Genomic DNA, 52,591 nt, shown 5'->3' with positions numbered 1-52,591 from the left:
AGTGTCCGCATCAGTTGGTTGGGGGTTTCTTCCTCGCTGGCTGTACTCCCCTTCCGCCCCCCGCGTGCCACGCACGACTCTACTCAGAACAACGAACCCTGCGGCGAATCCTTCTTCGGCGGCAGCGGCTTCAGGAACCGGCTGCAATCCAGCTTCGGCCAATGGCTGTTCTGCGCATTGAAGCCCAGACGTTTGCGCGCCAGCTTGAAGCGGTTGTTCAACAGATCGGCATACACGCCCTGGCCCCGCATGCGCGTGCCGAACTGGCTGTCGTAGTCCTTGCCGCCGCGCAGCTGCTGGATGGTACTCATCACATGTGCGGCGCGATCTGGATGATGGGTGTCCAGCCACTCGCGGAACAGCGGTGCCACTTCCAGCGGCAGGCGCAGCAGCACATAACCGGCGGTGCTGGCACCGGCATCGTGTGCAGCCTCCAGCACCGCTTCCAGCTCGCTGTCGTTGATCCACGGAATCACCGGCGCCACCATCACGCCAACGGGAATGCCGGCCTCATGTAGTCGCTTCATCGCGCGCAGCCGCGCATGCGGTGCAGACGCGCGTGGCTCCAGCTTTGCGGAAAGATGCGGGTCCAGCGAGGTCACCGAGAAGTGCACGCTGACCAGGTTCTCCGCCGCCAGCGGTGCAAGCAGGTCGATATCGCGCTCGACCAGTGCGTTCTTGGTGATCAGCGAGAAAGGATGCTTGGTCTCCAGCATCACTTCGATCAGCTGGCGGGTGAGTTTGAACTTGCGCTCGATCGGCTGGTACGCGTCGGTGTTGATGCCCAGCGCGATCGGCTGCGGCACGTAGCCCGGCTTCGACAGCTCCTTGCGCAGCAGCTGCGGCGCATTGGTCTTGGCGAACAGCTTGGTTTCGAAATCCAGGCCCGGCGACAGGTTCAGATAGGCATGCGAGGGGCGTGCAAAGCAGTATGAGCATCCATGCTCGCAGCCGCGATACGGATTGACCGACTGGCTGAAGCCGACGTCCGGCGAGGTGTTGCGGGTGATGATGCTGCGCGCGGTTTCGGCACGCACTTCGGTACGCAGGCGCGGGGCAAGGAACTCCTCGCTCTCGTCGACCGCCCAGCCGTCGTCCACCGCCTCGCTGACAGTGCTTTCAAAGCGCCCGGCAAGGTGGGACGTGGAACCTCGGCCCTTGATCGCAATACCCATTGCGGCAGGGTACGTCGTGGTTGTCTCAATGGCTGCGACGGCCGCCTGAAGGGTTCAGCGCCACCCGTAGAGTCGAGCCGTGCTCGACTCCCACCCAGGGTGGCCCAAGACCGAAGTCGAGCAGGGCTCGACGCTACAGGGGAGGGATCAGAGCAGCGCCAGGTACCCGCGCACCGTGGCGTCCAGCCCGTCGTACAGCGCCTCACCGATCAGCGCGTGGCCGATCGACACCTCCAGCACGTCCGGCACGTTGGCCAGGAAATCGCGCAGGTTGTCCTGCGACAGATCGTGGCCGGCGTTCACGCCCAGGCCAACGGCCTGTGCACGGCGTGCGGCAGTGGCGAACAGCGCCAGCATCGCGTCAGCATCACCAGCCGCATGCGCCTCCGCATAGGGCCCGGTATACAGCTCGATGCGGTCCGCACCCACTTCGGCCGCCTGCTCCAGCAACGGGTTGCCGGCATCGACGAACAGGCTGACCCGGCAACCCATCGCTTTCAGTTCGGTGATCAATGGGCGCAACCGCTCGGCATCGCGCTCGAAGTCGAAACCGTGGTCGGACGTGATCTGCCCATCGCCATCCGGTACCAGGGTGGTCTGCGCCGGGTGGGTCTGTGCACACAGCGGGAGCAGCCCCGGATAACCCTCGCGCGGCGGTGCGAACGGATTGCCTTCGATGTTGAACTCCACCCCACGCGCACGGGTCAGCGTGGACAGGGCCAGCACGTCCTCGGCGGTGATATGACGGCGGTCCGGTCGCGGATGCACGGTGATGCCATGCGCGCCGGCATCCAGGCAGGCCTGGGCGGCGCGTACCACGTCCGGTTCGGCACCGCCGCGCGAATTGCGCAGGACGGCGATCTTGTTGACGTTGACGCTGAGCTGGGTCATGGAACGAAACTACTTGGAAAGAGGGGATGGATCGTGATCGTTGGGGTCGTCACCGCGGCGGGCCTGGGCCTGTTCGCGCAGGCGGCGCAGTTCTTCGGCATCGACCAGTGTGGACGGATCGCGCTGTGGATCACCGAAACGGGCCACGTAGCGGCCACGCACCCAGGCCAGCAGGAAGGCGAGGGCGGCCAGCAGGCACAGGGTCATCAGCCCGGGGCTGGGGGTCTTCAGCGCGAAGGCGAAAGAGCCCAGCGCCAGCAGCAGGTACAACCAGTACATAGTCGGGCTCCCCGGATGATCGGCGCAGTGTAGCGCTGCGTCAGAGCAGCGGCGAGGCCAGCCGGGCGAAGGCCTCGGGCAGGCGGTGCAGCCACAGCGAACGACCGGCCTGGTCGTGCACACGCGTGGAACGGTCGAATTCGCCCTGCAGCAGTTCGGCCAGCGCAGCCACCCGGTCACGGTCGCTGATCATCATCGACAGCTCGAAGTTCAGCCGGAAGCTGCGGTGATCGAAGTTGGCACTGCCGACGATGCAGACGTCGTCATCGGCGATGAAGGCCTTGGTATGCAGCATGCGTGGGCCGTACTCGTAGATCTTCACCCCGGCATGCAGCAGCTCGTCGAAGTAGGAGCGGGCGGCCTGGGTGACGAACCAAGAATCGCTCATCTTCGGCACCAGCAGGCGCACGTCCAGCCCGCCCAGCGCGGCCGAGGTCAGTGCCATCCGCGCCGCTTCGCCCGGCACGAAGTAGGGCGTGACCAGCCAGACGCGCTCGTGCGCTTCCTGGATCGCCGCCACATGCAGGCGATGGATCGTTTCCCAGCCCGAGTCCGGGCCGGAGACCAGCACCTGGGCGTTGATCGCACCATCGCCGCGCAGCGGCATGTCGGCTGGCCACAGACGCGCGATGTCCATGCGCGAGGGATCCTGTCCACTGGCGTAGAGCCAGTCCTCGGCGAACACCAGCTGCAGGCTGCGCACCACGTGGCCGCGGATGCGCATGTGCAGGTCGCGGTAGGCATCCGCCCTGCGGCTTTCATCCTCGTCGTCGGTGATGTTGATGCCGCCGGTGAAGGCGAGGCGGCCGTCGACGATCACCAGCTTGCGGTGGGTACGCAGGTTCAACCACGGGCGCTTGAATGGCTTCAGCAGCTGCCGTGGGTGGAACCAGATCGCTTCGCCACCGGCGTCGAGCAGCGGCTGCAGGAAGCGGCGGGGCAGGGCCGACGAACCCACCGCGTCGAGCAGCAGGCGCACCTGCACACCCGCGCGGGCGCGCTCGACCAGGGCGTCGCGCAGCGCGGTGCCGGCATGGTCCGGGTTGAAGATGTAGTACTCCAGGTGCACGTGATCGCGGGCCTGCGCGATGGCGTCCAGCAGGGCCGCGTAGGTTGCCGCGCCATCCACCAGCCAGGTGACTTCGGTGGCGCTGCTCGGCGCGAGCCCGGTCGTGGCCTGTGCGACCTTGGCCAGCTCGGTGCAGTCGGCGTCGGGTGGGCAGACATCGCTGTAGTGCTCCATCCCCGAGCGGGCACGGCCACGGCGCAGGCGCTGCCGCTTCACCTTCTGCGGGCCCAGCAGGTAGTAGATGAAGAGACCCAGGTAGGGCAGCAGCGCCAGCGACAGGATCCAGCTCAGCGTGGCCACCGGCTCGCGCTTCTGCAGCATGATCCAGCCCGCCAGCGCGAACAGGTACAGCAGATAGGCGACCGCCAGGATCGTGCCAAGGTGGGCGATGCCGTCGAGCCAGTGGCGCAGGGAGTCGAAGAGGGCGAGCATCCGCCGATCATAACGGTCCAGGCCGTCAGGCATAAAAAAGACGCCCCTGTTTCCAGGGGCGTCTGCAGTCGCGTCATGACTGTTGTATTGCGGTGTAGCAGTTACTGCTGCACAAAACCGATCTTCTTCATCTGAGCGTTCTTCGCGGCAGCCAGAACCTTGGCCATCACGTCGTACTCGGAATCCGGGCTCGCATCGATGCGCAGTTCCGGCTGGTTGGTCGGGTCCTTCTGGACCTCGTTCTCCATCCGCTGCTGCAGCTCGCTCGCATTGATCGGGCTGTTGTTCCACGAGACCTGGTTGCTGGCGTCGATCTTGAGTTCGATCGGCGGCGGCGGTTCGACCAGCTGCGGCGGTGGGTTGAGCACGCGCTGCGGCAGGTCCACGGCGATCGGGTACGTCATGATCGGCGCGGTCACGATGAAGATGATCAGCAGAACCAGCATCACGTCCACGAGGGGCGTGACGTTGATGTCTGCCATGGGGCCTTTGCCACCACCACTACTGAATGCCATGGCTTACTGCCCCTTCTCTTTGGTCGCGACGAAGCCGACGTCCAGCATGCCCTGTTCCTGCGCGATCTTGGTCATCTCGTTGATGACACGCATCTTGGTGGTGCGGTCACCACGCAGGTTCAACGGCGGCTGCGGGGTCTGCTGGGCGGCGGTCGCCAAGCGCGACTCGAGAGTCTGCTTGTTGATTTCTTCGTCGTTCCAGTAGATCGAGCCATCTTCCTTGACTGCCAGGGTGATGGGGCCCTTGCGGTCGTTGGTGTCGTCCGGCTTCTGGACCAGGTTGGCCTCCGGCAGATCCACCTTGACCTTGTGGGACATCAGGGGCGCCGTGATGATGAAGATGATCAGCAGCACCAGCATCACGTCCACGAGGGGCGTAACGTTGATGTCGGCCATGGGGCCGCCGCTGTTACCACTACTGAAAGCCATAACGGGCTCCGTCTAGATCGTGTTGACTACGTTCTCGCTGGGTACAGCGCGTCGCAATTAGCGGACGCGCGAACCGGTGGCGAAGAAGTCGTGCAGGTCGTGCGCGAAGGTATCGAACTTGCTGATGGTCGCGCTGTTGATCTTGCTGAAGAAGTTGAAGGCGAACACGGCCGGGATCGCGACGAACAGACCGATCGCGGTCATGATCAGCGCTTCACCCACCGGGCCGGCAACGGCGTCGATCGAAGCGGAGCCGGTGGCACCGATCTTGATCAGCGCGCCGTAGATGCCCCACACGGTACCCAGCAGACCGACGAACGGAGCGGTCGCGCCGACGGTGGCCAGCAGGGTCATGCCCGACTGCAGCTTGTTGCTTTCGCGGGTCACGGCCTGACGCAGAGCGCGGTCGACGAACTCCGAACGGCTCAGGTTCTCACCCACGCCGCCGGTGGCGCCGCCTTCAGCGCGCTGGTGGTGGGCAGCCGCCTGGGCAGCGTCCAGGGCGATCTTGGAGAACGGCTCGGAAGCCGGCTGTTCTTCCATCGCACGGATGGCGTCCTGCGCGTTCGGGGTATCCCAGAACAGGCTGACGACGCGATCAGCGGCGCTCTTCAGGCGGGTGGCGCGGAAGATGTTGATGACGGTCCAGTACCAGGACATGGCCGACATGACGACCAGGGTCAGCAGCACGACCCAGGAAACCGCGAAATCACCCGGCTTGGTGGTCATTTCGTGGATCAGGTGCTCGAAGCCCATCTGCGACAGGGCGTTGGACGGATTGCCCCCGGCAGCAGCGGCGATGAAAATTTCCTGCAGCATGACGCTTACCTTTGTTGTGTGTGGTGATAAAGGGTGTAGCTAAGCTAAACAATCGAACTGGGAGCGGGGGTGGCCAGGCGGCCACCCGGACGCATCAGTTCAGCGCAAAGTTGACCGGGACGCGAACGCGACCTGCCGCCTTCTTACCGCCAGATTCAGCGGCGTTGAAGCGCCACTTGCGAGCTGCTTCCATCGCAGCACGGTCCAGGTCGCGGTTACGGCTGGACTTTTCCACCGTGACATTGGTGACGTTGCCGCTGGCATCGACATCAATGATCAGGATCACTTCGCCCTGGATACCCGCGCGGAAGGCTGCCGGCGGGTAGCGCGGCGGGTTCATGGCCTTCGACGAGATGTCCACGCTGGCCTCGATCGAGGTCGGCGGAGCCGGCGGCGACGGAGGCGACGGCGGGGTGACGATATCGCTCGGGCGCGGTTCCGGCACGTCCACGACCGGCGCCTGCGGCGGCGGCGGGACCGGCGACGGCTTCGGCGGCGACAGGTTCTTCACCGGCGGCGGCGGAGTATCCGTCGGCGGCGGCGGCGGCGGCGGCGGTGGCGGCGGCGGCGGGGCGTCGACGATCGTCACCATGACGTTGCGCTCCTTCTCAGCCACGGCCTTGGGAGCCACGGCGGGGATCAGGAGCATCATGAACGCGGCCAGATGCAGGGCAATTACAAACGCGATGCCGACGATGCGAGGCCAGCTCAGCCCCTTGTCATCGGGTTGTTCGTACCGGTGAACGACTAGTTGTTCCGTCATGCGCCAAGAGCTCAATAGTGGGGCCGGGATGCCGGGGGCGGAATCCCTGATCAGCGGTGCATGACACCGCAGGAACCTCCAAGCTTATACCAATCCTGAGCGCCTGCGCATCAACTGTGCAGGCATTCAGGCGTTATTCCTACTTACTTCAGGTTGATGATTTTTTTGGCATCAGCCTGGTTCTTCACACCCTTCGCCAGCGCCTGCTGGGCGGCCTGCTTGGCCTCCGGGATGCGACCTTCGGCATGCAGGACGCGTGCCAGGTTCAGGTAGGTCTCACCGTCCTTGGACAGCGGGGCAGCCTTCTGCCACGCATCGATCGCCTGCGGCACCTGGTCGGAGTAGTAGTAGGACTGGGCCAGCGCCAGGTAGACCTGGTAATCCGGCTTCAGGATGCCCTTCTGCAACCCTTCGTTGATGACCGCGATGACGTCCTTTTCCTTGTGTTCGGTGTTGGCATAGATCGAGTACAGCTGCTTGTACTCGCGCTCTTCGGTGAGCTGGCCGCTGCTGCGCAGCTTGTCCATCACCGCGGCAGCCTTCTCCATCTGATCGGCCTGCATGTACATGCTGGCCAGGTTCAGCTGGGCCTTCTTGTCGTTCGGGTTCTTGGCGGCCAGTGCTTCGGCTTCCTTCACCGCTTCACCGGACTGGCCGGCTTCGGAGAGGGCCGCCATCAGCAGCTGGTTCCAGTTGTCCTTCGGTTCGGTGGCACCGGCGATGGCCTGCTTCAGCACCGGGATCGCTTCCTGGTAGCGCTCCAGCTGGTACAGCGCCTGGCCCTTGGCGATCAGCTCTTCCGGCTTGGTCGACTTGCTCTCGGCGAAGTACTTGTCCAGGGTCGCCAGGCCTTCGGCGGTCTGGTCTTCCTGCAGCTGCAGCTGGCCCAGCATCAGCATCGACTGGAAGTGGCCGTTGTTGTCCAGGCCGTTGAACTGCAGGACCTGCTTCAGGTAGGCCACGGCAGCCGGGGTGTCGTCGGTCTGGTAGGCGGCCTGCGAGGCCAGCTGCGCGGCCAGCGACTTGTCGTACTCGTTCGCGGCGCTGTCAGCCAGGATCGCGTCGGCCTGCGTGCGCGTCTCCGGGAACTTTTCCTTGTTGTAGCTGTCGATCATCTTCTGCAGCTTGCTGCCCAGCTTGGCCGATGCCTTGACGGTCGGCTCCTCGCGGGTCGCGTTCGGGTACAGCGCTTCGGCCTTGGCCTGCTTGCCGCCGCGGTTGCCACGCTCGGAGGAACGCGAGGACTGCGCGAAGGCATCGGTGACCACGGCGCCGGTCAGGGCGGTCGCGACGAGGACGGAAAGCACAGCTTTGTGGTTACGGAAAATCATCGTTCACCTCGATCGAACCGCCGGATAGCGGCAAAGTCGGACTGTCAGAAAAATCTGAGCCGCCAAACGTATCAGAAACAGATGGCGTGAGAAATCGTTTTATGTGCTGCAATACAGCATAGAACTGCGCACTCATCCGCACTTTGGCCGCAGCCCGGCCGCCTGCGCCTGCTGATAGACCGGCGTCAGTCCCGGTGCATCGCGTCGCAGTTCCTGGATACGGTTGGCTGGATCGGGGTGGGTGGACAGCCATTGCGGGCTGCGGCCGCCACTGGCGGCCATCATGTTCTGCCACAGGTCGACCGCCTGCGCCGGGTTGAAACCGGCCTGGGCCATCAGTCGCTGGCCGATCACGTCGGCCTCGCTTTCCTGGGTGCGTGAACCGGGCAGCAGGAAGGCGGTCTGCGCGCCCATGCCCCCGAGCTGGTTGACGGTGCTGGCAGCGCCTTCTCCGTAGGCCGCGCCGGCCAGCGCACCGAGCACGGCCAGCCCGGTCTGCGCACCCATCTGCCGGGTGATGCGCTCTTCGTGGTGGCGGGCGATGACGTGGCCGATTTCATGGCCGATTACGGCAGCCAGCTGATCCTGGTTTTTGGCGACGGTGAAGATGCCGGTGTTCACGCCGACCTTGCCGCCGGGCAGGGCGAAGGCGTTGGGCTCCTTGTCGACGAACACGGCCGTCTCCCACCGTACGCCACGGTATTGAGGCGGCAGCTGCGCGACCAGGGCGTTGACCACGCACTGCACGTAACCGTTCTGGCGGCCGTCGGTGCTGATCTTTTCCTTCTGCTTGGTTTCGGCGAACGCCTGTGCGCCGAGCTGGTCCAGCTGCGCCTGCGACACCCCGCCCACCATCTGCCGACGGCCGGTAGGGGAGGTCGTGGTCGCGCAGGCGCTGACCAGGGTGGTGATGACAAGGGCCAGCAGCAGTTGTTTCATGGATCCACCCCCGTGTTCATATGCGCAGTGTGTAGCGTAGCGGCTTAATCTTTCGTCAAGCGGACACGGCGTTACGTTGCCCCGAAGAACACAAGCGCGGCAAGCGCCACGCCGTTGTTCAGCGCGTGCGCGGTGATCGCGGCCCAGAGCGTGCCGGTGCGCTGGTACAGCCAGCAGAACGCGGCACCCATGCCGCCATAGACCAGCCACAGCTGCGCGATCTCGGCCGGGCCGTTGGCACTGGTGCCAGGGATTTCATGGATCAGGGCGAAAGCAAGGCTGCTCAGTACCACGCCCAGCCACGGGCGTCCGGCCTTCCACAGGCGGCCAAACAGCACGCGGCGGAACAGCAGCTCCTCGTAGGCCGGTGCCAGTACCACCGCGAACAGCACCAGGAACAACGGGAAGCGCGCGATCGCACTCTGCATCAGCGCCAGATTGGTGGGAACCGGCTCGATGCCGAACTGCTTGGCCAGGAAGGCGATGCCATTGCTGCCGAGCACGATCAGGGTCGCCACCAGCAGGGTCCAGCCCCAGGTGGAGGGACGGCGCAGCGCCTGGCGCGACGCGTGGCGCTCGGCGGCATTGGCCGGCCGTCGCCAGAAGTACAGCAGCAGCGCGGCGCCGCCGGTGGCAAACAGCGCCATGAGAATCTGCGCAAGCGCGCCCGGCTGGCCCAGTGATGCCGCTACCGAACTGGCGTCGGGGGCGCCAGCGCCGGCCTGCGCGTTCGCGTAACCAACCACCACGCCACGGTACAGGCCCCATAGCAGGCCGCTGATCAGGCTCAGGCCGAACAGGGTGACAGCGGCGATACCCAGGTCGATGAAAAACCCCGCCAACGGCGAAACGGCACGCGGCGCGGCAGAAGCCGGCGGAACCGGGGGCGGAGCGGAAACCGGGGCGGATGCGGACATCAGGTACCTGCGTTCAAGAGTCGAAGGCCGGCGCGCCTCCCCGCGCACCGGCCGTGTCCCGATTGTGTCAGATATCCAGGTTTGCGACCTTCAGCGCGTTGTCTTCGATGAAGTCGCGACGCGGTTCGACGACATCGCCCATCAGCGTGCTGAAAATCTGGTCGGCAGCGACAGCATCTTCGATGCGCACCTGCAGCAGTCGACGGGTTTCCGGATTCACCGTGGTGTCCCACAACTGCTCCGGATTCATTTCACCCAGACCCTTGAATCGCTGGATCTGTCGGCCGCGCTTGGCCTCCTCGAGCAGCCAGTTCTGTGCCTTGGCAAAGCTGTCGACTTCGATCGACTTGGCACCGCGGGAAATGGTCGCGCCTTCGCGGACCAGACCGTGCAGCAGCTTCGATGCCTGGTGGATCGCGCGCAGTTCGCCGCTTTCGAAGGCCGACATCGGCAGCACCTGGATGTGCTGTTCGCCCATGTGGCGACGGGTCACCAGCACAGCGGCCGGGCGCTCATCGTTGGCGTCCTGCAGTTCCAGCGTGAAACGCGGGCTGCCCAGGCTGCCCTGGTTGAGACGCTTGGCCAGTGCATCCAGGCCCTCGCCTTCGCCGGCAGCGCGCAGGCTTTCCAGGTCCATCGGGACGAAGTCGACCAGCGCTTCAAGCAGGTTGCGGTCGTAGCGGTGTGCGTTGCGCTCGATCGAATCCAGCGCCGCCGCGTAGGCCAGCAGCAGCTTCTCCAGCGCCAGGCCTTCGATGCCGGGCTCGCCGGTGGCCGGCACCAGTGCAGCGTTTTCCACTGCGCTGCTGGCCAGGTAGCTGTCCAGCGCCGGGTCGTCCTTCAGGTACAGCTCCTGCTTGCCCTGCTTGATCTTGTACAGCGGCGGCAGGCCGATGTAGACGTAACCGCGCTCGATCAGCTCCGGCATCTGGCGGTAGAAGAACGTCAGCAGCAGGGTGCGGATGTGGGCGCCGTCGACGTCGGCGTCGGTCATGATGATGATCTTGTGGTAACGCAGCTTGTCCGGGTTGTACTCGTCACGGCCGATGCCGGTGCCCAGCGCGGTGATCAGCGTACCCACCTGGTCGGAGGACAGCATGCGATCGAAACGCGCGCGTTCCACGTTGAGGATCTTGCCGCGCAGCGGCAGCACCGCCTGGTTCTTGCGGTTGCGGCCCTGCTTGGCCGAACCACCTGCCGAGTCACCCTCGACGATGAACAGTTCGGACAGCGCCGGATCCTTTTCCTGGCAGTCGGCCAGCTTGCCCGGCAGGCCCGCGATGTCCAGCGCGCCCTTGCGGCGGGTCAGGTCGCGGGCCTTGCGCGCGGCTTCACGTGCACGTGCGGCATCGACGATCTTGCCGGCGATCGCCTTGGCTTCGTTCGGGTTTTCCTGCAGGAACTCTTCCAGCCGCGCACCGAAGGCGTTTTCCACCGCCGGGCGCACGTCGGAGCTGACCAGCTTTTCCTTGGTCTGGCTGGAGAAGCTCGGGTCCGGCACCTTCACCGACAGCACTGCGATCATGCCTTCGCGCATGTCATCGCCGGTCAGGTTGATCTTGGCCTGCTTGGCGATGCCGTTCTGCTCGATGTAGTTGTTGAGCACACGGGTCAGCGCACCGCGGAAACCGGCCAGGTGGGTACCGCCGTCCTTCTGCGGAATGTTGTTGGTGAAGCAGTACATCGTCTCCTGGTAGGAGTCGGTCCACTGCAGCGCCACGTCCACGACGATGCCGTTGTGCTCGCCGGTGACTGAAATGACGTTCGGGTGCAGCGGGGTCTTCAGCTGGGCCAGATGCTCCACGAAGCTGCGGATGCCGCCTTCGTAGTGGAAGTCATCGCGACGGCCGTCGCCACGCTCGTCGGCAAGGACGATCTTGACGCCGGAGTTCAGGAACGACAGCTCGCGCAGGCGGCGGGCCAGGATGTCGTAGTGGAATTCCACGTTGTCGTGGAAGGCGACGGTCGACGGCCAGAAGCGCACGGTGGTACCGCGCTTGGTGGTGGCTTCCAGCTTGGCCAGCGCAGTCACGGCTGCGCCGTTGCTGAATTCCTGCTGGTAGTGGGAGCCATTCTGGAACACGTCCACCAGCAGCTTCTGCGACAGCGCGTTGACCACGCTGACGCCGACGCCGTGCAGGCCGCCCGAAACCTTGTAGCTGTTGTCGTCGAACTTGCCGCCTGCGTGCAGGACGGTCATGACGACTTCGGCCGCAGACACTTCGCGACCGAGCTTGGCGCTCATCTGCTCGTGCTTGCCGGTCGGAATACCACGGCCGTTGTCGGACACCGAGACCGAGCCGTCGGCGTGGATCGTCACTGCAACGTGGTCGGCGTGGCCGGCCAACGCTTCGTCGATCGAGTTGTCGACGACCTCGAACACCATGTGGTGCAGACCGGTGCCGTCATGCACGTCGCCGATGTACATGCCGGGACGCTTGCGGACAGCCTCCAGGCCTTCCAGGGCGGTAATGCTGTTGGCGTCGTAATTGCCGTTGTTTGCCGGGGTGTTCTGTTCGTCGCTCATTGCGCTTGCCGTAGGCTCCGCAGGTCGGGCACCGCTTGGGGCGATGCGCCGAGAATGAAAGGATTCCAACCCGAATTATACCAGCCGGGGTCGAGCGGCCCTGGTGTGCCCACTATGGCACAGCCACGATCTGTGCATGTTCCACGTGGAACCGGGCGATGTGGGTCAGTTCCTGCAGCGCCGCCGGGGTTTCGGTGGCGGTGATGAAGATCTGTGCCGGCCCATTGAGCAGGCGCTCCAGTACCCGCGCCTGATGGGTGCGATCCAGCTCCGAGGCCAGATCGTCCAATGCGATCACCGGCCATTCGCCTCGCTGTTCCGCATAGTCCTCCGCCTGTGCCAACAGGCACGCCAACGCCGTCAGCTTGGCCTGGCCGCGGGACAGCGCATCACGACCTGGAATGCTGTGGAAATCCACACTCCAGTCCGCGCGGTGCGGGCCCACCGAGGTATACCCGGCCTGCCGGTCACGTTCCCGGGCCAGAAGCAGGGCATCGGCCAAGGGAAGCTCGTGCCGCCGCCAACCGGGGCTCAGCCCCAATCCCTGGATACCGAGCTGTGGAGCGAGGCTGGCGGCCAAGGCGACCGTGCGCTGCTGCAGACGCTCCAGGTAGTGCTGGCGGCGGCTGGTCAGTGGTTCTCCTGCCTCGGCCAGCTCGTGATCCCAGGTATCGAGCATCCGCGACGGCCCGCCCTGCTTGAGCAGGGCATTGCGCTGCTTCAGCGCCCGGGAGTAGCGACGCCACAGGGACAGAAAATCCGGTTCCACGTGGAACAAGCCCCAGTCGAGGAAGCGGCGGCGGGGTTCACCACCACCACTGACCAGTGCATGGCTCCCGGGCTCGAACGTCACCACGGCCAGCGCTGCGCAGAGATTACCCAGCTGTGCGACATCCTCGCCGTCCAGTCGCCCCTTCCAGTCCTGACCACTGTGGCGCAGGCCGGCTTTTCGGCGGTGGGGCGGGTGATGGGCACGCTGTTCGTCCCATTCCACGAAGATTTCGAGCGCTTCCTGGCCCTGGCGTACCAGACCGTCACGCACCCGGCCACGGAAGCTGCGGCCATAGGCCATCAAGTGCAGGGCTTCGAGCACGCTGGTCTTGCCGGCACCGTTGTCGCCGGTCAGCAGGTTCAATCCCGGCTGGGGCGACAGGTCCACCGCACTGAAACGACGCAGTTGATGCAAGGCGAGGCGGCGGATCTGCATGGGGCGCGAAAGACCATCCGCACAAGGCGGTAGAGGGGCAGGGAATCCATCAGCTTACTGCATCGGTCAAGCCAGCCGTGCCGCGCCAGACATCGCCACTGTGCTGAAGACTCCGTCTGGCAACCCTACGCGTGTTCCACGTGGTGGCGCTCCCTCACCTGGGCTCGCCTGGGTCTGGATACGCCCGGGAATCCTTGAATTCTGAGCGCCGGCGCAGGGTACCGGCCCTCAGATTTCAGCGATTTCAGCCTCATTCCGCGAGCATCGCCAGGTGCCCCGACGGTGGTTTGCGCGAACACCGCGCAGATTTCTTGAAATCTACGATGCGATGCCCTGGAGGGTTCCACAGATTTCAAGGATTTCGAGCCCGCCGTTTCACACTGTCCACAGCAGGTCTGTATGACTTATACACAAGGTATGGGCAAACTGTGGATAAAAAAGCCCTTTTGCCCGACCTGCGAAACTATCCACAGGTTCCCCCCCAGCCTGAGGGGCCTCTATACAGGGGGTTTCAGGTGCATAAATCTCTTCAAAATCAACTAGATAATGCATTTCTCCACGAAATCTGGGCCTACCATCACCACCATGCTTTAGATTTATACCCAGATTTAGAAGCTAGGCCGGCCCCGATCCGACCCCAACGAGACCTGTGGACAGTGGCGTCTGCAGATGAAGCAACCGCAGCGTTGCGACCCACGATCTGCTTCACCCCTCCGGCAAGTTCGGGGAACGTGCATCAGGCTGAAGACCCAGAACGGCATACTCGATCGAGAGCGGCTGGACAGCGCCCAAGCTCACAACCTGGATTCCAATCGCTCAGCGCCGATTGCATCGGAAGGGCAGCCAGGATCAATCGGCAACCAGCGATCTCAAGGAAGCCATTCACCCACACCTGGAGATCCGCCCATCGCGATGCTCCACGTGGAACCTGCAAAAAAAAAACGCCCGGGAAGATCCCGGGCGTCGTTCGGTTCCACGTGGAACAGGCTGCCGTTAGAGACGCAGCGGCATCACCACATGGCGCGACTTCTCGCTGCTGGATTCACGCACCAGCGCCGAGGAGTTGGAGTCGCGCAGCTGGATGATGACTTCCTCGTCGCGCAGGGCAGACAGGGCATCCAGCAGGTAGTTCACGTTGAAGCCGATGGCCAGATCGCTGACCGTGGTGTCGGCTTCGATCTCTTCCTGGGCTTCTTCCTGTTCCGGGTTGTGCGCGCTGATCTTCAGGTTGCCCGGCGAGACTTCCACGCGGATGCCGCGGTACTTCTCGTTGGACAGGATCGCGGCACGCTGCAGCGAGGCACGCAGTGCTTCGCGATCAACCTTCACTTCGCGGTCGGCACCGATCGGAATCACCGCTTCGTAATCCGGGAAACGGCCGTCGATCAGCTTCGAGGTGAAGGTGACATCGTCGCGCTTGACGCGGACGTGGCTGCGGCCGACTTCCAGCTCGATCTCGCGATCGCCGCTCTCCAGCAGGCGCTGCAGTTCGGTCACGCCCTTGCGCGGCACGATGATCTGGCGCTTGGAACCACTGGGCTTGGCCAGATCGGTTTCACACAGCGCCAGGCGGTGGCCGTCGGTGGCGACGGTACGCAGCGCATCGCCGCGCAGATCGAACAGCAGACCGTTGAGGTAGTAGCGCACGTCCTGCTGGGCCATCGCGAACGCGGTGCGTTCGATCAGTTCCTTCAGGGTCGCTTCGCCGATGGCCACGCGCTCGGTGGCTTCCACTTCGTCAACCGACGGGAAGTCGTTGGAGGGCAGGGTGGCCAGGGTGAAGCGGCTGCGGCCGGCCTGCACGGTGATCTTGTCACCGGTCTGCGAGACCGTGATCCGGCTGCCGTCGGGCAGGGCGCGGATGATCTCGAACAGCTTGCGGGCGGGGATGGTGGTTTCGCCGTCCTGGGCATCTTCAACCGCGATCCGCGACACCATCTCCACTTCCAGGTCGGTACCGGTCAGCGACAGCTGGCCGTTCTGCACCTGGACCAGGAAATTGGCCAGAACCGGAAGGGTCTGGCGGCGTTCGACCACGTTGACGACCTGTGCCAACGGCTTGAGAAAGGCTTCGCGCTGCAGTGTGAAACGCATGTGGTTCCGTGCCCCTATGCTTTAAAAAATGTGGAATAAATCAAAAGCTTGGTGGTGCTGGTAGAGACAGAATCGCTGGAAAACAACGCTAAGTCTTTGTAAGTAAAAGAATTTCATGCCTCGAAACCCTCTGTATTACCGACCCCCAGGGGGTGGGGAAAGCTGTGGATAAATTCGACGCGATTTCAGACGCCATTTTTATCCACAACGTGTCCCGCGCTTGCTACCGGATTCTGCACCGTTTTGTGCGATGACGCCTCATCGGCATCCGTGCATCATTCGCTCAGCTTCCGGATCAGCTTGTCCCAGTCCTCGCGGAGCTTGCCGTCGGTTTCCATCAGGGTCCGGATCTGGCGGCAGGCATGCAGCACCGTGGTGTGGTCGCGACCGGCAAAGGCGTCGCCGATCTCGGGCAGGCTGTGCTCGGTCAGTTCCTTGGTCAGGGCCATGGCGACCTGGCGGGGGCGGGCCAGCGAGCGGGTCCGACGCTTCGACAGCAGATCCTTGATCTGCAGGCCGTAGTAGTCGGCAACGGTTTTCTGGATGTTGGGAATGCTGATCGCCTGCTGCTGGGCGCGCAGCAGGTCGCGCAGGGTTTCCTGGGCGAATTCGGTGGTGATCGCGCGGCCGGTGAAATTGGCGCGGGCGGTCAGGGTATTGAGCGCACCTTCGAGGTCGCGCACGTTGGAGCGCATCTTCTTGGCGATCAGGAACGCAACATCATCGGGAATCTCTGCACCGCGTTCGCGTGCCTTGGCCAGCACGATCGCGGCGCGGGTCTCGAAGTCCGGCGGTTCGATCGCGACCGACAGGCCCCAGGCAAGCCGCGACTTCAGGCGTGCTTCCAGGCCTTCGACCTCGCGCGGATAGCGGTCGCAGGTCAGGATGATCTGCTGCTTGCCATCGAACAACGCGTTGAAGGTGTGGAAGAACTCTTCCTGGGTGCGGTCCTTGCCGGCGAAGAACTGGATGTCATCGATCAGCAGCGCGTCCACCTGCTGGAACTGGCGCTTGAACTGATCCATGGTCTTTTCCTGCAGAGCCCGGATCATCGCGCTGAAGAACTGTTCCGAACGCAGGTACAGCACCTTCGCACCCGGATTGGCCTGGCGCATGGCATTGCCGGCGGCGAACATCAGGTGGGTCTTGCCCAGGCCCGTGCCTCCGTACAGCAGCAGCGGGTTGTGCGCGCGGTCGCCCGGCTTCTGCGCTGCCTGGAAGGCGGCGGCCAGGCCCAGCTGGTTGCTGCGGCCTTCGACGAAGTTGGCGAACGTGTAGTGATTGTCCAGGTTGCCGGCAAACGGCACCTGCGGTTCGCTGGACACATGCGCCGACGGCGTGGAAACCGGCGCGTTCTGCGCCTCCACGGGACGCGGGCGCGAGCCGATTTCAAGAAAAACGTCGCTGAAACCGGCGAAATGGGCCAGCAGTTCGCGGATCCGGGCCAGGTACAGCTCGCGGACCTGGTCGACGATGAAGGCATTCGGTGCATACAGCACCAGGCTGTCCACGCGCAGATCGGCCTGCAGCGGCTTCAACCAGGTATGAACGTCTTCCGGCGGGAACTCCGCTTCGAGGCGCTCGAGACTACGGGACCAAGCATCCATCAGCAATAATCGTCCGGTGGCCGGGGCATGGACGCGACAAGGCGCCCAAACACAGGCCGGAAAGGGGGGAAATGGATGGCTCAGACTACCACCGAGCGCCCGCCTTCGGAATGCTTGTCCCCTACTTATTCACAAAAACATCCACAGCTATTGCACAGCCCAGTGAATTCGCGTAGCTGCCAGGGGTTGACTTGGGGCGGGGTACCTCTCTAGAATTTCCGGTTCTTTCCGTCCCATTCATACGAGAGGCCCCCAATGGCCACGAAGCGCACCTACCAGCCCAGCAACCTCAAGCGTAAGCGCGACCACGGCTTCCGTGCCCGTATGAAGACCGCTGACGGCCGCAAGATCCTGTCGCGTCGCCGCGCCAAGGGCCGCAAAGTCCTGAGCGCCTGATTGCCATGCCGCACATCGCGGCAGACGCAATCCCTTCGACAGTGAATACTGCAGACCCGCGCAAGCGATTCCCTCGCTCTGCGCGGGTTCGCACGCGTGCCGAATACTCAACGGTCTTCAACGGCGCCCGCCGTGTGTCCGATCCGCTGATGACCCTGCACTGGCTGCCGGCTGACCGGCCGGCCAGGCTGGGTCTGGCGGTTTCCCGCAAGGTTGATCCGAACGCCGTCGGGCGTAACCGGATCAAGCGCGTCCTGCGCGACATCCTGCGTCAGACACGTACCGACATCCAGCCAGGCGACTTTGTCGTCGTGGCTCGAAGTGCTGCGCGTTCCGCCAGCAACGACGAGATCCGCCAGGCCTTCCTGCGCCTGCTGCGTCGCCTGCGTGCATTGCCCACGCCGGGCGTGGACGGCACAATGCCGCCGCCTGATGGCATCGCAACTCCTTCTTTGACCGAGCCGGCATCGCGTCCCGGCCCCGCCGAGCCTGTCCGCTGATGAACCAGACCCGCGTATTCCTCATTTTTGCCTGGCTGATGGTGGCCGTGCTGCTGTGGATGGAGTGGAGCCGTGAAAAGGCTGCTCCGACCCCGGCACCGACGACCACGTCGGCCCCGGCCGCCGCACAGAGCGTTCCGGGCGCAACCCCGGGCGCCATCCCCAGCGCCCAGGTGCCGGGTGCCCCCGGCCAGGCCGCCGTGCAGGCCCAGGCCAGCGCCACGCCGGCCAGCCAGCGCGTGACCGTCACCACCGAAGTGCTGCGCCTGGTGCTCGACGGCGGCCGCGTGCTCGATGCCGAGCTGCTGCAGTTCCCGCAGACCAAGGACGAAGGCAGCCCGCCGGTCCGCCTGCTGACCGAAGACCCCGCGCACCCCTACAGCGCGATCAGTGGCTGGGCCAGCGAAGACAAGAACACCCCGGTCCCCGGCGCCGACGGCTTCAAGCTGGTCGGTGACATCAAGGACTTCGTGCTGGCCAAGGGCCAGAACGAGCTGCAGATCCCGTTCGTGTGGACCGCCGACAACGGCGTGACCATCAAGCGCACGCTGACCGTCTCGCGCAACGAGTATGCCGTGCGCTTCAAGGATGAAGTCAGCAACGCCGGCGCCGCGCCGTGGAACGGCTACGTCTACCGCACCCTGGACCGCACCCCGACCATCCTGTCGCGGAGCATGACCAACCCGGATTCCTTCAGCTTCAACGGTGCCACCTGGTACGACAACGACAAGAAGTACCAGCGTCGTGCGTTCAAGGACTACCTGGAAGACGGCACGCTGAACCAGAACATCACCGGCGGCTGGCTGGCGATGCTGCAGCACCACTTCTTCACCGCCTGGATCCCGCAGAAGGACCAGACCGCACACTACGTGCTGTCGCAGGTGGCCGGTCGTGACCTGATCGAAGCGCGTGGCCCGGCCTTCACCGTGGCCCCGGGCCAGTCCACCAGCACCGAAGCCCGCCTGTGGGTCGGCCCGAAGCTGGTCAACCTGATTGCCAAGGAAGACGTGCCGGGCCTGGACCGCGTGGTCGACTACAGCCGCTTCTCGATGATGGCGGTGATCGGCCAGGGCCTGTTCTGGGTGCTGAACCAGGTGCACAAGCTGGTCGGCAACTGGGGCTGGGCGATCGTCGGCCTGGTGGTGCTGCTGAAGCTGGTGCTGTACCCGCTGTCGGCGACCCAGTACAAGAGCGGCGCCAAGATGCGTCGTTTCCAGCCGCGCATCGCGCAGCTGAAGGAACGCTATGGCGATGACCGCCAGAAGTTCCAGACCGCGATGATGGAGCTGTACAAGAAGGAAAAGATCAATCCGATGGGCGGCTGCCTGCCGATCCTCATCCAGATGCCGATCTTCTTCGCCCTGTACTGGGTGCTGGTGGAATCGGTCGAACTGCGCCAGGCGCCTTGGTTCGGCTGGATCCAGGACCTGACCGCACGCGACCCGTACTTCATCCTGCCGGTGATCAACGTGGCGGTGATGTGGTTCACGCAGAAGCTGACCCCGGCACCGGGCATGGACCCGATGCAGCAGAAGATGATGCAGTTCATGCCGCTGGTGTTTGGCGTCATGATGGCCTTCATGCCGTCCGGCCTGGTTCTGTACTGGGTGGTCAACGGCGGCCTGGGCCTGCTGCAGCAGTGGTGGATGACCAAGCGCCATGGCGGCGAGCCGGTCCCGGCCACCACCGCCCCGGCCCCGGTCAAAAAGAAGTAATCCGACCGGCAGGTCGCCGGCTTTGTAGAGAGTCGACCTTGGTCGACTGCCATTGAGCCCCGACCGACCCGCAGAAGCCCGCCGCAAGGCGGGCTTTTCGCATGCGGCGTTAGAATCGCCGGCACACCGTTCCTCCATCCATCGAGTCCGCCATGCCGCGTGCGTCGTCGTTCCGCCTGTTCCTGCCCTCGCTGTTGTTGACCCTGGTCGTTGCCGGCTGTGGCGACAAAGACGCGAAGGCACCGGTAACCGGCGTGACCCAGCCCAGCGCGCAGGCCGCGGCCGCCGCCGACCCGGCCGCCGCGCCGTTGCTGGCTGCGCTGCAGAAGCAGCTCGACGGTTACCGTCGGATCATCGTGCTGCTGGCCGACGAAGAACAGCAGTCGGCCGCCGACCGCGGCACCTCCACGCGTGTGGGCCAGCAGCTGTTCCATGATGGCCTGGAGCAACGTACGGCCATCGCCGCGCAGTTCGACACCCTGCTGCGCGGTTCCAGTCCGCAGCGCTTCGCCACCCTGGGTACCGTGCTGGACTACATCGAGTCCGCGCCGGAACTGTTCGATGCCGACCGCCTGGCCTTCCGCGAAGTGCTGGGTGATCTGCATGAGCGGGTCGGTACCGATTCGTCGCTGCCGGCGGTGAAGCTGCACCAGCGCATCGGCGAGGACCTGGAAGCGCTCGACGAGATCGAACGCAACTACAACCAGGAACTGACCCGCATCTTCAGCCGCTTCGAGCGCACCCGCGCCATCGAGCTGAAGCGCGAGAAGTGGGACGATTACATCGCGCACCTGCACAAGGACTACAGCCGCGAAGCGATCCTGCGCGACTACGGGGTGATCGAGCCGTACCCGATGTCCATGAAGGACAGCGACCGCGAAATCTTCGGCCGCGACCTGCCGGCCAAGACCGTGGTGCTGACCTTCGACGATGGCCCGCACAAGGCCTACACCGATGAAGTGGTGGCCATCCTCAAGCGCTACGACGTGCCGGGCGTGTTCTTCGAAGTGGGCCGAAACCTGGGCAAGGTCGAGGCCGATGGCAAGGTCAGCCTGGGCCCGATGGCGAAGATCAGCCGCAATCTGATGGAAGAGGGCTATGCGGTCGGCAACCACAGCCTGACCCACGCCCAGCTGTCGCGCACCACCGGCGACGCGCTGCGCCAGCAGGTGCTGGACACCGACACGCTGCTGAAGGATGTCGACAGCAAGCGCGCACCGCTGTTCCGCTTCCCGTATGGCGCGCGCAATGCCGAAGGCCTGCAGCTGCTCAACGAGGCCGGGCTGAAGTCGATCATGTGGAACATCGACTCGATGGACTGGGCCGACCCGGTACCGGAGTCGATCGTGCAGCGCGTGCTCGACCAGGTGAACAAGGAACAGCGCGGCATCATCCTGTTCCACGACATCCACGATCGTGCGGTGAAGGCGCTGCCGCAGATCCTCGACCGGCTGATCGCCGATGGCTACCAGTTCGCCGGCTGGAATGGCCGCGACTTCACCGTCGCCCGAGCGCGCAAGGGTGATGCCGGTGCCGCCACGGTCACCACCGGCTACGAGAAGTCGTGGGCGATCGTGGTCGGCATCGACAACTACGCCAAGTGGCCGAAGCTGGAGTACGCCAGCCATGATGCACAGGCGGTGGCCGATACCCTGACCGGGCAGTTCGGCTTCCCGTCCTCGCAGGTGATCGTGCTGAAGAACGAGCAGGCCACCCGCAACAACATCTTGGCCGCCTTCCACGACCGCCTGGCCGACGACCGCACCGGAAAGAACGACCGCGTGTTCGTGTTCTTCGCCGGCCATGGCGCGACCCGCCAGCTCGCCTCGGGGCGCGACCTCGGCTACATCATTCCGGTCGATTCGGATCCGAAGGAATTCGCCACCGACGCGATTGCGATGACCGACATCCAGAACATCGCCGAAAGCATGCAGGCCAAGCATGTGATGTTCGTGATGGATGCCTGCTACAGCGGCCTGGGCCTGACCCGTGGCGGCCCCTCGTCGTCGTCGTTCCTGCGCGAGAACGCGCGACGCAGCGCGCGGCAGATGCTGACCGCCGGTGGTGCCGACCAGCAGGTGGCCGATGCCGGCCCCAACGGCCATTCGGTGTTCACCTGGGTGCTGCTGCAGGCGTTGGCCGGCAAGGGCGACCTCAACGGCGATGGCCTGATCACCGGTACCGAACTGGCCGCCTACGTGGCGCCGGCGGTCTCGGCGGTCTCGCACCAGACCCCGGCCTTCGGCAGCCTGCCCGGTTCGCAGGGCGGCGAGTTCGTGTTCCAGGTGCCGGACAGCCAGGAATTCCTCAACGCCGATACGCGCCAGCTGACCGCCGATGCGATCGCGCTGAACAACAAGGTTGATGCTGCCAGCGAAGCAAAGGGCAGCCAGGCGCCGGTGACCGTGGCCGACCTGCAGGGCGGCAAGGCCAAGCTGGTGGTGCCCACCGCCGGCCCGGCGTCCGACCGCCAGCGCGCGCAGCAGGCCAATGACCGTGGCCTGCAGCTGTACCGCGAGAAGCAGTACGACGAAGCGGTAGCCCAGTTCACCGAGGCGCTGAAGCTGCGCCCGGACTTCGCCCAGGCCGCCAACAACCTCGGCTTCGTCTACTACCGCCAGCAGCGCTATGCCGAAGCGGCGCGCTGGCTGGAGAACACACTGAAGATCGACCCCTCGCGCGCCGTGGCCTATCTCAACCTGGGCGACGCCTACTTCAACGCCGGCGACAAGGCCAAGGCCAAACAGGCCTACACCACCTACCTGGCGCTGCAGCCGCAGGGCAGCGGCGCGGCCCAGGCGCGTGCGCAGCTGGAGAAACTCTGAGCCATGAACGACGCGATCCGCACCGACACGATCGTGGCCATCGCCAGTGCGCCCGGCGCCGGCGGTGTCGGCCTGCTGCGCCTGTCCGGCCCGCGCGCTGCAGCGATTGCCAATGCGCTGGGTGCACCTGCACTGCGTCCGCGCCACGCGCACTACGCGCGCCTGCGTGATGCCGACGGCGAGGTCATCGACGATGGCATCGTGCTGTGGTTCCCGGCACCGAACAGCTTCACCGGCGAAGAGGTGGTGGAGCTGCAGGGCCATGGCAGCCCGGTGCTGCTGCAGCAACTGGTCGCGCGCTGCATCGCGCTCGGTGCGCGCCAGGCGCGCCCGGGTGAGTTCAGCGAACGGGCATTCCTCAACGGCAAGCTCGACCTGGCCCAGGCCGAGGCCATCGCCGACCTGATCGCCGCGGGCGACAACCGTGCCGCGCGCGCTGCGCGCCGTTCGCTGGATGGTGTGTTCTCGCGCCGCATCGACGCCGTGGTCGAACAGCTGGTGCTGCTGCGCATCCATGTGGAAGCGGCCATCGACTTCGCCGACGAACCGCTGGATACCCTCGGTGGAGCACAGGTGCGCCGTGGCCTGGAACAGGCGCGCAGCGACCTGGCCCTGCTGCGGCGGGATGCCGAGCGCGGCCGACGCCTGCGCGATGGCCTGCATGCAGTGCTGATCGGGCCGCCGAATGCCGGCAAGAGTTCACTCCTGAACGCACTGGCCGGCAGCGAGCGCGCCATCGTCACCGACATCGCCGGCACCACCCGCGACACCCTGCGCGAAACCATCCGCCTGGACGGCCTGGAGCTGACCCTGGTCGACACCGCCGGCCTGCGCGACGGCGGCGATGCCATCGAACGCGAAGGCATGCGCCGCGCGCACGTGGAAATCGAACGCACCGACCTGGCGCTGATCGTGCTGGATGCGCGCGATCCAGCGGCCGGCGAAGCGGCGCTGGGCGATGCCGTGGCGGCGGTGCCGCACAAGGTCTACATCCACAACAAGTCGGATCTGCTGACGGCGCTGCCGACGCTGGACGATCCGGATCGGGTGTTCGTTTCGGCGGCCACCGGCGCCGGACTCGAAGATCTGCATGCGCGCCTGCGTTCGATTGCCTCGGCCGGGGCAGGCGAGCAGGTGGACGGCGAGTTCTCCGCGCGCACGCGCCACGTCGATGCGATCGAGCGCGCGCAGGAACATGCGCAGCGCGCCGATGGTGAGCTGGCGCATGAGCACCTGGAACTGGCCGCCGAGGAACTGCGGCTGGCGCATGACGCGCTGGGTGAGATCACCGGGCAGATGAGTGCCGATGACCTGCTGGGAAGGATCTTCTCCAGCTTCTGCATCGGCAAGTAAGGTCGGGGCCAGATCCCCGAAGGGATCTCTGACCCCGTCATCGATCAATCGCGCGGCTCATGCTCTGGCAGGCGCCAACCTTCGCCCTGGGAGGTGCCAACCTTCGCTCTGGTAGGTGCCAACCTTGGTTGGCACAGGGCGTCCGGGGTCATGGACGCCGGCTGGCAGAGCGCCGACCAAGGTCGGCGACTACCGGATCCATGGGGTCCCCCGCCTGTCACATTGCCGCCGCATACTGACGCCCATCACATACCGCTTGGGGAAGTCGCAGTGAAGTCGTGGGGTTGTGCGTTGCTGTTGTCGCTGGCCGTGGCACCATCGGTGGCCATGAGTGCTGAATCCTCCACCCCGGCCGCACACAAGGTGTCGGTCTATGGCCACCGCGGGGCAAGCGCACTGCTGCCCGAGCACACCCTGGCGGCCTACGCGCAGGCCATCGCCGATGGCGCCGACTACATCGAACCGGACCTGGTCATGACCAAGGACGGGGTGATGGTGGCCCGCCACGAGAACGAGATCAGTGGCACCACCGATGTCGCCTCGCATCCCGAATTCGCCAGCCGCCGCACCAGCAAGGTCATCGACGGGCAGAAGGTCGATGGCTGGTTCACCGAAGACTTCACCCTGGCCGAGCTGAAGACGCTGTACGCGCGTGAGCGCCTGCCGGAACTGCGCAGCACCGCCTACGATGGCCAGTTCCGCATCGCCAGCCTCGACGAGATCCTTGCGTTCCTGGTGCAGCAGGCTGGCCGCGCCAACCGCGGCATCGGCGTGGTGCCGGAGATCAAGCATCCGACCTACTTCCAGTCGATCGGCCTGCCGATGGAAGACAAGCTCCTGATCGCGCTGCGCGGCAACGCCTATACCAACGTGGGCCCGGTCACCATCCAGTCGTTCGAGACCGCCAACCTGCGCTACCTGCGCGGCAAGATCGGGCGGGGCAGCAACATCCGCCTGCTGCAGCTGCTGTGGAAAGGCGATACCCAGCCGGCCGACATCGCCAAGGCCGGTGGCAAGCTGACCTACGCGCAGATGATGACGCCGGCCGGACTGAAGGACATTGCCAGCTACGCCGACAGCATCGGCCCGGAGCTGCGCTCGATCATTCCGCTGGACGCCAAGGGTGCACTGGGGACACCGACCACGCTGGTACAGGACGCACATGCAGTGGGCCTGATGGTGATTCCGTATACCTTCCGTCCGGAGAATCATTTCCAGGCCAGCAACCTGCGCAAGGGCGCCGACAACGCGCGCAATGCCGAGGGGTCAATTGCCGAGATGCGCGCCTATCTGGCCACCGGCATCGATGCGTTCTTCACCGATGACCCGGCGCTGGGCCGGCAGGCGGTGGATGGGATGGGCGCGGCGGGGAATACGGCGAACTGACCGGCCAATGCCGCCGGGCATGGCCCGGCGCTACCGGATGTGACGGAATGCTCTGGTAGTTGCCAACCTTGGTTGGCATGCAGCAGGAGCGCCGACCAAGGTCAGCCACTGCCGGGTCATGAAGATGCCGGACCCCCGTCACCCGCTCAGCCGCGCGGCTCGTCCGGCCGGCGGAACGGGATCACCACGTAGTCCTGGCCCTCGCGCGGCTGCCATAGCACCGGCACGCGCTGCGGTGACGGCGGCTCCAGCTCGTCGTCGGCCAGCGGTTCGACGTCTTCTTCTTCGTCTTCCCAGCTGTAGCGCGGGCGCGGCGGCAGCGGGTCGGCGTTGCGGAACAGCAGCGCAGCGATGATGCCGGCGAAGGCGCCGCCCATGTGCGACTGCCAGGACACACCATCGGCGTGCGGCAGGATGGTCATCAGCATGCCGCCGTAGAACAGCATGCCGATCAGGCCGGTGGCGATGGCCGCGCGATCGCGGCGCAGCAGGCCCAGGCTGGCCAGCAGGAACATCAGGCCGTGGGTCACGCCGCTGGCGCCCAGGTGCACGCTGCCCGGATTGCCCAGCATCCACGCACCGATGCCCGAGCCCAGCCACAGCAGCGGCAGGGCGCGCACGGTGGCTTTCGGGTAGACGCTGCCGGCCAGCGTGCCCAGGATCAGGATCGCGATGCTGTTGGCGGCGATGTGCTCGACCGAGGCATGCAGCATCGGGCCGCCGATCAGGCCAAGCAGGCCCTTGGCTTCCAGCGGCGCGACCGCCCAGGGCCGCCAGTCGAAGGTGCCCTGCAGGGCGAACACGGCCACCAGCACCAGCACGGCGGCCAGGCTGACATTGAACGCCCGCAGGATGCGCGAGCGGTCATTGCGGGGGGCCGGTACGTCGCCGGCGGGCAGGGGCGCGTTGTTGTCCATACCTCAGCAATGGCGGTGACTGGCGCGAAACCAAGGCCACCGCAACGGGAGAGTGGGTGCGGCCGGCGGGACAATCCCGCCGGCCGGCCATGATCAGGCGTGGCCGGAGCCTTCCTTCGGCGGGTACTTCAGGCTCAGTACCACGGTGGCGGCGATGATCACCGCGACCACGCCCAGCGACACCGGGGTCGGGATCTTGAACAGGTCGATGATCATCATCTTGATGCCGATGAAGCCCAGCACCAGCGCCAGGCCATACGGCAGCAGGTGGAAGCGGTCGGCCATGCCGGCCAGCAGGAAGAACATCGCGCGCAGGCCCAGCACCGCGAACACGTTGGAGGTGAGCACGATGAACGGGTCGGTGGTGATCGCGAAGATCGCCGGGATGCTGTCCACGGCGAAGATCACGTCGGTGACCGCGATCAGGATCAGCACCGCGAACAGCGGGGTGAACCAGCGCACGCCGTCGCGCTTCACGCTCAGTGCGTTGCCGGCATAGTCCGGCAGCAGGCGCAGGTGCTTGCGCATCCAGCGCAGGGCGGGATTGGTCTCCAGGTCCGGCTCCTGGCCGGCGGCGAACCACATCTTCCAGCCGGTGAACAGCAGGAAGGCACCGAACACGTAAAGCAGCCAATGGAACTGGCTGATCAGCACGCTGCCGGCGAAGATCATGATCGTACGCAGCACGATCGCACCCAGGATGCCGATGATCAACACCTTCTGGCGCTGCTCCTCCGGCACCGCGAAGTAGCTCATGATCATCAGGAAGACAAAGATGTTGTCGACCGCCAGCGCCTTCTCGACCAGGTAGCCGGTCAGGAATTCGAGGCCGACCTTGTTGGCCACCACCTGGCCGGCGGTCTCATTCAGGTAGTACCAGAGGCCCGCATTGAACAGGAGGGCCAGCGCGACCCAGCCGATGGACCACCACAGGGCCTCCTTGAAGGTGACCTTGTGCGGTCCACCATGGCGCATCAACACGAGGTCGACCAGCAGGGCGATGACCACCACCGCCGCGAAGCCGCCCCACAACCACACGTTACCGATCGTCTGCATTGGGAATGTCCGTTGGAAAGATGAATGCCAGGCCGGACGGCGAGGATCTGCAACGGAGGATCGGGAGGGGGATCCAGGGACAGAGCTTCGCCAGTACGGCGAAGGTCTCGCTCGCAGTTCCAGTCGGCTGGAACTGCCGTTGCACCGGAGCCTGCGGGCTCGAAATGACGGCGACAACGTCTGGGAGCTACTCCCCTTCTGGCGCCGATTCTGCGGCCTGGCCGGGCTGCCGTCAAATGCCGGGCGGCCGGGGCCCCCGCTCTGGTAGGTGCCAACCTTGGTTGGCACGCCTTGCCCGGGCCGTTCAGCAACGCCCGTCGCGCCAGCTCGACTCTACGAAAGCGCCCCCCGGCTACAATAGGTGGATGAATACCCCCCTTCCGATTGTCCGCCTCAAGAATGCGTGGCGTTCCAGCCACCCGTGGATCTTCCAGAAACTGGTCGAGAAGCCGACCGTCCGGCCCAAGCCCGGTTCCATCGTCGACGTGGTCGGCGTGGACGGGGAGTTCATCGGCCGCGGGTTCTACAACGGGCACTCGCGCATTGCCGTGCGCATCCTCGAAACCGACCAGAACGTGCCGGTCGATGCTGGCTGGTTCTCGCGCAAGATCGCCCAGGCGGTGTCGCTGCGCCGTGAGGTGCTGAAGCTCGACGCGGTGTCCGACGCCTGGCGCGTGGTGCACAGCGAGGGCGATGGCCTGTCCGGCCTGGTGGTGGACCGCTACGGCGACCTGGTGGTGGTCGAATTCTTCGCCGCCGGCATGTTCCGCCACCGCGAGTGGATCTACGACGCCCTGCGCGAGCAGTTCCCGGGCTGCCGCTTCCACAGCTTCGCCGACGAGCACGTGCAGAAGCAGGAAAGCTTCGACTTCCACGGCAACACCACCACCGAAGCGGCAGTGATCACCGAGTACGGCATCAAGTTCCGCGCTGACCCGGCCGGTGCGCACAAGACCGGCTTCTTTGCCGACCAGCGCGAGAACCGCGAGTGGCTGAGCAAGCAGGTGGAAGGCAAGAGCGTGCTCGACCTGTGCTGCAACACCGGCGGTTTCGCCGTGTACGCGGCGGCGCGCGGCGCCTCGGACGTGGTCGGCATCGACATCGATGAAGACGTCATCCAGATCGCCAAGGGCAATTCGCGCCTGAACAACGTGCGCCCGAAGTTCATCCAGTCCGACATCTTCCCGTGGCTGCGCGATGCCGCCAACCGCGGCGAGCAGTACGACGTGGTGATCCTGGACCCGGCGAAGATGACCCGCGACCGCGACCAGGTGATCACCGCGCTGAAGAAGTACCTGGACATGAACAAGCTGGCGCTGGGCGTGGTCAAGCCCGGTGGCCTGTTCGCCACGTTCTCCTGCACCGGCCTGGTGGCCGAGGACCAGTTCCTCGACATGCTGCGCCGCGCGGCCTACTTCTCCGGCCGTACGATCCAGATCCTGAAGGTGGCCGGCGCCGGTCCGGACCATCCGTTCATGGCCCACGTGCAGGAATCGCGTTACCTCAAGGCCGTGTTCTGCCGCGTGGTTGATTGATTCGCGGGATCCCGGCTGCGCTCGGCATCGGGTAGTGCCGGCCGCTGGCCGGCTCCTCCTGGTCTCCGACTCTCGCTGAGAGCCGGCCAGCGGCCGGCACTACCGTTTGTTGTCATCTCGGCGCTATGGTCTGACGCTTCCCATCGAGGTGAAGCGTCATGACGTTGCGCAGTCTGTCTTTGCTGGTCTCCCTGGCGCTGTGCGCGCCACTGTCCGCCCACGCCATCGAGTTCAGCGCACAGGAGCTGGCGCGCGCCAAGGCCCTGCAGCAGCGCCTGGTCACCCTCGACAGCCACCTGGATACGCCGGCCAATTTCGGCCGAACCGGCTTCGACATCGAGCAGCGTCACGACCGCAACGCGCTTTCGCAGGTCGACTACCCGCGCATGGTCGAAGGTGCGCTGGACGGCGGTTTCTGGGCGATCTACACCGATCAGGGCGACCGCAGCCCCGCCGCGCACCTCGCCGAGCGTGACCATGGCCTGCAGCGGCTGCTGGAGATCCGCGAAATGCTGGCGGCCAACCCCGAGCGCTTCGCGCTGGCATTGACCGCAGATGACGCGGCGCGGATCAAGGCCGCCGGCAAGCGCGTGGTCTACATCAGCATGGAAAACGCCAGCCCGCTGGTGGAAGACCCGAGCCTGCTGTCGTTCTACCACCGCGCCGGCCTGCGCCTGCTCAGCACCGTGCACTTTGCCAACAACGAGTTTGCCGATTCGGCCACCGACCCCAAGGGTGCGGAGTGGAAAGGCCTGAGCCCGGCCGGCAAGGACCTGGTGCGGCAGGCGGTGAAGCTGGGCATTGTGATCGACCAGTCACATGCTTCGGATGCGGTGTTCGACGACCTGCTGGCGATGATGCCGGTGCCGTTCGTGCTCTCGCACAGCTCGGCCAAGGCGGTCTACGACCACCCGCGCAATCTGGATGACGCGCGCCTGCGCAAGCTGGCCAAGGCCGGCGGTGTGATCCAGGTGAACGCCTATGGTGGCTACCTGATCGACACCGCAAAGACGCCCGAGCGCAAGCAGGCCGAGGAAGCGCTGAGCAAGCAGCTGGGTGGCTGGGAAGGCATGGGCATCGAACAGGGCGTTGCCCTGCTGAAGGCCGAGCAGGCGCTGGACCACGAGCACCCGGTGCGCCATGCCAGCCTCGACGACTTCTTCGCCCACTTCGAGCACATCCTCAAGGTGGTGGGCCCCGAGCACGTGGGCATCGGCCTGGACTGGGATGGCGGCGGTGGCCTGAGCGACCTGCCCGATGTCAGCCAGCTGCCGAAGATCACCGCGTGGCTGCTGCGCAAGGGCTATACCGAGAAGCAGATTGCCGGCATCTGGGGCGGCAACCTGCTGCGGGTGATGCGCCAGGCGCAGGACTACGCTGCAAAGCAGGGCGGTTGACCGCCCGGCGGTTGTGCCGGCCGCTGGCCGGCATGGCCCGTATCAACAGGATGCGAGGTGCCGGCCAGCGGCCGGCACTACCGGTGATCCGGCTATTTCGCGATCAGCGCGTGGCGGCGGCTGTACAGGAAGTACAGCACCAGGCCGGCCAGGTTCCACAGCAGGAAGTACAGCTGGGTGCTGTGCGGCAGGCTGAGGAACAGATAGATGCAGCCCAGCGCGGCCAGCGGACCAACCACGAAGGCCAGCGGGGTACGGAAGGTACGTTCGCGGTTCGGCTCGCGCAGGCGCAGCACCACCAGGCAGATGCCCACGGCGGTGAACGCGGCCAGGGTGCCGGCATTGGCCAGCGCCGCGATCTCGTCCAGGCGGGCCACGCCGGCCAGCGCCGACACCACCACCGCGGTGAACAGCGTGGTCGCCACCGGCGTGCCGGTACGTGCGTTGACCTTGGACAGGCCACGCGGCAGCAGGCCATCGCGGCTCATCACGAAGAAGATGCGGCTCTGGCCGTACAGGAAGGCCAGCAGTACGGTCGGCAGCGCGATGATCGCGATCACGCCGATCACCATCGCCGCGGTCGGATGGCCCAGCTGACGCATGATCAGGGCCAGCGGCTCGGCGCTGTGGCCGAACACCGCGTAGCTCATCGCACCGACCGCGGCCAGCGCCACCAGCACGTAGACGATGGTGCAGCCGATCATCGAACCGATGATGCCGATCGACAGGTCGCGGCCGGGGTTCTTGGTTTCCTCGGCGGCGGTGGAGATCGCATCGAAGCCGTAGAAGGCGAAGAAGATGATCGCTGCCGCCGCCATTACGCCGTGTTCGACGCCATCAGGGCCCATCGACTTGGCAAAGCCATACGGCATGAACGGCTGCAGGTTGGCGCTGTCGAAGGCGGGCAGGGCCACGGCCACGAAGATGGCCAGCGCGATCAGCTTGAACACCACCAGGATGGCGTTGAGGGTGGCGCTTTCCTTGGTGCCGGCCATCAGCATGCCGGCCACCAGCCAGGTGATGACGATCGCCGGCAGGTTGATCATGCCGCCTTCCACGTGTGGGCCGGCCGCCAGCCAGGCGGGCAGGTGCACGTTCCAGCCGAACTGGGTGTGGACCCATTCGAGGAAGCCGACGAAGTAGCCGGACCAGCCCACCGCCACGGTACTCACCACCAGTGAGTACTCCAGGATCAGGCTCCAGCCCACCACCCAGGCGAACACCTCGCCCAGCGCGCTGTAGCTGTAGGTGTAGGCACTGCCGGCGGCCGGCATCATCGTCGACAGCTCGGCGTAGGACAGTGCCGCGCAGGCGCAGACCGCACCGGCGATGGCGAAGGAGATAAGCACGGCCGGGCCGGCCAGGTTGGCACCGACGCCGATCAGCGTGTAGATGCCGGTACCGACGATGGCGCCAATACCCAGCGCGATCAGGTGCGGCCAGCTGAGCGTCGGGATCAGGCGCCTGCCGGCTTCGTGGACGGTGACGGAATCTAGGGACTTGCGCCGGAACAGGGACATGCAGGCCTCGGAAGGGGTGACTAAGAACGACAAGTTCCCGAGTGTGACCGAACGCAGCGCAGCATTACCACTGACGGGGGTCATGCGAGGGTCAGATGCGTCACCGGCGCGGCTGTACTCCGAGCATTCTGCCGGAATCGGCACAAATGTTGGCAGGATTCGAAATGATTCGATCCCTCAAGGCGAGCCGGGAGGCGCTTGAAGCGTGAGAGCAGGGGCCAGATCGATGCTGACCCGCTGCGGATCAACCACTGGCGCCGCACCTTGGGTTCTCAACTGGGCCACCAGTACTTCGAAGCCCTGCGTGCGGCCGAACGCGTGCTCGTCCAGGGTCAACGGCAGCAGCTGCAGGAAGTCGAATCGTCCCGATGGCAGTTGCTGGGGTCCCGGGAAATGCAACGACGGAACGAAGACGGCCGCCTGCAGCATGCTCCCTGCGTGATCCACCGGCCCCCCCAGCTTCAGCCGGTCCCATGGCGCCAACGGATTGCCGGGCATGCGTGAGTGGCACAGCAGCAGGTGGTACGCGGTGAACCAGCGCAAGGTGGTCAGTGCCCAGGTCGCTTCTTCCTGCGTCTCAAGCATCAGTTCGATGCCCAACCCCGAATCGCCATCTTCGTGCCGCCCTTCCCAGGGGTTGGACAGGCCGGAGCTGACATAGATCCAGTGCCTTCGATCACCGTGCGGAGGGCAGGCATTGACGCCGACATGCAGCCAGCGCGGGTCGATCTGGTCCTGCTTGAAGACGTTGCGCAGCAGATCCATGTCGATCGGATAGATCCCCGGCCCGGTATCGCCGAACAACCGCCGGTACAGCGTCTCCTCCCGATATTCCCAGCTGCGCTCCAGCAGGGTGTCGTCGTCCATGGTGCTCACTCGGCCACCTTGCCGGGCCAGCGGCAGCCGTCTTCCTGCCAGGCCTCGACGTCATCGTGGAAGGTGGTGCGACGTCCGTCGCGGGCACGCTCGTAGCTCAGGTCCAGCACCAGCGCGCCCTGCGTGCTCAGCAGGTAGCGGCCGTTGAGGCGCCCGTTGATGCGCTCTTCCCAGACGCTGTCGAACTGGTAGGGGCGGTCTTCGGCCAGCACCGTGGTCTCCATTGAAACCCGGCGCAGCAGCAGGCGTTCGCGCTGCCCGGCATAGCGAACGTCGGCCTGGCCGTCATCCAGCCAACGCCATTCCAGATGGATGCCGTCATTGCGGCCGCCGCTCAGGCAGCGATGATCCTGTGCGGTGGCCGCCGGGGCGGTCGTGTTGGCCAGAAGCAGCAGGGCGCCCATCGCCGTCGGCCAGGGTTTCATCCGTTCAGCCCCAACCGGATGCCGAACCCCACCAGGAACAGGCCGGCCACGCGGCGCAGCGCATCGCTGATCCGCGGGTGCTGGATCAGCCGGCGACGGGCCAGGTTGCCCACGCCGATCAGCATCGAGCAGTAGGCGATGCTGACCACCAGGATGATGCCGGCCAACGCCGCGAAGGTGGCGATGCCTTGGTGCGCCTTCGGATCGATGAACAACGGCAGGAAGGCCATGTAGAACAGGATCGCCTTCGGGTTGAGCAGACTGACCAGGATCGCCTGCTGGAAGTAGCGCCCCGGCTGCATGCGGATCGGACCGGCGTCGCCGCCCTCGTGCTTCGGCGTGCGCAGCAGGCTGATGCCGACCCACACCAGGTAGGCCGCACCCAGGTACTGCACGGCGTGGAACACCAGCGGGTTGGCCTTGAGCAGCGCCGCCACGCCCGCCAACGCCAGCCACATCAGGATCTGATCGCCGACCAGCAGGCCGGCCAGCGCGGTATAGCCACCACGCACGCCGCCACGGCCGGTGGCGGTCAGCAGGGTGAAGGTGCCGGGGCCGGGCAGGGCGAGAAACACCAGCACGGCGACCAGAAACGTCCACAGGTCCTGGATGCCCATCCACGGCATGGCGGCGTTCTCTTGTTACGTGGGGCCGCCATTGTCGGCCAGTGCCGCCGTTGGCGACAGGGGGCGGGTGAGGCCAGTGGGCATGCCAGACAGCAGCGGTTGCAGGTGCTGGCGCAGCTGCGCATGCAGTTGCCGTACCGCTGGCGAGAACTGCTTGCGGTGCGGGCATACCAGCTGCAGCGGGATGCTGCTGCCAACACCATCGAGCAGCAGCTGCAGGCGCCCGGCCAGCACGTCCTCGCGCAGGTCCAGCCAGGACTTGTAAGTGATGCCTTCGCCGGCCACGGCCCAGCGTCGCACTACATCGGCGTCGTCGCAGACCAGCGGACCGCGCACCGGAATCACGCTGCGACGCCCGTCGACCTCGAATGACCAGCGATCGTAGGCGCGGCCGTTGAGTTGATAGACCAGGCAGTCGTGCTCGCGCAGATCCTCCAGGCGGGTAGGCGTGCCGCGCCGCTGCAGGTAGCCGGGCGAGGCGGCCAGCACGCGTCGATTGCCTTCCAGCAGCGGCAGCGCGACGTAGCTGGCGTCGTCGAAGTGGCCGATGCGGATGGCCACGTCGACCGGGTCGCGGAATACATCGGCCACCTCGTCGGACAGGCGCAGGTGCAGGCGCAGCCGCGGGTGCGCGGCGCGGAAGGCGCTCAGCCAGGGCAGCAGCAGGTTGCGGCCGAGGTCCGAGGGCGCCGACAGCTGCAGGGTGCCGTGCAGCTCGGTGTCCTCGCCCTGCACACGCGCCTGGCCCTCGCGCAGGGTGGCCAGTACCTCCTGCGCATACGGCAGGTACAGCGCACCCTCGCCGGTGAGGCGCAGGCTGCGGGTGGTGCGCACGAACAGGCGCAGGTCCAGCTCGCGTTCCAGCCGCGCCACCGCCGCGGCGACCTGCCCGGGCAGCAGGTCGGCCTCGCGCGCCGCCTGCGAGAAGCTGCCCAGTGCGGCAGTGCGGACGAACAGCTGCAGATCGTCGAAGCGGATCATCTTCATTGCCAGAGTGAAAGTGCTGCCCGATTCTGCGCCTTTCTGTGGGAGCGCGTGCGGCGCAACCTGTCGCCTCCTTCCCCACTGGACCGCTGCCATGCGCGCCATTGCCTACACCCAAGCCGGCCTGCCGATCGATGATGCCCAGGCCCTGATCGACATCGAACTGGAGCTGCCGCTGCCCGGCCCGCGTGACCTGCGCGTGGCGGTACGTGCGGTGGCGGTGAACCCGGTCGACACCAAGGTCCGTCGCGCCGTGGCCACCGATGGCCCACGCGTGCTGGGCTGGGATGCGGTCGGCATCGTCGACGCGGTGGGCAGCGAGGTGACCCTGTTCCAGCCTGGCGATGCGGTCTACTACGCCGGCGTCATCGACCGCCCGGGCAGCAATGCCGAGTACCAGCTGGTGGACGAACGCAGCGTCGGCCGCAAGCCGGCCAGTCTGGATGACGCCGCCGCCGCGGCGCTGCCACTGACCGCGATCACCGCCTGGGAGCTGTTGTTCGACCGCCTGAGAATTCCCGAGGGTGGCGGCGAAGGCCAGACCCTGCTGGTGATCGGCGCTGCCGGCGGTGTCGGTTCGATCCTGGTGCAGCTGGCGCGGAAGCTGACGAAACTGACGGTGATCGGCACCGCCTCGCGTCCGGATACCCAGGACTGGGCGTACGCAATGGGTGCACACCATGTGATCGACCACAGCCTGCCGCTGGCCGAGGGCCTGGCGCGGCTCGGCATCAGCGAGGTACAGCACGTGGCCAGCCTGACCCACTCCGACCAGCACTACGCGCAGATCGTGGAACTGCTGGCGCCGCAGGGCCAGCTTGGGCTGATCGATGATCCCGGCCAGGTGGACGTGATGGCGCTCAAGCGCAAGGCGTTGTCACTGCACTGGGAGTCGATGTTCACCCGGCCGCTGTACAAGACCGCCGACATGCAGCGCCAGCATGACCTGTTGAACCGGGTGGCCGAGCTGATCGACACAGGCGTGCTGCAGACCACCCTGGGCGAGCATTTCGGGCGCATCGACGCGGCCAACCTGCGGCGTGCCCACGCGCTGCTGGAGAGCCACCGCGCCAAGGGCAAGATCGTGCTGGAAGGCTGGTAAGGCCCGGTTTTTCCTGTGGAGCCGAGCCTGCGCCCGGCTCTACAGCGTTTCATCCACGCATGGCGTGGATCAGCCGTGTCGACCAAGGTCGACACCTGCCAACAGCTGCGGAAGCCACTGCTCAGGCCACACCGTTGTCGACGTACTCGGCGAAACCGGGCTGCTGCCGCAGGCGTTCGAACCAGGCATCTACGTGTGCCAGTACCGGCTTGCTGCCCGGCGTGCTGCACCAGCGTTGGGTCGACAGCCCGAGCACGATGTCGGCCAGAGTGAAGGTGTTGCCCGCCACGTAGCCGTCGGTAGTGGCCAGCTGTGCATCAAGGACGCCCATCAGCCGGTTCCACTGCGCCAGGCTGGCCTCGGCACGGGCGTCATCCGGATAGTCCGGATGCTGGCGCACGCGCGCCATGAACACATGGCGCCATGCGCTGTTGAGGTCGCTGGCCTGCCAGTCCATCCACTGCTCCACCCGGGCCCGGTCCTTTGCTGCATGTGGCAGCAGATCCTCGCGACCGGCGCGTGCGGCCAGGTAGCGGCAGATGCTGTTGGATTCCCACAGCACGAAGTCGCCATCACGCAGCACCGGCACCTGCCGGTTGGGGTTCAGCGTGGCCAGCAGGTCCGGCGAGGGGGCCGGTTCGTGGTGCAGGGGCAGATCCAGCCCCGCGCACAGCCACAGCACTTTACGCACATTGATGGAGGTGGGCTTTCCGTAGAGGACGACCATGGTCCTGACGCAGCAGTTGAGACTCGGCCAGCCTACACTTGCCCCATGCAAACCGAATATCTGCTCATTGGCGGCCTTCTATTGGCCGTGCTCATCCTGCAGCTGGTCGCCCTGCTGCGCCGCCCGCCGCATGACCGCCTGGAACAGGCGGTGCGCGAGGAGGCGCGGGCCGGGCGCAGCGAGCTGCGCGAACAGCTCGATGGCTTCGCCCGCGCGCTGACCGATCTGTCCACCCGCACCGACCAGCGCCTCGACCTGCTGCGCGAAGCGCTGGGCGAAGATGCCCGCAAGGCGCGCGCCGAAGCGGCCGAGAGCCAGCAGCGCGGCGCGGCGTTGATGGGACAGCGGCTGCAGGAGCTGCGCGGCCAGCTGGAGACCTTCGGCCAGCAGCAGGAAGCCCGCATCCATGCGTTTGGCCAGCAGCTGCAGGAGCTCACCGGGCGTACCGATACCCAGCTCGGCGCGCTGCGGCAGACCCTGGTGGACGATGCACGCAAGGGCCGCGAGGAGGGCGCGCAGTCGCAGCAGCGCCTGACTGAAAGCCTTGGCCTGCGCCTGCAGGAACTGACCCAGCGCAACGAGCAGCGCATCGCCGAGATGCGCACGACGCTGGAAGAGCAGCTGCGCGCGCTGCAGAGCGACAATGCGCAGAAGCTGGAACAGATGCGCGTGACGGTGGATGAGAAGTTGCAGTCCACCCTGGAAACACGCCTTGGCCAGTCCTTCAAACTGGTCTCGGAGCGCCTGGAGCAGGTGCAGCGCGGCCTCGGCGAGATGCAGCAGCTGGCCACCGGCGTGGGTGACCTCAAGCGCGTGCTGACCAACGTCAAGACGCGCGGCAGCTGGGGTGAAGTACAGCTGGAGAACATCCTCGAGCAGACCCTGATCCAGGAGCAGTACGCGCGCGGGGTGAAGGTACGCCCGGATAGTGGCGAAATGGTCGACATCGCCGTGCGCCTGCCGGGTCGCAGCAGCGACGACACGCCGGTGTGGCTGCCGATCGACTCCAAGTTCCCACGCGAAGACTACGAGCGCCTGCTGGACGCACAGGAGCAGGGTGATGCCGAACTGGTACGCGTGCAGGGTGCGCAGCTGGAGCGTGCGGTGAAGGTGCAGGCCAAGTCGATCTGCGAGAAGTACATCGTGCCGCCGCACACCACCGACTTCGCGGTGATGTTCCTGCCTACCGAAGGCCTGTATGCCGAGGTGATCCGGCGCCCCGGCCTGGTCGATCTGCTGCAGCGCGACCACCGCGTGGTGGTCGCCGGGCCGACCACGATCACCGCACTGCTCAACAGCCTGCAGATGGGCTTCCGCACGCTGGCCATCGAGAAGCGGTCCAGCGAGGTGTGGAGCCTGCTGGGTGCGGTGAAGACCGAGTTCGGCAAGTTCGGCGATGTGCTGGACAACGTGAAGGCCAAGCTGGACCAGGCCAGCAAGCAGATCGACCAGACCGGGGTGCGCACCCGCGCGATCGCCCGCAAGCTGAGGGATGTCGAGTCGCTGCCGGTTGAGCAGAGCCGCCAGTTGCTGCCGGACGCGCTGCCAGCAGAGGAAGGCAGTGACGGCGACGAGGCCTGAGCCACGCTGACACGCCGCCTGCATCGCCGATGCGTATGCTGGCGGCCTGTCCGCCTCGATCAGGTATCGTCATGCGCCTGCGCCGCTTCACCAGCCTTGTCCTGACCGCGCTGCTTGCCGCCTGCAGCAGCGCACCACCGGCTGCCGATACGACCGCGGCACCTGCCGCAGCCACCAGCCCTGAAGCGGCCGAGGCGTATCGCGAAGCGCGCGACGTCGACTGCCAGGCCGCCGGCGGCAGCCTGCAACGGCTGGGCCGGCTGCAACGCGAGCAGTGCGTGATTCCCTATGCCGATGCCGGCAAGGCCTGCAGCCGCAAAAGCGACTGCACGGGCCAGTGCCTGGCCGGTCCCGAGGTGGGCGCTGGCAGCGCCGCTACCGGTACCTGCCAGCGCGATGTGCGCCAGAACTTCGGCTGCCGCCAGCGCATTGATGACGGCAAGGCGCAGGGCACGATCTGCGTGGACTGATCGTAGTGGCGGCCACTGGCCGGCAACCGCATGAACCCTTGCGAACGGTCGCACGTTTGCCGGCCAGCGGCCGGCACTACCGCCATCGCGCGGCGCTATGCTGGTGGGCCATTCCCCGCTGTTGCCGGAGCCCCCGCGTGAGCACCCCGATCCAGGACATTTCCCTCACCACCATCGACGGCCAGCCGTCCTCGCTTGCCGACTACCAGGGCAAGGTACTGCTGCTGGTCAACGTCGCCTCCAAGTGCGGCCTGACCCCGCAGTACGAAGGCCTGCAGGCGCTGTATGCGGAAAAGCACGCGCAGGGTCTGGAATTACTGGGCTTCCCCGCCAACAACTTCCTCGGCCAGGAGCCGGGCAGCGAGGCAGAGATCCAGCAGTTCTGCCAGCTCACCTACGACGTCAGCTTCCCGATGTTCTCCAAGATCAGCGTGGCCGGTGACGATACCCATCCGCTGTACCAGCAGCTGACCGCCGCCCAGCCGCAGTCGATCGGCGAAGGCCCGCTGCGTGAGCGCCTGGCCAGCAAGGAGATCCCGATCCACGCAGCACCGGCGGTGCTGTGGAACTTCGAGAAGTTCCTGGTTGGCCGCGACGGCAAGGTCATCGCGCGTTTCGCCCCGGACGTGGCTGCCGATGACGCGCGCCTGCGCGAGGCCATCGAGGCAGCGCTGGCAGCCTGAGGAAAGCGTGCCAACCAAGGTTGGCACCTACCGGAAAAGAAAAACCCCGCCGAGGCGGGGTTTTTCATGCGCTGCAGACCGGACTCAGTGCGTCCACTGCGGCATCGGCATCGCATCGACCGGGATCGGCGAATTGGCATCGTCGTGGCCACGGTCGCGCTTGCTGCGCAGATCGTTCTCGATCTGGTAGTTGCGGCGCTGCATCCACGCATCGCGTACCAGCGAGTACTCGTCCACGGCGGTGTCACGCAGGTCGTCGATCGCCAGCAGCTGCGCGCGGGTATCGACCAGCTGCATGCCCTGCAGGCCGATGCGGATCTTGTCCTCTTCGATGCGGCGGATCGGCGACAGCGGAATGTCACCGGCCAGGCCGAACACATCGCGCACGGTGCGAGGGCCGAAGAACGGCAGTTCCACGTAACGCGAACGACGCCAGCCCCAGGCACCCAGGGTCTGCCCGAAGTCCTCATTGCGACGCGGCACCATCGCCTTGCTGGCCGGATCGAACAGGCCGCCGATACCCAGCGTGCTGTTCATCAGGAAGCGGCCGAGGCTGTCCCACGCATCTGCACCGCGGCCCTGCAGCAGCTGGTTGGTGATGGTCACCGGTGCGCGCAGGTTGCTGAAGAAGTTGCTGACGCCGGTGCGGGCGAAGCGCGGCACCACGTGGGTGTAGGCCGTGGCCAGCGGGCGGGCGATGCCACGGTCAACCGCGTTGTTGAACGTGTGCACCTTGCGGTTGAACGGTTCCCACGGATCGTAGGCTGCCGCGCTGCCAGTGTTACCGGCACCGCCGTAGAGGGCATCGAAGTCGTCGTCACCACCGGGGGCGGTCGCCGCCGCGGCCCTGGCCGCATCGGTGTCGGCGCTGCGGGCCGGTGCAGATGGCGGCGTGGCCGGCGCAGGTGCGGCAACCACGGCTGTTGCCGGTGCGGCATCGACCGTAGCGGTATCGGCGGTGGGGGCAGAGGCCTCGGCGATGGTGCTGGCCGGGACCACGGTGCTGGCTGCGGGCGCATCGCTGCGTGCGGGCTTGCCGGCGCAGGCGGTCAGGGCGGTGGCCAGGACGATCAGGGGGAAAGTGCGTACGACGTTCATGTCAGCTCGCAGCAGAAGTAGCGTTGAAATCCAGGTCGGGCGACAGCCGGTAGGCTGCGCTCAGCTCGTTGTAGCCGGCCGGCGCGCCGGAGACTGCCAGCGGGTGACCGCTCTTGCGCGCACGTGCGGCCAGCTCGGCCAGCAGCGCCAGGCCGGCGCTGTCCACGCGTTCGACCTCACCCAGCTCCAGCCGTGACAGCGTTGCCGGCAGGGCCTGCAGCTGCGGCCACAGCGCGATCACCGCGGCACGGTCGAGCACCCCGCGCAGGCGCAGGGTGTCGCCTTCCAGCAGCGCCAGTGCGTTACTTGCCATTGCCCGCGGGCCCGGCCTGCATGCTGCCGCTGTGCAGTTCGTTGGCCACCTGCTTGATGCCCTTCTGGCGCAGCGGGGTGTCGAACTGGTTGCGGAAGGTCTGCACGTAGGAAATGCCTTCGATGTTGACGTCAAAGATCTTCCACTGGCCGTTCACGTTGCGCATCCAGTACTCGACCGGGGTCGGTTCGTTGCCGGCGCGCACCAGTTCGGTGCTCACGCGCACGCCACGATTGCCCGGCAGCGGGCTTTCACCCTTCAGGCGGAAGCTCGGCTTGCCCTGGATGTTGAGCAGGGTGGAGCCGTAGCGCTGCATCAGGCTGTCGGCCATGGCATCGGCGAACAGCTTGATGTCGGCGTCGGAGGCGCCGCGGGCGTGCGGGCCCAGCACCAGGCGCGCGGCGTAGTCGCGGTCGAAGGTGCGGGTCAGCTCGCTGTCGATGTAGCTGCGCAGGCTGGCCGGGTTGCTGGTGAACTCGCTCTTGCGCTGCTGCAGCGTGGACAGGATGCGGCTGCTGGCATCGATCACCACCTTGCCGGCCTGGCTTTGCGTTGCGGCAGCGGCAGGCGCAGCGGCCTGGGCCTGGGCCAGGAACGGGGTGGCCGCCAGCAGCGCCGAGGCGAGCAGGGCCGGGATCAGTTTCATCTTCATGGTTGCGGTTCCGTTGCAGGCGCCTGCGCGCCATCGTTGGGCTTCTGAGCAGCGCCGCCACCGGCACCGCCACTGAACATGTACTTGCCGACCAGCTGGATCAGGTCCACCGCTGGCTGGGTGAAGACGATCTCGTCACCGGCCTTCAGCACGTCCGGATCACCGCCCGGCTGCAGACCGATATAGCTCTCGCCGAGCAAACCGCTGGTGAAGATGCCGGCCGAGGTGTCCGCCGGCAGGTCCTTGACCTTGCTGTCCATGCGCAGGGTGACGATCGATTCGAACTTCACCGGGTCCAGGTCGATCGAAGCGACCTGGCCGACAGTGACGCCGCCGATCTTCACCGGTGCCTGCTTGCGCAGCTGGCCGACCTGGGAGAAGCGTGCCTTCAGGTCGTAGCCTTCGCTGCCCCAGCTCCAGCGCTGGTTGGTCGAGGCCACGGCCAGCACCATCAGCGAGGCCAGGGCCAGCAGCAGGAAGGCGCCGACGGAAAATTCGAGTCTGGGACCGCGGATGGCCATGTGGATTACCTGATCGAGTCGTTGTGGCCGCGCGCGCCTGCGCACCGCCGGTGGAGGGGTTAGGTGAACAACATTGCCGACAGCACGAAGTTGAACATCAGCACCAGCAGTGAAGCGTTGACCACCGCACGGGTGGTCGCCACCGAAGTGCCTTCAATGGTCGGCTCGGCGTGGAAACCCACATAGGCGGCAACCAGCGCGGCAGTGCCGCCGAAGATCGCCGACTTCAGCATTGCCACGCCGAAGTCGTCCCAGAAGTCCACGCTGTTGCGCAGCGCCGACCAGAACACGCCATTGTCCAGGCCCAGCACGTGCACCGCTTCGAAGTAGCTGGCACTGATTGCAAGCGAACAGAAGATGCCGGTCAGCAGCGGCACGGTCAGCACCGCCGCCCAGAAGCGCGGCGCCACCGCCTTGGCCACCGGGTCGATCGCCATCAGCTCCAGCGCCTTGATCTGGTCGGTGGCACGCATCAGGCCTAGCTCGGCGGCGATCGAGCTGCCAGCGCGGCCAATGAACAGCAGCGCGGTCAGCACCGGTGCCAGCTCGCGGTACAGCGAAAGCCCGAGCAGGGTCGACAGTGCGTCGGCCGCACCGAAGGTGGTCAGCGTGCGGTAGCCCTGCAGGGTCAGCACCAGGCCGACGAAGGCACCGCCGACGGCGATGATCGGCAGCGAGCGCGCACCGATCTTGTAGATCTCGCGGGTCAACTCGGCCAGGAAATCACGGGTCGGCAGCGAACCGCGCAGCACGGTCAGCGAGAACAGGCCGGCACGACCCAGCGAGCGGGTGGCTTGAACGAACGGCATCAGGCGACCCTCGCGCGCGGCGCGGCATCGAACGGGATGGGGCCATCGGGCTGGCCGTGCAGGAACTGCCGCAGCAGCGGGTCCTGGCTGGACTGCAGTGCCTCGGGCGTGCCCTGGAACACGATGCCGCCATTGGCGATCGCGATCACCTGGTCGCAGATCGGCAGGGTCTCGTGCACGTGGTGGCTGACGATGATGCTGGTCAGGCCCAGGCTGTGGTTGAGGCGCTGGATCAGGCTCATGATCACCCCCGAGGCGATCGGGTCCAGCCCGGTCAGCGGCTCGTCGTAGATCATCAGCGGCGGGTCCAGCGCCAGTGCACGGGCCAGCGCCACGCGGCGCGCCATGCCACCTGACAGCTCGCGCGGCCAGGCATCGGCGGCGGCCAGCAGGCCCACCGCATGCAGCTTCATCTGCACCAGCCGGCGCAGCACGGCGGTCGGCAGGCGGGTGTGCGTACGCAGCGGCAGCGCCACGTTTTCCGCCACGGTCAGGTCGGTCAGCAGGCCGTTGCCCTGCAGCAGCACGCCCACGCTCTTGCGCATTTCCAGCAGCGCGCCGCTGTCATGCGGAATCGGCTTGCCGAACAGGGTGACCTCGCCGGCGACCGGGCGCAGTTCGCCGGTCAGCGCCGCCAGCAGGGTCGACTTGCCGCTGCCGGACGGACCCAGAACGGCGGTGATGCTGCCCTTGGGCACCTGCAGCGACACGTCGCGCAGGATCGTGCGTCCGCTCCGGTCGATGCGGACGTTGGATAACTGCACCAGACTGGAGGTGGAAGCCGACATGGGCACCATTAACGTTTTTTAGACATCGAAGGATCGGGCCCGTCGGCTGAACATAAGCAGACTGGACGGTGCAGTATTGTTGCACGACAAGCCTCGGCGGAGGCCGGGACAATCGGCTGGCGTCCCGGAACAATCCGTACCGCTGGCGGCCCAACCATTGAATACTGCCTGCTGTCCTGCACACTGTGCATGATGAGTGACCCAGGCAGCGATTTCCGCCTCTACCATTCCAACTCCCTGGACGTGCTGGCCGCACTGCTGGCGCGCAATGTGCGTGCGCCCGTTCCTGGCCAGCCGCTGCTGGCACCGGAAGTGGTGCTGATCCCGCAGGTAGCGATGCGGCGTTGGCTGCAAGCGACACTGGCCGCCGAGTTCGGTGTGGCTGCGAACCTCGAATTCCTCACCCCGGGTGAGTTCGTGGCGCGCGCGCTGAAGGCCAACGTCAGCGGCGAGCAGGACGACCTGGACGCGGCCGGCCTGCATTGGAAGCTGTACCAGGCCCTGCGCGACCCGGCGTTGCTGGCGCAGCCACCGATGCGCGCGCTGCAGTCCTATCTTGCCGGCGATGACGCATTGAAGCCGTGGGCGCTGGCTGGCGAGCTGGCCTCGGTGTTCGAGAAGTACCAGGCGTGGCGCCGCGACTGGCTGCTGCGCTGGGCGGCCGGTGCCGATCCAGCCGATCCGCAGGCGATCCTGTGGCGCACCATCACCCACGGCCACGACTATCGCGCGCGCCGCATCCAGGAGTACCTGGACCGCTTCGAGGGTGCCGGTAAGCCGCTGCCGCAGGGCTTGCCGCTGCGCATGTCCGCGTTTGCGACGCTCAACATCTCGCCCGACGTGCTGCGGGTGATGGCCACCCAGGCACGTGTTGGCGAGCTGCACTTCTATATGCCCACCCCGGTGCAGTCGTACTGGGGCGATCTGCAGACCCTGGCCGAGCGCCTGCGCAGCGGCGCGCCCGATCCCTTCGGCGAAGCAGCCGGCGAGAACCGTCTGCTGGAAGCCTGGGGCGCGGCCGGGCGCGACTTCATGGCGGTGCTGGGCAGTTACGAGGTGGTGCATCCGGCCGGCGAAATCGCCGCCTATTCCGATCCGGAGGACGACACCCGGCCGACCCTGGACGAAGGCGGCCTGTCCGACAGCCTGCTGCATCGCCTGCAGCGCGATCTGTTCCACCGCCGCGCACTGCCCTCGGGTGAGCTGCGTGACGGGCTTCGCAGCGACGACCCCAGCCTGCAGGTACACGCCTGCCATACCCGCCTGCGCGAGTTGCAGGTGCTGCACGACCAGCTGCGCAGCCTGCTGCAGGACCCGCGCTTCGATCCGCCGCTGCAGGCGCGCGAGATCGCGGTGCTGGCGCCGGACATCGATCCCTACGTGCCGTACCTGGAAGCGGTGTTCGGCGGCCGTGGTGGCGAGGAGGAGCACATCCCCTATGCGCTGGCCGACAGCAGCCCGCTGGCCGGTGAACCGCTGGCTGATGTGTTCGTGCACCTGCTGGGCCTGCCGGTCTCGCGCTTTGGCCTGAATGAAGTGCTGGACCTGCTGGCCAGCGCGCCGCTGGCCGAAGCGGCCGGGCTGGAAGCGGTGGACTTCGACCGCCTGCATGGCTGGCTGCAGCAGGCCGGTGCACGCTGGGGCCTGGATGCGAAGCACCGCCACCAGCACCAGGCGCCGGCCGACGACGCCTACACCTGGCAGTTCGCGCTGGATCGCCTGGTGCTCGGCCATGCCACCGGCAGCGAGGCCGACCTGGCGGGTGTCGCACCGTGGATCGAACTGGAAGGCGGCGCGCTGGACGCGCTGGACCGGCTGCTGCGCCTGCTGCGCGTGCTGGCGATCTACCAGCGTCGCCTCGGCGAGCTGCTGACCCCGGCGCAATGGCGACAGCGCCTGCTGTCGTTGCTGGATGCACTGCTGCCCACCGCGCCGAGTTCACCCAACAGCCAGCGTGCCCTGGAGCGCCTGCGCAAGCTGCTCAACCAGTTCGCCGAGGATGCTGCCAAGGCCGGCTTCGCGGAAGGCGTGCCGCCGGAGGTGGTACGTGCGCACTTCGCCGGCGCGCTGGGCGAGGCCGATACGCGCGCACCGCTGCTGACCGGTGGCATCAGTTTCGGCCGCATGGTGCCGATGCGACTGCTGCCATTCCGGGTGATCTGCGTGCTGGGCCTCAATGATGGCGATTTCCCGCGCCGTGACCCGGCGGCCGGTCTCAACCAGCTCACCGCCGAACTGGACACGCCGCGCCGCCGACCGGGCGACCGCTCCACCCGCGAAGACGACCGTTTCCTGTTCCTGCAGCTGTTCGCCGCCGCGCAGGAGGTGTTCTACCTCAGCTACCTCGGTGCCGATCCGCGCGATGGCAGCGTGCGCGAGCCGTCGGTGCTGGTCAGTGAACTGATCGATGCCGCCGCTGCGTATCACCTCGATCCGCCTGCGGCGGTCCGCGACTTCACCGTGCGCCACGCACTGCAGCCGTTCTCACCGGCGGCGTTTGGTGATGGCGATCCGCGTCGCTTCAGCTATCGCCGCCAGTGGCATCCGGCGGCCGGTCGCCTCACTGGCCAGCGCGGTGGACTGCAGCCGTGGTTCGACGCACCGCTGCCACCGCCGCTCGACGATGCGGTGGAGGACGACGTCGCACTCGATACCCTGCGCCGTTTCCTGTGCGATCCGGCCGGGCAGTTCCTCGCGCAGTCGCTGGGCCTGCGCCTGGCCGACGATATCGAGGAGGTCGATGACCTGGAACCGCTGGTGCTGTCATCGCGCGGCCCGGAAAAGCGCAGCGTGCAGGCGGCGGTGGTGCGTGCCACGCTCAGCGGCGATACCGAGCCGTTGTACCCGCGGCTGCGCGCGCGCGGCCTGCTGCCGTCCGGCCCATTGGGCGAGCGCCAGTTCGAGGGGGAGCAGTTGAAGACGCGCCCGTATGCCAGTGCGTTGCTGGGCTGGATGCAGGGCGAACCGCTGGAAAGCCGTCGCTACGAAGTGGACATCGACGGCGTGCGCCTGCATGGCCGCGTGGCCGATCGGCATCCCGAGGGCTTGGTGCGCCTGCGCGCCGGTACCCTCAATGGCAATGCAGTGATCCGCCAGGGCCTGGACTGGCTGCTGGCCAACGCCGCCGGCGATGCGTTGCCGCTGGTGCAGTTCCACGATGGCGGTGACGCCGGGCCCGGCCCGCATGTGCTGCCAGCACTGAGCGCCCCCGCTGCACGCACCGCGCTGCGTGCGCTGCTGCAATTGCGCGAGCGCGGCCTGCGTGAGCCGCTGCGCTTTGCCCCGTATACCGGCTGGGTGCTGTACAACGCGCCAGCAGAAAAACAGCGCAGCGAAGGCTGGAAGCAGTGGCATGGCAGCGACCGCAGCTGGGGTGAATCCAGCAGCGACGCCTGGCAGCTGCTGCTGCGCGGTGCCGACCCGTTTGCCACCGATGCCAGCTATGCCGAGCTGCTGCGCAACAGCCAGGTGGTCTTCAGCGCGGTGCGCGAAGGCCGCACTCTCGGTACCGAAGCACGCCAGGAGGGCAACGCATGAACACCGCCATCGAAGACAAGGAAACCCAGCGTATGGCGGGCGATCCCTACCTGGCCCTGCCGCTGGACGGCATTCGCCTGATTGAAGCCAGCGCAGGCACCGGCAAGACCTTCACCCTGGCCACGTTGTTCACCCGACTGGTGGTGGAGCAGGGCCTGCGTATCGGCCAGATCCTGGCGGTGACCTTCACCGATGCGGCCACCCAGGAACTGCGCAAACGCATCCGCGAGCGCCTGGCGCTGGCCGCGCGCCTGGTCGATCTGGAACCGGCCGAGGGTGAAGCACCCGACGCGAGATTGACCCGCGACGTGCTGCAGCGTCATCTGCAGGGCGGCTCCGAGAGCGCCGCTGCACTGAAGCGCCGCCTGCAGGTGGCTGCCGACGAAATCGACCTGGCGTCCATCTTCACCATCCACGGCTTCTGCACCCGCGTGCTGCGCGAGCATGCGCTGGAAAGCGGCCACACCTTTGATCCGCCGGAACTGCTGGCCAGCGATCGTGAACTGCTGGAGGAGCTGGCCGCTGATCTGTGGCGGGTGCATGCCAATGACCCGGCCACGCTGGAGCCGCTGACCTGGCTGTGGTCCAACCCGGACGCGCTGGCGGCCGATCTGCGCGCGCTGCTGGGAACGCCGCCACTGCACCCGTTGCCACAGCCGGTGACGCTGGCTGATCCACACCCGGCGCTGCAGAGCGCGGCCGAGGCACTGTCCGCAAGCGTGCGCGAACATGGCGAGCAGTTCTTCATCGACCTCTGCGATGCCGTCGACAACAAGTGGATCAACGGCGTGTCCTACAAGCTGGGCTGGCTGCACCCGCTGGGCCGACAGCTGCTGGCCTGGGCTGAGCGCGGCGACCCGCGCGAGCTGCTGGCCAGCGAGCGCCTGCCGGCGCTGCTGCCGGATGTGCTGGCCGACAAGACCAACAAGAAATTCCTCGACCGCACGCCGTCGTCGCTATTGCAGGAACCGTTGGCGCGCTATGTAGCGCTGCTGGCCGAACGCGATGCCTGGTTGCGTGCCACTGCATTGAATTTCCTGCACGCGCTTCGCGGCGAAGCCATGCAACGCCTGCAGGCGCTGAAGCGCACGCGCCGGGTACAGACCTACGACGACCTGATCGATGGCGTGGCGTTGGCACTGGAAGGCCCGCAACGGTTGACGCTGGTGAAACAACTGCGTGCGCAGTACCGCATCGCGCTGGTCGATGAGTTCCAGGACACCGACGATCGCCAGTGGGGCATCTTCCACACCGTGTTCGGCGATTCGCCGGAGGTGCGTGAACTCGGCCTGCCACCGGCGCTGTTCCTGATCGGCGACCCCAAGCAGGCGATCTACGGCTTCCGCGGCGGTGATATCCACACCTACCTGAAGGCCAAGCAGGTGGCACAGCAGGCGCCGGTGCTGGACCAGAACTTCCGCTCGCGACCGGCTGTGCTGCGTGCGTTGCAGGCGCTGTACGACAACGGTGGCGAAGACGCCTTCCTCGAACGCGACATCCAGTTCGAGCCGGTGCGGCCCGGTGGCGTGCGCATCGACGAGGACTACCAGCGTGATGGCCATGCCGCCACGGCACTCACCCTGCGCGTGCTGCGCAGTGGCGGTGACAAGGCGATGAGTGCGGACGCCTCGCGTGATGCCGCGACCCAGGCCTGCGTGGCTGCGATTCACCAGATCCTGGTCGAGGCGCGTGCGGGCAATGCCGTGCTGCGTGGGCGCCCGGTTCAACCCGGTGATATCGCGGTGCTGGTGCGCTCGCATCGCGAGGCCACGCTGGTGCAGCGCGCGCTGGCGGCGGTCGGCATTCCCGCGGTGGCAGCCGGCAAGCAGAGCCTGTTCGCCACCGCTGAAGCGCGCGATCTTCGTGCGCTGCTGCTGGCGCTGCTGCAACCGGCTGACGAAGGCCGCCTGCGTGCAGCGTTGGCCACTGTCCTGCTCGGTCAACGCGCCAGCGCGATCGCGGCGATGGAGCGCGAGGGCGACCTGCAACGCGAGTTCCAGGCACAGCTGCTGAACTGGCGCGAGCGCTGGCAGCGCGGCGGACCGTTCGCGGTGATCGCCGATGTCTGTGCCGCACAGGGCGAACGCCTGCTGGCGCTGATCGACGGCGAGCGCCGCCTGACCAATTACCTGCAGCTGGGCGAACTGCTGCAGGAAGCCTCGGCGCAGGCGCTGGGCATGCACGGTCTGCTGGACTGGCTGCAGGGGCAGATGGCCAGCGCCGATCAGGATGACGAGCAACAGCTGCTGCGCCTGGAATCGGATGCGCGCCGGGTACAGATCATCACCCTGCACAAGAGCAAGGGCCTGGAGTATCCGCTGGTGTTCCTGCCCTTCGTCGGCATCGACGGCGGCGCACCGAACACCGCCTCGCACTGCACGGTGCACGTCGGTGGCCAGCGCCAGCTGCACTGGAAGCTGGACAAGGACGAGGCCTGGGAAGCGGCCAGCAACCAACGTGAGCGCGAGCAGCGGGCCGAGGATGCGCGCCTGCTGTATGTGGGACTGACCCGTGCCGAGCATGCGCTGTGGATCGCCGTGGGTGATCTGGCCGGGCTCGGCAAGACGCGGCTGGCGCCGCTGCTGGGTGACCTGCAGGCGCTGCGCGCGCACGCCGATGTGCACATCGATGACAGTGAGGCAGCGGCCGCGCTGCCGCAGCTGGCGGCCGAAGTGGAAGGTGACCTTCCGGCGGTGCGTGCCCTGACCCGGCGCGTCCCGCACGACTGGTGGGTGTACAGCTTCACCCAGCTGGCCCACGCCGATGCCGGCGCGGGCAGTGATATCGAAGCCGCCGCCACCGAGCTGCCGGCGCCCGCTGCCGACGAACCCGCTGGCCCGGAACTGCCACTGGAACCGGCGTTGCCGGAACCCGCCGCGGCGGCCGAAGACAGCACACCGGTCGACCCGCGCTTCATGGGCAGTCGCTTCGGCAACGTGCTGCACGAAGCGATGGAGAACGTCGACTTCGCCGCATGGGGTGATTGGCAGCCAGGTCTGCAAGCCCCTGAGGGACAGGCCGAGGTATTGCGCAAGGCACTGCACGACGAAGGATATGCTGACGTCGATCTGGATGATGGCGTGTCCGTACTGGTGCCGCTGGTCGGCCACACGCTCACCGTGCCGCTGCCCGAAGGCGGTGCGCTGCACAGCCTGGGTGAAGGCGAGCGTCGCGCGGAAATCGACTTCCATTTCGCCATCGAGCCGACCACGGTGCCGGCGCTGCTGCAGGTGCTGCATGCGCACGGTGTTTCCAGCACGCGACGCGGCTTCGGCCAGCGCCGCCGGTTGGAAGGGCTGATGACCGGCATGATCGACCTGACCTATGTGCGCGATGGGCGCTGGTACGTGCTCGACTACAAGTCCAACCGCCTGCCTGGTTACAGCCCGGACCTGCTGGCCATTGCCATGCGGCACAGCGAGTACGACCTGCAGGCGCTGATCTACACCGTGGCCCTGCATCGCTGGCTGCGTTTCCGCCTGGGTGCGGCCTACGACTACGAGCGCGACATGGGCGGCATCCGCTATCTGTTCTGCCGCGGCCTGGATGCCGCCGGCAACGGTGTGCATGTGGACCGCTTCCCGTTGGCGCTGGTGGATGCCCTGGATGCGTTGTTCGCCGGTGGCGAACAGGCCCAGGCCGAACTGGCTGCGCGTGCCCGCGGAGCCAGTGCATGAGCCTGCTGAAGGAACTGCACCAGAAGGGCCTGCTGCGCACCCTCGACCATGCACTGGCGACCAGCCTGCAGCGGCTGCGCGACGACACGCCCGAGAGCGTGGCGCTGGCGGCTGCGCTTGCGTCGCTGGCGGTATCGCAAGGCCATGCTGCGTTCGATCCGGCGCAACCGCAGCGGTTGCTGGAAGGCGTACCCGAGTGGCCTGCCGCGCAGGACTGGCTGGAGCAGCTGTGCGCATCGCCGTGGGTCGCGACGCCGGAGCAGGCCGACGCCATCGCCGAGGATGCGCCGCTGGTGTTGGAGAACGGCCTGCTCTACCTGCGCCGCTATCGCGAGTACGAGCGTCAGCTGGCGGCTGGGCTGCAGCGCATCGGCCGGCATCCGCTGCCGGCGCCGGACATGGCAGCGTTGGCGCCTTTGTTCGCGCAGCTGTTCCCGCAGGCACTGGGCGGCGAAGATCATCAGGCACGCGCCGCCGGCGTGACCCTGCGCCATCCGCTGGCGCTGGTCACCGGCGGCCCCGGCACCGGCAAGACCACCACCATCGCGCGCCTGTTGCTGCTGCTGGCCGCGCAGGCCCGGCACGCCGGCCAGCCACTGCCCGAGGTGGCGCTGGCCGCGCCCACCGGGCGTGCCGCCGAGCGCATGGCCGAGAGCCTTCGCGTCGCCGTGCAACGGCTGCAGGAACAAGGACTGGACCCGGCGTTGTGCGCGGCGCTGCCCAGTACCGGCACCACCCTGCATCGCCTGCTCGGCGTGATTCCCGATTCACCGCGCTTCCGCCACCATGCCGACAATCCGCTGCCGGTGGATGTGGTGGTGGTCGACGAAGCCTCGATGATCGATCTGCCGATGATGGCCAAGCTGGTCGACGCGATCGCCAGCGGCACCCGGTTGATCCTGCTCGGCGATCCCGATCAGTTGCCCTCGGTCGAGGCCGGCGACGTGCTCAGCGCGATCCTGCGTGCCAGCGGTGATGGCATCGGTACCCGCGCTGATGACGCGCAGGCACTGCATGGTCTTCTGGCGCCGGCCATCTTGCAGCCGCAGGCCGCACCACGCGCCTTCGCCGGGCGCCGCGTGCAGCTGCAGCGCGGCTACCGGCAGAGCGATGCGCTGGATCTGGCACCGCTGGCCCACGCCGTGCGCGAGGGCGACAGCAGCACAGCATTGCAGCTGCTGCGCAGCGGTGAACTGGCCGGCGTGCATTTCCACGAAGGCGAGGCCGATCCGCTGCGTGGCCAGCGCGAGCACCTGCTGGGCCACTGGCGCGCACTGGCCGACGCGGCTGATCCAGTGCTTGCCCTGCAGCAGGCCGGGCGCCTGCGTGTGCTGACCGCCTTGCGCGAAGGCCCGCAGGGCGCACGCGGGCTCAACAGCCGCATCGAACAGCTGCTGGCCGGCAACACCCCCGGCTACTTCCAGGGTCGCCTGCTGCTGGTCACCGAGAACAGCTACCGGCATCGCCTGTTCAACGGCGATATCGGCATCTGCCTGCGTGATGGCAGCGGCGCGATGGTGGCCTGGTTCCCCGGCGACAGCGTCGACCAGCCGCGCGCCTTCCACCCGGCCGCACTGCCCGCGCATGAAAGCGCCTTCGCGATGACCGTGCACAAGGCGCAGGGTTCGGAGTTCGACGAAGTGTGGTTGCAGCTGCCGCGCCAGGACAGCCGCGTGCTGTCGCGCGAACTGGTCTACACCGGCCTGACCCGCGCCCGCCAGGTGCTGCATGTGGCCGGCAGCGCCGATGTGCTGCAGGCCGCATTGAAACGCCACGCCAGCCGATTGGGTGGTCTGGCCTGGCGACTGGGTGCGGAAGCGGTGGCCGAAGAGCCGGCGCGCATTGAACAGCCCATGGTGCAGGGCACGTTGTTCTGAAACGGGCGCGATGCGCCCCTGTAGAGTCGAGATCCTATGTTCGTGGTCAAGCCTGCTGGAAGCAGGCTTGACCCACCTTCAGCATGGCCGGATCGAAGTCCCGGCCGCTTTTGAACACACCCCAGGCGATCCTGGCCAGTTTTCTGGCCAGGATGTTGAAGACGGCGGTGCTGGGGTGACCGCGTTTTGACAGCTCGTCGTAGAGCGGTTGCCCCCGACGACACCGCTTGAGCCCCATGGCGGCCATGTAG

Annotated in this window: 43 protein-coding genes and 2 pseudogenes; 15 read left to right on the top strand and 30 right to left on the bottom strand. The window is 66.5% G+C overall.

The features are described 5' to 3' along the window. Positions 1–83: 83 nt before the first annotated feature. The 15 genes from ABE423_RS11280 to dnaA form a co-directional block, all read right to left on the bottom strand. The gene (locus ABE423_RS11280) at positions 84–1,175 is read right to left on the bottom strand and encodes a PA0069 family radical SAM protein (RefSeq protein ID WP_346486050.1); all 1,092 of its coding nucleotides are present in this window, start codon (positions 1,173–1,175) and stop codon (positions 84–86) included. A gap of 147 nt (positions 1,176–1,322) precedes the next feature. Continuing rightward, a complete protein-coding gene (locus ABE423_RS11275; RefSeq protein WP_125892597.1) occupies positions 1,323–2,066 on the bottom strand; it encodes a pyridoxine 5'-phosphate synthase in 744 nt (247 codons plus the stop codon). A 9-nt stretch (positions 2,067–2,075) separates the two neighbouring features. Beyond that, positions 2,076–2,345 (bottom strand): hypothetical protein, encoded by a 270-nt coding sequence (locus ABE423_RS11270; RefSeq protein WP_125892595.1) that lies wholly within the window; start codon positions 2,343–2,345, stop codon positions 2,076–2,078. Between the two features lie 40 nt (positions 2,346–2,385). Continuing rightward, positions 2,386–3,846, bottom strand: coding sequence for a cardiolipin synthase (gene cls / locus ABE423_RS11265; protein WP_032129285.1), 1,461 nt, complete (start codon positions 3,844–3,846; stop codon positions 2,386–2,388). A gap of 101 nt (positions 3,847–3,947) precedes the next feature. Then, positions 3,948–4,361, bottom strand: a complete 414-nt coding sequence (locus ABE423_RS11260) for a biopolymer transporter ExbD (RefSeq protein WP_032129281.1) — start codon at positions 4,359–4,361, stop codon at positions 3,948–3,950. Positions 4,362–4,364: 3 nt separating this feature from the next. Continuing rightward, entirely contained in the window at positions 4,365–4,790 is a 426-nt protein-coding gene (locus tag ABE423_RS11255; RefSeq protein WP_012509603.1) for a biopolymer transporter ExbD, read from the bottom strand. Between the two features lie 57 nt (positions 4,791–4,847). Then, complete coding sequence (gene exbB, locus ABE423_RS11250; protein WP_004132614.1) at positions 4,848–5,609, bottom strand: TonB-system energizer ExbB; 762 nt, start codon at positions 5,607–5,609, stop codon at positions 4,848–4,850. A gap of 94 nt (positions 5,610–5,703) precedes the next feature. Next, positions 5,704–6,261, bottom strand: a complete 558-nt coding sequence (locus tag ABE423_RS11245) for an energy transducer TonB (protein ID WP_180836271.1) — start codon at positions 6,259–6,261, stop codon at positions 5,704–5,706. 254 nt (positions 6,262–6,515) lie between these two features. Then, a complete protein-coding gene (locus tag ABE423_RS11240) occupies positions 6,516–7,703 on the bottom strand; it encodes a tetratricopeptide repeat protein (protein ID WP_032128511.1) in 1,188 nt (395 codons plus the stop codon). Positions 7,704–7,835: 132 nt separating this feature from the next. Then, a complete protein-coding gene (locus ABE423_RS11235; protein WP_032128510.1) occupies positions 7,836–8,642 on the bottom strand; it encodes a M48 family metallopeptidase in 807 nt (268 codons plus the stop codon). A 71-nt stretch (positions 8,643–8,713) separates the two neighbouring features. Continuing rightward, positions 8,714–9,559 (bottom strand): CPBP family intramembrane glutamic endopeptidase, encoded by an 846-nt coding sequence (locus tag ABE423_RS11230; RefSeq protein WP_049399023.1) that lies wholly within the window; start codon positions 9,557–9,559, stop codon positions 8,714–8,716. A 67-nt stretch (positions 9,560–9,626) separates the two neighbouring features. Further along, positions 9,627–12,086 (bottom strand): DNA topoisomerase (ATP-hydrolyzing) subunit B, encoded by a 2,460-nt coding sequence (gene gyrB / locus ABE423_RS11225; RefSeq protein ID WP_032128508.1) that lies wholly within the window; start codon positions 12,084–12,086, stop codon positions 9,627–9,629. Between the two features lie 112 nt (positions 12,087–12,198). Continuing rightward, positions 12,199–13,293, bottom strand: coding sequence for a DNA replication/repair protein RecF (gene recF, locus ABE423_RS11220; RefSeq protein WP_121504964.1), 1,095 nt, complete (start codon positions 13,291–13,293; stop codon positions 12,199–12,201). Positions 13,294–14,286: 993 nt separating this feature from the next. Then, positions 14,287–15,387 (bottom strand): DNA polymerase III subunit beta, encoded by a 1,101-nt coding sequence (dnaN, locus tag ABE423_RS11215; protein WP_005411731.1) that lies wholly within the window; start codon positions 15,385–15,387, stop codon positions 14,287–14,289. Between the two features lie 275 nt (positions 15,388–15,662). After that, positions 15,663–16,994: a chromosomal replication initiator protein DnaA gene (dnaA, locus tag ABE423_RS11210; RefSeq protein WP_005411730.1), complete on the bottom strand. Its 1,332-nt coding sequence runs from the start codon at positions 16,992–16,994 to the stop codon at positions 15,663–15,665. A gap of 255 nt (positions 16,995–17,249) precedes the next feature. Between dnaA and rpmH the strand changes: the two genes are divergently transcribed. The 6 genes from rpmH (at position 17,250) to ABE423_RS11180 (ending at position 25,169) form a co-directional block, all read left to right on the top strand. Then, positions 17,250–17,390: a 50S ribosomal protein L34 gene (rpmH, locus tag ABE423_RS11205; protein ID WP_005411729.1), complete on the top strand. Its 141-nt coding sequence runs from the start codon at positions 17,250–17,252 to the stop codon at positions 17,388–17,390. A 5-nt stretch (positions 17,391–17,395) separates the two neighbouring features. Then, entirely contained in the window at positions 17,396–17,890 is a 495-nt protein-coding gene (rnpA, locus tag ABE423_RS11200; protein ID WP_021203275.1) for a ribonuclease P protein component, read from the top strand. Next, positions 17,890–19,605, top strand: a complete 1,716-nt coding sequence (gene yidC / locus ABE423_RS11195) for a membrane protein insertase YidC (RefSeq protein ID WP_346486044.1) — start codon at positions 17,890–17,892, stop codon at positions 19,603–19,605. The genes rnpA and yidC overlap by 1 nt, the downstream gene beginning before the upstream one ends. 152 nt (positions 19,606–19,757) lie before the next feature. Then, entirely contained in the window at positions 19,758–22,430 is a 2,673-nt protein-coding gene (locus ABE423_RS11190; RefSeq protein WP_125892591.1) for a polysaccharide deacetylase family protein, read from the top strand. A 3-nt stretch (positions 22,431–22,433) separates the two neighbouring features. Beyond that, complete coding sequence (gene mnmE, locus ABE423_RS11185; RefSeq protein WP_049399027.1) at positions 22,434–23,783, top strand: tRNA uridine-5-carboxymethylaminomethyl(34) synthesis GTPase MnmE; 1,350 nt, start codon at positions 22,434–22,436, stop codon at positions 23,781–23,783. A gap of 270 nt (positions 23,784–24,053) precedes the next feature. Next, entirely contained in the window at positions 24,054–25,169 is a 1,116-nt protein-coding gene (locus ABE423_RS11180; protein WP_125892587.1) for a glycerophosphodiester phosphodiesterase, read from the top strand. Between the two features lie 146 nt (positions 25,170–25,315). Here the strand turns inward: ABE423_RS11180 and ABE423_RS11175 are convergent, their stop codons facing one another. Together ABE423_RS11175 and ABE423_RS11170 are read right to left on the bottom strand one after the other, a co-directional pair. Then, on the bottom strand, positions 25,316–26,086 hold the full coding sequence (locus ABE423_RS11175; protein ID WP_071228672.1) for a rhomboid family intramembrane serine protease: 771 nt from the start codon (positions 26,084–26,086) through the stop codon (positions 25,316–25,318). A gap of 93 nt (positions 26,087–26,179) precedes the next feature. Then, the gene (locus ABE423_RS11170; protein WP_005411722.1) at positions 26,180–27,142 is read right to left on the bottom strand and encodes a TerC family protein; all 963 of its coding nucleotides are present in this window, start codon (positions 27,140–27,142) and stop codon (positions 26,180–26,182) included. A gap of 365 nt (positions 27,143–27,507) precedes the next feature. Here ABE423_RS11170 and ABE423_RS11165 point away from each other — a divergent pair, with 365 nt between their 5' ends. Beyond that, complete coding sequence (locus ABE423_RS11165) at positions 27,508–28,677, top strand: class I SAM-dependent rRNA methyltransferase (protein ID WP_346486040.1); 1,170 nt, start codon at positions 27,508–27,510, stop codon at positions 28,675–28,677. 158 nt (positions 28,678–28,835) lie between these two features. Continuing rightward, a complete protein-coding gene (locus ABE423_RS11160; RefSeq protein ID WP_125892583.1) occupies positions 28,836–30,074 on the top strand; it encodes a dipeptidase in 1,239 nt (412 codons plus the stop codon). Positions 30,075–30,166: 92 nt separating this feature from the next. On the opposite strand, the gene ABE423_RS11155 is transcribed toward ABE423_RS11160, so the two are convergent. The 5 genes from ABE423_RS11155 to ABE423_RS11135 form a co-directional block, all read right to left on the bottom strand. Next, positions 30,167–31,594 (bottom strand): amino acid permease, encoded by a 1,428-nt coding sequence (locus tag ABE423_RS11155; RefSeq protein WP_032128498.1) that lies wholly within the window; start codon positions 31,592–31,594, stop codon positions 30,167–30,169. Between the two features lie 177 nt (positions 31,595–31,771). After that, positions 31,772–32,461: a suppressor of fused domain protein gene (locus tag ABE423_RS11150; RefSeq protein WP_219630944.1), complete on the bottom strand. Its 690-nt coding sequence runs from the start codon at positions 32,459–32,461 to the stop codon at positions 31,772–31,774. A 5-nt stretch (positions 32,462–32,466) separates the two neighbouring features. Then, positions 32,467–32,874: a hypothetical protein gene (locus ABE423_RS11145; RefSeq protein WP_346486037.1), complete on the bottom strand. Its 408-nt coding sequence runs from the start codon at positions 32,872–32,874 to the stop codon at positions 32,467–32,469. 17 nt (positions 32,875–32,891) lie between these two features. Further along, positions 32,892–33,521 carry a leucine efflux protein LeuE gene (gene leuE, locus ABE423_RS11140; protein ID WP_005411716.1) on the bottom strand — a complete coding sequence of 210 codons (630 nt, stop codon included), beginning with the start codon at positions 33,519–33,521 and terminating at the stop codon, positions 32,892–32,894. Positions 33,522–33,536: 15 nt separating this feature from the next. After that, positions 33,537–34,508 carry a LysR family transcriptional regulator gene (locus ABE423_RS11135; RefSeq protein WP_125892577.1) on the bottom strand — a complete coding sequence of 324 codons (972 nt, stop codon included), beginning with the start codon at positions 34,506–34,508 and terminating at the stop codon, positions 33,537–33,539. Between the two features lie 91 nt (positions 34,509–34,599). Between ABE423_RS11135 and ABE423_RS11130 the strand changes: the two genes are divergently transcribed. Beyond that, positions 34,600–35,607, top strand: coding sequence for a zinc-binding alcohol dehydrogenase family protein (locus tag ABE423_RS11130; RefSeq protein ID WP_125892575.1), 1,008 nt, complete (start codon positions 34,600–34,602; stop codon positions 35,605–35,607). Between the two features lie 121 nt (positions 35,608–35,728). On the opposite strand, the gene ABE423_RS11125 is transcribed toward ABE423_RS11130, so the two are convergent. Next, the gene (locus ABE423_RS11125) at positions 35,729–36,334 is read right to left on the bottom strand and encodes a glutathione S-transferase N-terminal domain-containing protein (protein WP_071228676.1); all 606 of its coding nucleotides are present in this window, start codon (positions 36,332–36,334) and stop codon (positions 35,729–35,731) included. Between the two features lie 45 nt (positions 36,335–36,379). Between ABE423_RS11125 and rmuC the strand changes: the two genes are divergently transcribed. The 3 genes from rmuC to ABE423_RS11110 all read left to right on the top strand — a co-directional run bounded on the left by rmuC (position 36,380) and on the right by ABE423_RS11110 (position 39,068). Next, positions 36,380–37,915: a DNA recombination protein RmuC gene (gene rmuC / locus ABE423_RS11120; protein WP_049400349.1), complete on the top strand. Its 1,536-nt coding sequence runs from the start codon at positions 36,380–36,382 to the stop codon at positions 37,913–37,915. A gap of 71 nt (positions 37,916–37,986) precedes the next feature. Then, a complete protein-coding gene (locus ABE423_RS11115) occupies positions 37,987–38,385 on the top strand; it encodes a hypothetical protein (protein ID WP_049462906.1) in 399 nt (132 codons plus the stop codon). A 137-nt stretch (positions 38,386–38,522) separates the two neighbouring features. Further along, on the top strand, positions 38,523–39,068 hold the full coding sequence (locus ABE423_RS11110) for a glutathione peroxidase (protein ID WP_125892569.1): 546 nt from the start codon (positions 38,523–38,525) through the stop codon (positions 39,066–39,068). Between the two features lie 84 nt (positions 39,069–39,152). Here the strand turns inward: ABE423_RS11110 and ABE423_RS11105 are convergent, their stop codons facing one another. The 6 genes and pseudogenes from ABE423_RS11105 to ABE423_RS11080 form a co-directional block, all read right to left on the bottom strand. Continuing rightward, positions 39,153–40,166, bottom strand: coding sequence for a VacJ family lipoprotein (locus tag ABE423_RS11105; RefSeq protein ID WP_032128489.1), 1,014 nt, complete (start codon positions 40,164–40,166; stop codon positions 39,153–39,155). A 1-nt stretch (position 40,167) separates the two neighbouring features. Further along, on the bottom strand, positions 40,168–40,479 hold the full coding sequence (locus ABE423_RS11100; protein ID WP_346486033.1) for an STAS domain-containing protein: 312 nt from the start codon (positions 40,477–40,479) through the stop codon (positions 40,168–40,170). Continuing rightward, positions 40,469–41,131, bottom strand: coding sequence for an ABC transporter substrate-binding protein (locus ABE423_RS11095; RefSeq protein WP_010487479.1), 663 nt, complete (start codon positions 41,129–41,131; stop codon positions 40,469–40,471). Before ABE423_RS11095 ends, ABE423_RS11100 begins: the two co-directional genes overlap by 11 nt. 56 nt (positions 41,132–41,187) lie before the next feature. Continuing rightward, positions 41,188–41,652, bottom strand: a pseudogene (mlaD, locus tag ABE423_RS11090) (outer membrane lipid asymmetry maintenance protein MlaD); the annotation flags it as partial. Between the two features lie 59 nt (positions 41,653–41,711). Next, the gene (locus ABE423_RS11085) at positions 41,712–42,461 is read right to left on the bottom strand and encodes an MlaE family lipid ABC transporter permease subunit (RefSeq protein ID WP_005414955.1); all 750 of its coding nucleotides are present in this window, start codon (positions 42,459–42,461) and stop codon (positions 41,712–41,714) included. Further along, positions 42,461–43,249, bottom strand: coding sequence for an ATP-binding cassette domain-containing protein (locus ABE423_RS11080; protein ID WP_010487485.1), 789 nt, complete (start codon positions 43,247–43,249; stop codon positions 42,461–42,463). The genes ABE423_RS11085 and ABE423_RS11080 overlap by 1 nt, the downstream gene beginning before the upstream one ends. Positions 43,250–43,438: 189 nt before the next feature. Here ABE423_RS11080 and recC point away from each other — a divergent pair, with 189 nt between their 5' ends. Genes recC through recD form a run of 3 tightly spaced genes read left to right on the top strand, consistent with a single transcriptional unit; the run spans position 43,439 to position 52,340 of the window. Beyond that, entirely contained in the window at positions 43,439–46,786 is a 3,348-nt protein-coding gene (recC, locus tag ABE423_RS11075; protein WP_180837993.1) for an exodeoxyribonuclease V subunit gamma, read from the top strand. Continuing rightward, positions 46,783–50,463, top strand: a complete 3,681-nt coding sequence (gene recB, locus ABE423_RS11070) for an exodeoxyribonuclease V subunit beta (RefSeq protein WP_180837994.1) — start codon at positions 46,783–46,785, stop codon at positions 50,461–50,463. The genes recC and recB overlap by 4 nt, the downstream gene beginning before the upstream one ends. Next, positions 50,460–52,340 carry an exodeoxyribonuclease V subunit alpha gene (gene recD / locus ABE423_RS11065; protein WP_180837995.1) on the top strand — a complete coding sequence of 627 codons (1,881 nt, stop codon included), beginning with the start codon at positions 50,460–50,462 and terminating at the stop codon, positions 52,338–52,340. Before recB ends, recD begins: the two co-directional genes overlap by 4 nt. A gap of 46 nt (positions 52,341–52,386) precedes the next feature. On the opposite strand, the pseudogene ABE423_RS11060 reads toward recD, so the two are convergent. Continuing rightward, positions 52,387–52,591: pseudogene (locus tag ABE423_RS11060) on the bottom strand (IS110 family transposase); the annotation flags it as partial.

The organism is Stenotrophomonas sp. TWI1409 (assembly GCF_039673015.1).
In the GTDB taxonomy this organism is placed as follows: domain Bacteria; phylum Pseudomonadota; class Gammaproteobacteria; order Xanthomonadales; family Xanthomonadaceae; genus Stenotrophomonas; species Stenotrophomonas maltophilia_A.
Note: the sequence above shows the minus strand (reverse complement) of the source record. Positions and strands in the feature narration are given on the sequence as shown.

Bases quoted from the DNA above. Each gene is read 5' to 3' on its own strand.
- ABE423_RS11105 (WP_032128489.1), bottom strand. From the start codon at position 40,166: ATGAACGTCGTACGCACTTTCCCCCTGATCGTCCTGGCCACCGCCCTG.
- ABE423_RS11155 (WP_032128498.1), bottom strand. From the start codon at position 31,594: ATGTCCCTGTTCCGGCGCAAGTCCCTAGATTCCGTCACCGTCCACGAA.
- ABE423_RS11170 (WP_005411722.1), bottom strand. From the start codon at position 27,142: ATGCAGACGATCGGTAACGTGTGGTTGTGGGGCGGCTTCGCGGCGGTG.
- ABE423_RS11190 (WP_125892591.1), top strand. From the start codon at position 19,758: ATGCCGCGTGCGTCGTCGTTCCGCCTGTTCCTGCCCTCGCTGTTGTTG.
- ABE423_RS11080 (WP_010487485.1), bottom strand. From the start codon at position 43,249: ATGTCGGCTTCCACCTCCAGTCTGGTGCAGTTATCCAACGTCCGCATC.
- recC (WP_180837993.1), top strand. From the start codon at position 43,439: ATGATGAGTGACCCAGGCAGCGATTTCCGCCTCTACCATTCCAACTCC.
- ABE423_RS11125 (WP_071228676.1), bottom strand. From the start codon at position 36,334: ATGGTCGTCCTCTACGGAAAGCCCACCTCCATCAATGTGCGTAAAGTG.
- yidC (WP_346486044.1), top strand. From the start codon at position 17,890: ATGAACCAGACCCGCGTATTCCTCATTTTTGCCTGGCTGATGGTGGCC.
- rmuC (WP_049400349.1), top strand. From the start codon at position 36,380: ATGCAAACCGAATATCTGCTCATTGGCGGCCTTCTATTGGCCGTGCTC.
- ABE423_RS11280 (WP_346486050.1), bottom strand. From the start codon at position 1,175: ATGGGTATTGCGATCAAGGGCCGAGGTTCCACGTCCCACCTTGCCGGG.
- ABE423_RS11165 (WP_346486040.1), top strand. From the start codon at position 27,508: ATGAATACCCCCCTTCCGATTGTCCGCCTCAAGAATGCGTGGCGTTCC.
- ABE423_RS11145 (WP_346486037.1), bottom strand. From the start codon at position 32,874: ATGGGCGCCCTGCTGCTTCTGGCCAACACGACCGCCCCGGCGGCCACC.
- ABE423_RS11245 (WP_180836271.1), bottom strand. From the start codon at position 6,261: ATGATGCTCCTGATCCCCGCCGTGGCTCCCAAGGCCGTGGCTGAGAAG.
- ABE423_RS11275 (WP_125892597.1), bottom strand. From the start codon at position 2,066: ATGACCCAGCTCAGCGTCAACGTCAACAAGATCGCCGTCCTGCGCAAT.
- recB (WP_180837994.1), top strand. From the start codon at position 46,783: ATGAACACCGCCATCGAAGACAAGGAAACCCAGCGTATGGCGGGCGAT.
- ABE423_RS11255 (WP_012509603.1), bottom strand. From the start codon at position 4,790: ATGGCTTTCAGTAGTGGTAACAGCGGCGGCCCCATGGCCGACATCAAC.
- ABE423_RS11160 (WP_125892583.1), top strand. From the start codon at position 28,836: ATGACGTTGCGCAGTCTGTCTTTGCTGGTCTCCCTGGCGCTGTGCGCG.
- cls (WP_032129285.1), bottom strand. From the start codon at position 3,846: ATGCTCGCCCTCTTCGACTCCCTGCGCCACTGGCTCGACGGCATCGCC.
- dnaN (WP_005411731.1), bottom strand. From the start codon at position 15,387: ATGCGTTTCACACTGCAGCGCGAAGCCTTTCTCAAGCCGTTGGCACAG.
- ABE423_RS11100 (WP_346486033.1), bottom strand. From the start codon at position 40,479: ATGGCAAGTAACGCACTGGCGCTGCTGGAAGGCGACACCCTGCGCCTG.
- ABE423_RS11130 (WP_125892575.1), top strand. From the start codon at position 34,600: ATGCGCGCCATTGCCTACACCCAAGCCGGCCTGCCGATCGATGATGCC.
- ABE423_RS11175 (WP_071228672.1), bottom strand. From the start codon at position 26,086: ATGGACAACAACGCGCCCCTGCCCGCCGGCGACGTACCGGCCCCCCGC.
- ABE423_RS11230 (WP_049399023.1), bottom strand. From the start codon at position 9,559: ATGTCCGCATCCGCCCCGGTTTCCGCTCCGCCCCCGGTTCCGCCGGCT.
- mnmE (WP_049399027.1), top strand. From the start codon at position 22,434: ATGAACGACGCGATCCGCACCGACACGATCGTGGCCATCGCCAGTGCG.
- gyrB (WP_032128508.1), bottom strand. From the start codon at position 12,086: ATGAGCGACGAACAGAACACCCCGGCAAACAACGGCAATTACGACGCC.
- leuE (WP_005411716.1), bottom strand. From the start codon at position 33,521: ATGCCGTGGATGGGCATCCAGGACCTGTGGACGTTTCTGGTCGCCGTG.
- ABE423_RS11235 (WP_032128510.1), bottom strand. From the start codon at position 8,642: ATGAAACAACTGCTGCTGGCCCTTGTCATCACCACCCTGGTCAGCGCC.
- rnpA (WP_021203275.1), top strand. From the start codon at position 17,396: ATGCCGCACATCGCGGCAGACGCAATCCCTTCGACAGTGAATACTGCA.
- ABE423_RS11095 (WP_010487479.1), bottom strand. From the start codon at position 41,131: ATGAAGATGAAACTGATCCCGGCCCTGCTCGCCTCGGCGCTGCTGGCG.
- rpmH (WP_005411729.1), top strand. From the start codon at position 17,250: ATGGCCACGAAGCGCACCTACCAGCCCAGCAACCTCAAGCGTAAGCGC.
- ABE423_RS11115 (WP_049462906.1), top strand. From the start codon at position 37,987: ATGCGCCTGCGCCGCTTCACCAGCCTTGTCCTGACCGCGCTGCTTGCC.
- ABE423_RS11135 (WP_125892577.1), bottom strand. From the start codon at position 34,508: ATGAAGATGATCCGCTTCGACGATCTGCAGCTGTTCGTCCGCACTGCC.
- exbB (WP_004132614.1), bottom strand. From the start codon at position 5,609: ATGCTGCAGGAAATTTTCATCGCCGCTGCTGCCGGGGGCAATCCGTCC.
- ABE423_RS11085 (WP_005414955.1), bottom strand. From the start codon at position 42,461: ATGCCGTTCGTTCAAGCCACCCGCTCGCTGGGTCGTGCCGGCCTGTTC.
- ABE423_RS11150 (WP_219630944.1), bottom strand. From the start codon at position 32,461: ATGGACGACGACACCCTGCTGGAGCGCAGCTGGGAATATCGGGAGGAG.
- recD (WP_180837995.1), top strand. From the start codon at position 50,460: ATGAGCCTGCTGAAGGAACTGCACCAGAAGGGCCTGCTGCGCACCCTC.
- dnaA (WP_005411730.1), bottom strand. From the start codon at position 16,994: ATGGATGCTTGGTCCCGTAGTCTCGAGCGCCTCGAAGCGGAGTTCCCG.
- ABE423_RS11240 (WP_032128511.1), bottom strand. From the start codon at position 7,703: ATGATTTTCCGTAACCACAAAGCTGTGCTTTCCGTCCTCGTCGCGACC.
- ABE423_RS11260 (WP_032129281.1), bottom strand. From the start codon at position 4,361: ATGGCATTCAGTAGTGGTGGTGGCAAAGGCCCCATGGCAGACATCAAC.
- recF (WP_121504964.1), bottom strand. From the start codon at position 13,293: ATGCAGATCCGCCGCCTCGCCTTGCATCAACTGCGTCGTTTCAGTGCG.
- ABE423_RS11270 (WP_125892595.1), bottom strand. From the start codon at position 2,345: ATGTACTGGTTGTACCTGCTGCTGGCGCTGGGCTCTTTCGCCTTCGCG.